The organism is Myroides sp. ZB35 (assembly GCF_001865835.1).
Taxonomy (GTDB): Bacteria; Bacteroidota; Bacteroidia; order Flavobacteriales; family Flavobacteriaceae; genus Flavobacterium; species Flavobacterium odoratimimum.
This window is the reverse complement of sequence record NZ_CP017769.1, coordinates 3133677-3191347: the sequence shown is the minus strand read 5'-3', so window position 1 is coordinate 3191347 and position 57671 is coordinate 3133677. Positions and strand designations below refer to the sequence as shown.

Below are 57671 nucleotides of genomic sequence, written 5' to 3'. Positions count from 1 at the left end.
ACCAATATTTCTTTCTTTAGCTAATTTTATCCATTCGAGACTACCTTTAAACCCTCCTACTAGACTTGGCTTTAAGATAATGTATTGAGGCATAATTTTATCTAAAAGAGCTGCCTTATCAGTATAACTAGTAACGCCTATTAATTCTTCATCTAAAGCTATAGGAAGCGGAGTTATTTTACATAACTCTTCCATTTGATATTCTTGATGTTGTTTTATAGGTTGCTCTATACTGTGAAGATTTAATGTACTTAACTGTTCTAGTTTAAATAGAGCCTCTTCAGGATGAAAGCCTCCATTAGCATCTACTCTTAACTCTATTTGTTCTGCAGAGAAATGTTTTCTTATATACTGAAGTAAACCAAGCTCTTTATCAAAATCAATAGCGCCAATCTTTAACTTAACACAATTAAAGCCTTCTTTTAGTTTTTCATCTATCTGTTCTTTCATGAAGGCCTCCTCTCCCATCCATACTAAACCATTAATGGCTATAGCATCTTTATGCTCTGTAAAATCAGAAGGAAATAAGATAAAAGGATTCTTACTTTCTAAAGAAAGAAAAGCTTGTTCTACACCAAACTGTATAGATGGCCAATTTCTTAGTTCTTCCCAAAGTTTCTCCTTACCTAAGTGAATGTTTTTTACTGTCCACTGTAGCTTTTCTTCATAATCAGGTCTATCATCAAAACTAAGAGAGCGCAGTATACCGCACTCTCCTATTCCTATCTTATTATTATCTTCTAATATAATATACCAAGTTTCTTTCTCTGTAAGAATTCCTCTAGAGGTACCAGAAGGTCTCTTGAATATTAAATTATGTCTTTTATATCTAGCAATCATAACTATAAAGTCAAGCTTTCTCCAATATTTAAAAGCATTAGGTCTTTTCCTTTCTCAAAGAACTTACGTTTAGCTTCTTCATGATCTATCTCTATATAACCAAATGTATCAAAGTGATATCCTAAGACTTTATCACATTTAACAAAGTCTGAAGCGATAACAGCCTCATCTATATCCATAGTGAAGTTACTTCCTATTGGCAAAATAGCCAAGTCTAGATTCGTAAACATAGGTATTAACTTCATATCCATAGTAAGAGATGTATCACCAGCTATATAGATATTCTTATTTTTACTTTCTATTACGAACCCACCAGGTTGTCCTCCATAACTTCCATCAGGAAAAGAACTTGAGTGGATAGCTGGAGTATATTTTAATTTTCCAAAGTCAAACATCCATGACCCACCATGGTTCATAGGGTGAGCCTGAAAACCTTTTGCTTCATAATGTCCTGCTATTTCTGCATTAGATACTATAACTGCCTCTGGATTATTCTTAGCTATACGCTCTACATCAGCTATGTGATCTCCATGAGCATGAGTGATAAGAATATAGTCTACTTTTATAGCATCTACATCTATTCCTTTAGCGGCAGGTAGTGGGTTCCCTGATATAAAAGGATCCACTATGATATTAATATCTTCTATTTTAATACCTAAACAGGCATGTCCATAATACGTAATTTCCATAATTCTAATTTTTAAAGTATTAAAGCTATTGAAAATAATACAGAAAGTAAAAAAGTACTTAATGCTACTATTTTCATTTGTGAATCTAATTCTCTAGGTTCTCTGTTTTTCTTTACAAAAATTAAGTGTTTTAATAAAGGAATATAAGCGATTACAAAGAAATATTTTACTATTGAGAAATTAGCATGTATTCCATAAACGATGAAAGCTATTAAAGCAAACAGAACAATAAAATAATGATACTGTTTAGCGCCCTGTCTACCTAACTTTACAGCTAATGTGTTTTTACCAACTAATTTGTCAGATTCTAAATCTCGCATATTATTAATATTTAATACAGCTATACTTAGATTTCCTACAGCTATAGCAGGTAAGATTACCCAATAATCAAATACTTGACCATATAGATAGAAAGATCCCAACACACTCACTAAACCAAAGAAGATAAACACAAATAAATCTCCTAATCCTTTATATCCGTATGCTCCTGATCCTACTGTATATTTAATAGCTGCTGCAACACAGGCTACTCCTAAAACAAAGAAAAAGATAGAAGTGAAAAAATTATCCTTACCAAAAGAAATATAAATTAGAACCAAAGCAGAAATAAGCGATAATAACGAAGTAATGATTACTCCTTGCTTCATTTCCTTAGGAGTGATTAAACCGCTCTGTAAAGCTCTCTGTGGGCCTATACGAGTTTCATTATCTGTCCCTTTTACTCCATCTCCATAATCATTTGCAAAATTTGAAAGAATCTGAAGTAATAAAGTTGTCAATATTGCAAAGGAAAAGATACTTAGAAAAGAAGTATTTGTAGAAAAATAAGGATATGCACACGCACTACCAACGATTATTCCAGAAACAGAAAGAGGTAAAGTACGCAATCTTGCAGCACCTACCCATGCTTTAATTTTTATCATCTATATATTTAAGTAATACTAAAAGCTTATTGCATTTAGAAAGGTATTAGAAGCCAAAATTAAATAGAATTTATGAGATACGATAACGTTTCTATGAGTCTATCTACTAATATTTATACGATAGCTTAACCAATAAGTTTTAGCTTGAGATATTTATGTGGTTTAGCGAAGGTATAATATAAAGCATAAAGTGGATTAGCTCCTTTTACAGAGAAAGTCAAAGTTTGATCTTCTGCTATTTCAAAAATAATAGCATTAGATGTATTCCAGTCTATTTTGGTACTAAGAATATGTTTTCCTTCTGATATATCAAAAGTCATTTCTGTTCCATTAGCTATAGACCCTATTTTCTCTCCATCTAAGAAAATAGTATAATTTCTAAATCGTTCTACAAATGCTTTCTTTCTTCTTAATATTAATTTTGCCATTTTCTACTGTCTCCTGGTTTGTAGTAAAGTTAAAAAGTTATTCAAGAATTAAGGGTATAAAGTCAGAAGTTATTTAAAAACTTTTTAGAACAGTATTCTACTCTTTTTATTCTCTTTTAAATTCTTATATTTGACCCTATAACAATAAGTTATAGGTGTTTATTAATATTTGTAACTTATTTATTTTCAGTACATATTACCTATTATGTAAAGTAATAATTTAAGTAGATATGAAGCCTTGAATCTAGTTTATAGGATTGCTAATATAGAGGATTTGAATAAGATAAGAGAGTAGAATTAGCTGATAAACACTTCTTTTTTTTAATAAGAATGAGGTTCTTTAGAAAAAAGAAATAGGTTTTTGATAAGTAAATTAATACTTATAGACATCTATTTAATGATATGTGTAGAACAGTTTCTTCGGAGAGTCATTGGGCACTCTTTGGATGTTCTTCGGAAAAAAGGCCTCTGTTCCGAACAAACACTGAACTTTACCGAATACCTTCCGAACAAAGAGGATATTGAAATACATTATATTGCTAAAAATCAATTAGTTATATTTTTTTAAATGCCCTTTTTAGGAAAAAAGTGGAAGTTTTTGGACTTTTTAGGAAAAAAATGCCAAAATATTCCATCTAGACTTCATCCTTGTTTAAATTTTAGTATACGTTTCTCTTAAGTTATATGGTATAAAAAAGCCATCCAATATTTGGATGGCTTCTATATCTCTAGAGTTTATTAGATATAAACTACTATGGAATCCATTTTTTAGGGAAGTTAGGCTTTCTCTTTTCTAAGAATGCATTTCTTCCTTCTATAGCTTCATCAGTCATATAAGCTAGACGAGTTGCCTCACCTGCGAATACCTGTTGACCTACCATTCCGTCGTCTGTTAAGTTCATCGCGAACTTAAGCATCTTGATAGAAGTAGGTGATTTAGCCAATACCTCTTGTGCCCATTCATAAGCAGTATCTTCTAATTCTGCATGAGGAATAACAGCATTTACCATTCCCATTTCGAAAGCTTCTTGAGCAGAATAGTTTCTACCTAAGAAGAAGATCTCTCTTGCTTTTTTCTGACCAACCATTTTAGCTAGATATGCAGAACCATATCCACCATCAAAACTTGTTACATCAGCATCCGTTTGTTTAAAGATGGCGTGTTCTTTACTCGCTAGAGTCATATCACATACTACATGTAAGCTATGTCCTCCTCCTACAGCCCATCCTGGAACTACAGCAATTACTACCTTAGGCATAAATCTGATAAGACGTTGTACTTCTAAGATATTTAGACGATGCATACCATCATCTCCTACATATCCTTGATGTCCTCTAGCCTTTTGATCGCCTCCACTACAGAACGAATAAACTCCATCTTTAGGTGATGGCCCTTCTGCAGATAATAATACTACTCCGATAGATGTATCTTCTTGTGCATCATAGAATGCACGATATAGTTCACTAGTTGTTTTTGGTCTAAAAGCATTGCGAACCTCCGGTCTATTAAAAGCAATACGAGCTACTCCATCACACTTTTTGTATGTAATATCCTCAAACTCGATAGCTGTTTCCCATTGAATCTTACTCATAATGTTTTTTAATTTAGGGTAAAAATAACCTATTTTTTGCATTATATTGCCATTCCAAAACATTATAATCCATGAAAAAAACACTATTCTCACTATCTATCCTATTTTTAGGATTAGGAGTACATGCTCAAAAGTATGATTTTCAAAACATTGTAGACATAGATGCTACACCTGTTATCAGTCAAGGAAAAACAGGAACTTGCTGGAGCTTTAGTACTTCTTCATTCTTAGAATCTGAAATAATTAGAAAAACGAACAAACACATTGATCTTTCTGAGATGTATAACGTTAGAAATACATACCCTAAAAAGATAGAAAACTACATTCTAAGACAAGGTAAAACTCAATTCGGCGAAGGTGGTTTAGCTCACGATGTGATTAACAGTATGAGAGATTATGGTTTAGTTCCTGTAGAAGCTTATTCTGGGCTAGTAGGACAAGAAACCTATGATCATAAAGAACTGTTTAAGGTATTAAAGAGTCTAATAGATGCTTTTGCTAAGAGTGACGCTCCTATTTCTAGTAATTGGAAAGAACTAACTGAGCACGTATTAGATATGTATATGGGAAGTAATATTAAAGAGTTTACTTATCAAGGCAAAAAATATACTCCTGAGAGTTTCTTGAAAATGACTACCCTTAATCCTGATGATTATGTAACAATTTCTTCTTTCCAAAATAAAAAGAATTATTCTTCGTTTATTCTTAATATTCCAGATAATTTCTCTAATGGTAGTATGTATAATCTTCCACTAGATGAGTATATTGCTAATATTGATTATGCTTTGGATAATGGCTATACGCTCTCTTTAGACTGTGATGTTTCAGAAAAAACGTTCTCTGGTAAATATGGAATTGCTTTTATTCCCAATGACAATGCTGATACAGAAAAAGGTTTAACGGAGATTATTAAAGAGAAAGACATTACTGCTGATTACAGATTACAAGAGTTTTATAACTTTAATACCCAAGATGATCACCTCATGCACATCGTAGGTAAAGTAAAGGATCAAAAAGGAAATATTTACTATAAAGTAAAAAATTCATGGGGGCCAAATAGTGATCGTGTAGGAAATGATGGTTATATTTACATGAGTATTCCATACATGAAATTAAAGTCTATTTCAGTGCTTTTACACAAAGATGGATTACTTAAAAAAACGAAAGAACAATTGAGAATACAGTAGTTATAAGATATTAAAATAAGACCAGTTATAAAATCACTCTAACTGGTCTTTTACTTAGAAGAACGAATGATTAATAAAAGATATTTTGCAATAACAATAATGGCGGCATTATCTCTATATGCATGCCAAGAGAATAAAGAATTAGCTACAAATATTCCTATCATAAAAGAACATAATGTACGTGTGGATAACCCTTATAAAGTGGAGTTTCCAGAAGTTACTACAGATTATATTTTAGAGAAGGCTCATATTATAGAGAATTTTTATAACGATAATATTAATAAAAACGGATATACAGGTAGTTTCCTAGTGGCTAAGAATGGTCAGGTTATTTATGAGAACTATTCTGGAGTATCAGATAGAAGTGGTAACGACTCTATAGGAAGCGAGACCTCTATGCATGTTGCTTCTGTTGGTAAGGTTATCACAGCCGTTACTATTCTAAGATTAGTAGACAGTGGTAGATTAGACCTTAACCAGAGCGTATCTGACATTATAGAAGGATTTCCTTATCCTGAGATAACAGTAAGAACCTTGTTAAGTCACAGAAGTGGTTTAGGGTATTATGGATATTATAAGAATATCTGGGATAATAAAACCACTGTTACAAATGAAGATGTAATAAAAGTAATTAATAAAAAGAGAGTATCACTAGACTTCACTCCTAATACTCGATTTACGTATAGTAATACTAACTATGTATTATTAGCGTCTATTGTAGAGAGAATCACTCAGAAGACATTTAGAGAAGCTGTAAGAGAGTTAATCTTTGATCCGTTAGAGATGAACCACAGTTTTGTATTTGATGATCTAACGAGAAAAAATGAAGTAACACAATCTTTCTCTGGAGGGAAAAAACTAATGAGATGGGACTATATGGATGGAACTTATGGAGATAAAAACATCTATACCACTCCTAGAGATTTTCTGAAGTTTGATACTGCTTTATATTCTGATAATTTCCTAAGTGCTGATCTTAAACAAGAAATGTTTAAAGGATATAGCTTTGAGAAAAAAGGAAATAGAAATTATGGGTTAGGAATAAGATTATTAGAGATGGACAATGGCGATATGTATACGTATCACAATGGCTGGTGGAGAGGAAATACTTCTTCATATATAAGACTAGCTAAAGATAATGTATGTATCATCTTGTTCTCTAATAAATATTCTACATTGACCTATAAGACTATTCATCTTTCTCATCATTTTGGAGATTACCCCGTAGGAGATATGGAACTCTAAAAATATAGATTATGAAAAAAGCGAACATTATTTTCGGTACAGATTATGCTATTTGCCAAGCTCCTATGTTAGGAGTAGCTACGCCAGAGATGGTAGCAGCAGTAAGTAACTCAGGTTGTATAGGTACACTTCCATTAGGTGGCTTCCCTCCTGGCTTAAGCAGAGAGTTAATCAAAAAAACGCAGTCTTTAACAGACAAGCCTTTTATCGTTAATATGTTTCTTAATCCTATAGTTGATATTGATCAAAGAGAGATTGATGATATGCAACATACATTAAGTGAGATAGGCAAGGAAATAGGATATTCTCATACTACAATTACCGACTTTGATCAAGAGACGTATCAAGGTAATCTAGAAGTAGTAAAAGAACTAGGCCTTCCCTATCTTGCTTTTACTTTTGGCTGTTTTACAGATCAAGAGATAAAAGAACTACACGACCTAGATATATATTTAATAGGTACAGCCACTACAGTAGAAGAAGCTATTTATTTAGATAACAAGGGTATCGATGCTATTATTCTTCAAGGTATCGAAGCAGGAGGTCATAGAGGTACTTTTCTGAAAGATTCTTTAGAAGATAACCTCCCATTAGAAGAATTGTTTAATAGCGTATTACCTATCGTACAGAAACCTTTGTTTGTGGCAGGCGGCTTATACAATGGTACTATAGGCCGTGATTATCTAGATAAAGGTGCCGCTATGGTATGTTACGGTTCTTTATTTATTACAGCGGATGAAAGCACTGCTATGGATTATCAAAAAGATCTTTTACACAAAGGAGAGGCAGTTGAAACTGTTTTGACCAAGTCTTTTTCTGGTAAATTTGCTAGAGGTATTCTTAATAAATTTGTGAAAATGATAGATTTTAATAATAAAAACATACCTTTGTATCCTATTCAAAATATTTTAACACAAAAATTAAGAAGTTTTGCAAAACAAAAAAAATTTCATAATTTTAATTCTCTTTGGTGCGGAACTAATTCCCATTATGCCAGAAGAGATTCATCATCAAATATTATAAATAAATTGATTAAGGAAGTGTATGACTTATAGTTTTCAATATCGTTTTTTAAAGAATATAAACTTAGAGGAGCTTTTATCTGTTTTTAACAAGTCTTTTTCAGATTATACTGTCCCTATGAGATTAACATTGGAACAATTAAAAGACAAAATTAAAGCTGAGGGAATCGATTTAACAATTTCTGTAGGGGCTTTTTGTAATAAAGAATTAGTAGGATTTATTCTTCACGGTAAGAATAATGACTATCTATATAATGCTGGTACAGGAGTATTGCCTTCTTTTAGAGGTAATAATCTTACTACTAAGATGTATGATTATGCTATCCCTTTATTTAAGAGTTTTAATATGCGTAAAATTAACTTAGAAGTAATCAGTTCTAATGAGACTGCTTGTAAGTCATATCGCAAGATTGGTTTTAAAAAATGGAGAGTAGTTAATTCTATTAAGGGAATAACTAATGTTAAGAGCTCTAAGTTTGAAGAAATAGAAGGTTTGCAAATCAATAATTTACCATATTATGAGTATCTTATTTACTTTGCAGAGAAAGATATTATCCCTACATGGGAGAATAATGAGTTCTGCGTACACAACTTCGAGACTACCTTAATTATGCGCAAAGCAACTATTAATGGCACTACTACTGTAGGATATTTAATATATGACCAACGCATAAACAAGGTGCTTCAGGTATGGGTAAAAGAAGGATATAGACGTAAAGGAATAGCTTCTTATCTTATTAAAGAATTAATAGGTAATGATAGAAACTTCTATATCACAAATATAGATGGACAAAACTTTGGTATTCATTCTTTCTTTAAATCTATAGGTGGAGAACCTTATCTAGAACAAGTAGAAATGGAAATGTACTTATACTAAACTTACCCAAACAAGTAAGAAGTCATACTTAAGGATCCACCTACATATTTATCATTAAAGATGTGGATGTTATCACTACTATTTGTCAGACCTAGAATATATAATAACGGATAATAATGATCAGGTGTAGGTACTGCATATTGCATACTTACACCTTTATTTTTATAATCTAATAGGTCTGTAAAAGATCTATCGAGGATTGCCTGTTTTACTAATTCATTACTCTCTATTGCCCAATCAAATGCATAATTGTCTTTATTCATATTATGCCAGTCTAGAGCAGATAGATTGTGTACGATATTTCCACTACCTATTATTAATACTCCTTTTTTTCTAAGGGCTTTTAATTGTTTTCCTATTTCTAGATGATATTCAGGACCTTTGTAATAATCTATGCTTAATTGCAATACAGGAATATTTGCCTCAGGAAATAAATGACACAGTATAGACCATGCCCCATGATCTAATCCCCAAGTTAAATCTTCGTGTATATCTTGATGTTCGCTTAGAAGAGTTATCTCATTTGCCAGAATAGGATTTCCTTTTACATTGTATTCAACATCAAATAACACTTTTGGAAAACCTCTAAAATCGTGAATTGTTTCTAAAGTAGAATTAGCAGTAACTAGTGTTCCCTTTGTTAACCAATGGGCAGAGACTACTAAGATCGCTTCTGGCTTAGGCAATTGTCTCCCTAAGTTCTTCCAATATTGAGAGAACTCATTGTCCTCTATAGCATTCATAGGAGAGCCATGCCCCACAAATAGTACTGGCATCTCCTCTGCTCTATCTTTTAACCAAAACAGATCGTTTAAAACTTGCTCTCCCATTTCTTTATGATTTTAGATTATTCTGCTAATATTTTTTTAATATCTCTGTTATCACCATAAATAACCATGATATCTCCTTTATTCAATACTGTTTCATAAGAAGCAATACCTTGTACTTCATGTATTTTCTTATGCATCCCGATAAAGCTCTTTTCTTCTTTGACTTTAAGTGTTGTAAGAACGACTAAGTTATAATTAGTTCTAAAACCTATCTCTCCTAATGTTCTTCCAGCAAAACGATCAGACACCGTGATTTCTACGATACTGTATCGTCCGTTAATCTCATAAGAATCTACTACCCCTTTTATACATAATTTCTTCGCCCATCTCTCTGCTGTTTCTTCTTCAGGGTGTACGATTTCATCTACTCCTATGGCTTGTAAGACATTCTCATGTACAGGACTAATAGCTCTACTGATAAGCCTTTTCACATTTAGATTTTTTAGAACAGCCGTAGTCATAATATTAGCTCCTTGATCTTCACCTATTGCTACGATCACGATATCTGTATTCGCTAGAGGTAGTCCAGACATCATATATTGATCAGTAGAGTCTAGACAGATAGTATGAGATATCATATCCTTATAAGCATCTACCCTAGCCATACTTTTGTCTACACCTATTACTTCATTTCCTTGTTCTGTAAGTTTTTGTGCTAATGATGCACCAAAATTTCCTAAACCAATAATAATATATTTCATGTCCTATATTAGTTAATCAGAATCTCTTCTGTTGGATATCTATAATTCGTTAATTTTTCTTTTTTGCTTATTGCTATTAGAATGGTAAGCATACTCACTCGTCCAATAAACATAAGCATAATCAGAGTTACTTTACTAGGGTCTGTCAGCTGAGCTGTAATCCCTGTACTTAATCCTGATGTACTATAAGCAGAGAATGCCTCATATGCTAATCTTAATAAATCTGTCTTGGGCTCAAAAAACGAGAGCGCAAAAATAGCTATTCCTATCACAAATAAAGATAAGAATATAATCGCAAAAGCACGTTGTACAGACAGCTGATCCACTTCTCTTCTGTATACTTCTATTCTAGATCTACCTTTCATTAAGGCCCAGATATTTAAGACAGCGATAGCAAAAGTACTTGTTTTAATCCCCCCTCCTGTTGATACTGGCGATGCCCCGATCCACATTAAGAGAATCACGACTAAAAATGTAGAAGTAGTAAATAGATTATTATCTACTGTCGCAAAACCCGCAGTACGTGGTGAAGTAGCTGTAAAGAATGCTGTGACTAACTTTCCGAAGCCACTGTGCTCTGCTAGCGTGTTATTATATTCTGAGATATAGACTACTGCAGTACCTCCTACGATTAATACAGCTGTAGTGATTAAGATAATACGAGTACTTAGATTAATAACACGAGGAATATGTATCTTCGCTTCCTTCATGCTAAAAGGAAGAAGCTTATTGATAATCAAGTGTTTTACATACTTGTATACATTAAATACAATCGGGAATCCTAATCCTCCCATAATGAATAATCCTGCTATAATTAAATGCAATGGGTAATTAAAGCGGTATTCAAAAGTGTACAAGTTCTCTGGTAAAGTAGAGAATCCCGCATTACAGAAGGCTGATACAGCATGAAAAATAGAGAAAAACACTCTGTCAAACAAAGATTCAAAATGCTGATGGCGTATACTGATAAATATCGCGATCATCCCTATAAACTGTATAATACCTGATATAATAATGATTCGTTTCAGCGTAGCGAATACGTCTCCTAGTTTATCTATATAAGACATATCCTTAAGTACTAATTGATTTCCATAAGAGGCTTTTCCTCTAAAGAAAAAACTAAAGTAGCTCGCTAAGGTCATAATTCCAAGTCCCCCACATTCCATTAAAAAGATCATCACAGTCTTTCCAAATATAGTGAACTGCGCACCGATATCTACTGTAGATAAACCCGTTACACACACAGCGCTCGTAGCCGTAAATAGAGCATCTATATAACGCATACTACCTGGTGTATTCGTAGCTTTAGGGAAAGAAAGCATGAATGCTCCTATAAAAATGATTAATAGAAAACTGACAACAAATAGCTGAGCAGGGTTCATTCTAGTCTGTTTTAAGTTTAACTGTAAGACAGAAAACTCCCTTACTAACATTAGGAATAAACCAAACGAAATAACAGCATTGCTGTCAAAGAACCTTATAGTATGCTCAGGCTGCCATCTGGCTATAATCAAGATTAAAAACAATACAATACTAAAACAGTCAAATATCTTCACTCCTAAAGTCTCGTGGTTATCTTTATTAAAATAACGTCTAACGATAGCAAGCATCCCGATGCTCAAACAAATATTGTAAAAAACATTTAAGTGGTAATGATAATCGTTAAGTGTATTAAAACCTAAATCGTATATCATTAAAAACAACGCTATGAAACTAACCCAAAAAGGCAATCTTTTAAGGATGAACGTAGTTTGCTTTATTATTTTATCTTTAAGGTAGTACAGTGGCATCTTATAATACTAATTCTTTAAAAAGTCTAGTTAACACTTCCTCCATATCTTCAGACATACCAGGATGTGGACGAGAAGATTGTATACAAGAGCTCTTTACAGCGGTTAGCCATCTAAAGCGTTCTGCCGCATCTAAAGTTCCTATAGGTGATATTTTACACTGTCCCTTTGCAATGCGCTCAAAAGCATCTACGTGGTCTTTTAAAGTGTCAAAGTCTAACTCGCTTTCGAAGCATTCAATCTTCTTCTTGTCTAAATGAAATGAAGAGATCAACATTCGCTTAGCCTTACAGAATACTAATACCCCAATATTGATAAACTCTTCTCGTTCTACTTTAGGAGTGTACCTTATTATTGCATACTCATATACCTGCATCTTGATGTTTTTTTGCTTCGTTAACAAATAGATCAGAATTCGCTAATCTGTTCTTTAAAAAAGAGAAATAAACACTTCTTATCTCTTCAGGAGTCAAATCGCTCTCTTCCCATTCTAACCAATCAGTAGGTATCTGATCTGTAATACATTTAAGATCTTCTTCTTGAAGTAATGCTTTAAACTCTTTTGCCACTATATCTAGCTCTTTTGCCACAGGTAGTAATACGTGATCCTTTATAAATGAGAAAGGAGTCAACGCACTTTTTTCCCAATTCGTAAAGGAATGATGGAAGTAAAAAGAAGCGCCATGATCTATTAACCACAACTCTTTATGCCAGATTAGCATATTCGTATTTCTAAATGTGCGGTCTACATTGGTGATAAAAGCATCTAGCCACACGATTTGAGAAGCTAATTTACTTTCTATCTCTAAAGCAGAAGGGTCGTAAGTCAAAGCTCCAGATAAGAAGTGAAGACCTAGATTTAAACCTTTACTAAACTGTAGTAGATCTTGTATTTCTTCATCTGCTTCTGTTCTACCAAAAGCCTCATCTAGTTCAGCAAAGACTAATTCAGGTACATTCAATCCTAATTTCTTAGCGATTAAACCACCTAATAATTCAGCAATTAATGCTTTGATACCATGACCAGCTCCTCTAAATTTTAATACATATTTAAAGTCGTCATCAGCATCTGCAAGTGCAGGAAGTGAACCTCCTTCTCGCAGTGGCATAATATACCTAGTAACAGTAACTGTTCTTAACCCCAATTGATTCTCCATTTGGCTATTTTATAATGAAATGATCATGCAATATTAACCAAAAAACCCCCAAAGTAACTTACTTTGAGAGTTAAATTTTAAACTACTGCATTCCAGTGATTGTATCTCTATTTTACTTGTCTAAGTAAAATCTTGTATTTTTATGGATAGGACAGTCTACTCGATGTGATCCTGGCAAATAAGCTGTACTCATTAAAAACTCATTTACGATCTCTCCTCCTACGAACTTAAAGTGTTTTTTAAACAACTTTAGCCATTCTTCTAGTGTATGCTCTTTATGTAGGTCTAACCAATTCTTAAAGCTTCCGAATTCTTTTTGTAACACGATGATTTGATTAGCATTATAGATGGCAGCATTAACCTTTAGTTTATTGCGAATAATCCCGCTATCTTGTAATAATCGATCAATATCAACCTGCGTAAAATTAGCCACCTTGTCTATATCAAACCCTACATAAGCTTTTTGGAAGCTTTTCCTTTTTTGAAGAATAGTATTCCAGCTCAGCCCTGCTTGGTTTATTTCTAAAACAAATCGTTCAAACAGCGCATTGTCATCCGTTAATTCGAAGCCATATTCATAATCGTGATAGTACTTATTAGGATTGTCAGAATCTAAAGGTAGCTCATTACAGAAATCACAATAATGCTTTTTAACAACAGCCATTAATTAATCACTTTTATTTTAGCATCGTTTAAGACCTTTCTGAATGCATTCTTAGCATCAGGAGTTTTAAGTCCAAACACATCTCTAGTCTTTCTATTATTCAGTTTTATCACCGCTTTAGTACCTAATGCTTTTGGCATCTTCACATACTTAATATCATATTTGTCTATAGAGTCAACAGCAGTTTGTATTAAGAAGTTCTTTACTGTAATATATAAGAAGGTAGCTACAATAATACAGAATACATAGTCCATCTCTTTAGGTTGTTGCCAGTTAGCAGTATAGAGCCTAGCCGCTCCTAAGATTAGGATAGCAGAAGACATAATCCTAGAAGATGTTAATCGTCCTTTTTGATTATCTGTTATTTCGAGCTTTTTAGTTTCTTTATTGAATTTGATCATTTATTTCAAGTATTTATAGTAACAAATCTACTAATAAAAAATAAATCTAAAAGCTAATATAATGTTAGTATTACAGATAATAATAAAGGGGTATTAAACGAACTTAATCCCCCTTATACTATTATTTAATATGGAAATACAAATAGCTTTTTCCTTTATTTAGACTCCCTTCAGAAACATTAGATAGCTTATCTTCTATTCTTAAATATCCTGCTTGAAAACCAACTTCTAATTCACCATTATATTTTAGTTTTGTTTCAATATAATAAGTTTTATCTGGATTTATTTCTAATTCTTCTTTAGTAGGAGCCCTTTTTATTTTGGTATAAATCTGAACGGGTAATTTTCCTGTTTCTTTTAACTCACTAAGAATAATCTCTTCTGGGAAATCCCAAAATAAAGCGCAAATATTTCCTACTTTCTTTTCGAATAAGTGATACGTCAATACTTCTCTTTTCATGTCTAGAAGCAGATAATCAGATTGTTTACAGGTTTTATTATCTTTTCCTATTAATCCTACTGGTTGACTTCCTATCTTATTACCTGCATATTTTAAAGTACCTACAGGCAATTCGTCTAGACTTTTTAAGCCACTATAAGGGGCATCAAATATAGGATCTCCTTTAGGAGTATTATCATCACTTTTACTACAAGATAAAGCTAATGCAGCAAAACAAAGAATTAAGTATTTTTTCATGTTTAATTGTTAACGTATAGTTAATGCAAACATAATTAAATTAACAATAGAAACAAATATTATTCTATGGTCTTAAGCTGGTAATTATAAATAAAAAAAGCCTAGAATATATCTAGGCTTTTCTATGTATTTCAGTATAATCAGCTTATACGTGTAATGCTCTGTTATCAGTTGCAGCTAACGCAGCTTCTTTAATAGCTTCTGCGAAAGTAGGGTGAGCGTGAGACATTCTAGAGATATCCTCTGCAGATGCTCTGTACTCCATAGCTACTACTGCTTCAGCGATTAAGTCTGCAGCACGAGCTCCTACCATGTGTATTCCTAATACTTCGTCAGTATTTTTATCAGCTAATATTTTAACTAATCCATCTGTTTCAGCACTTGCTCTTGCACGTCCTAAAGCTTTGAATGGGAAGCTACCAGCTTTGTACTCAATTCCTTCAGCTTTTAATTGCTCTTCTGTTTTTCCAACAGCTGCAACTTCTGGCCAAGTGTAAACTACACCAGGGATTAAGTTATAATCTATATGAGGTCTTTGGCCTGCTAAGAACTCAGCTACCATTACTCCTTCTTCTTCAGCTTTATGAGCTAACATAGCACCACGTACTACGTCACCGATAGCGTAGATATTAGAAGCAGAAGTTTGTAAATGATCATTTACCTCTACTTGTCCTCTTTCTGTTAATTTAACTCCAGCTTTGTCAGCGTTTAATCCATCAGTATATGGACGACGACCTACAGCTACTAAAGTGTAATCTCCTTCTAGAGTTACTAATTCTCCTTTTTTATCTTCTGCAGTTACTGTTACTACATCTCCTTCACGCACTACTCCTTGTACTTTGTGAGAAGTATAGAACTTCATACCTGCTTTTTTAAGCACTTTAGTTAATTCTTTAGATACAGCACTATCCATTGTAGGTAATACTCTATCAGCATACTCTACTACAGATACTTTAGATCCTAATCTCATGTATACTTGACCTAACTCAAGACCGATTACACCACCACCGATTACGATTAAGTGTTTAGGTACTTCAGGAAGTTTTAAAGCTTCTGTTGAAGTAATTACTCTTTCTTTATCTAAAGTAATAAATGGTAAAGTAGATGGTTTAGATCCTGTAGCAATAATACTATGTTTAGCTTCGAATGTTTCTACACTTCCGTCTGCTTTAGTTACATTGATAGTAGTTGCGTTCTCAAATGATCCAACTCCTTCAAAAACAGTAATCTTGTTCTTGTCCATTAGATATTTAACACCTGAAGATGTTTGATCAACTACTGCTTGTTTTCTTTCGATCATTTTTGATAAATCGAACTTTACTTCTCCAGTGATTTCTATTCCGTGATCAGCAAAATGAGCAATCTCTTCCATGTGATGAGATGATGCTAACAATGCCTTAGAAGGAATACACCCTACATTAAGACAAGTTCCTCCTAAGTTAGAGTATTTCTCTACTATAGCAGTTTTAAATCCTAATTGAGCACAACGAATTGCTGCTACATATCCTCCAGGTCCTGAACCAATTACAACTACGTCAAATGAATTCATAATATATTATCTTATTTGTTGTTTTTATATATCTTACAAAGTTACACTTTTTATATAATTTAGTCTAAAAAGAGAACTTTAAAGTTTCTTAATTTTATCAATAATAATCACTACTAGCACAATACTCTTAGCCCTCCTTTAATAACTCGGATCTCAAACTGATTAGTATCGTACTCATAATATTCTCCATCCATCTGAAAACCATTTCTTTCTTGTCCTATGATCTCTACTGTAATATGATCAGACTGAACATAATCTGTCTTTCTGAATTTCTCTGTTTTCTTTAAGATCACATAGAGTCCAAAAGTCAATTGCTTCAATAAATTAATTTTTGGCACCATTAGATAATCTAATAGTCCATCTGTCAGACTTGCTTTTGGAGTTAGAGACATATTATATCCCATCTCATTAGAGTTAGAGATAAATAATAGTAGCGGATTTACTTCTTTGGTTTGCCCTTTATACGTAACCAGCATTCGCTTCGCTTTATACTGTTGAGCAGAGTTTAATGCCGCTTTGATATAAGCACCTAATTTGCGCTTACCTGATTTCTCATAGTTATCTATAATAGTAGCATCTATACCGAATCCCATATTACTAAAGAAATATTCTCCATTAATACTACCGACATCCATATTCATTACTTTTCCATCGCGTACACGTATTATCGCCTGCTCTATATCTTTAGGAATAGATAGATTAGAAGCTAATCCATTACCTGAGCCTACAGGTACTACTCCAAATATAACATCCTTACCCACTACTTGTGTAGCTACTTCATGAATGGTTCCATCCCCTCCACAAGCTACGATAACATCTGCACCTGCTGATAGTGCCTGCTGTGTTAATTCAATAGCATGTCTTTTATAAGTAGAATATAGTACATGTATATCAAATGCTTTTTCATCAAAGAATGTTTTAATATAATCTGCAGTAATATTGTGCTTTCCTTTTCCAGAAATTGGATTAACGATAAAAAAGATTTTTTTCATAATAAGATTTGAATATATCATAGCTCGTACAGTATGTACGCTATGTGAATACAAATATACAAAGCTATTCTAATAATGATATCGCATAATACTTATGATATCCTTAAAATTTAGGTTAGCGTATCTTTTTATAGGCATACTGTACATCATAGATATAGCGTCTCGCTTGCTGATTCTAGGGGATTGCTTGCGGTTTTCTTGCAGTTTCCTTGCCCAGAGCACCTCTTTCGCGAAGGAATGTGCAAAAATACCCCTAGCATAGTGCAAGTATATTCATCTATAAATAGATTAGAGATAAGGTAAAATAACCGTATAGATGCAAAAAAAGCCAACTCTAAAGAATTGGCTTTAATATACTTTATTTAATAGGACCTTCCCATTCTGTAATACCTCCTAAAAGGTTATGTGTCTCTTCGAAACCTAAAGACTCCATTACATGACATGCTTGGCTACTTCTTCCACCTGATTTACAATAGATATAGTAAGCTTTAGTTTTGTCTAGATTAGCTATTTCATCTAAAAAACCTTGTCCTTTATAGATATCTATATTGATAGAACCTGGGATAGCCTTCTCTTCTACTTCTTCTTCTGTACGTACGTCTAGTATAATAGCATTAGAATCAGCTTGCGCTTTTTCCCACCATTGTTCTTGTGATAAATTTGTCATTGTTTGTTCTTTTAGTAATTGGGTCAAATATAAAGTTATTCTATTTCAAATGAAATTTTTTTAAAATAAATTCATTGGATAGAAGACAAAGAGTAAAAAGAAATAAAAGATTTATAAATAATAATCTTGATACAACTAATCTTATATAGACAATAACAGAAAGAACATATTTCATGGCTAGATTTTATTTAAATAATGTCTATTTCTATCTTTTCTTACCATTATCAAATATTGTCTTTTAGAAAGAGGATTTATAGAAGTTTAAGTTATTGATATTTAATATTATATATGTTATTTTTGTTAAATTAATAAAATAGACTACCTAAATTTAAACTTAGTATTTTATATAAAAATCTGCTATTATATAATGTATTATAGATAACAATTAGCCTATTACAATTGATCATTAAATATTTTTGTATGAAGTATAACTTATTTATCTTTTTTCTGTTTTTTGCATTTACTTGTAAGGCACAATATCGCATTACAGGGCAATTAAAAGATAATAATAATGAAGTTGTCTTCAATTGTGCTATTAAGCTAAAGAAACAAGATACAATAATCAGAAGTGTACTTTCTGATGAAAGTGGCAACTTTGCAATTGAAAATATTCAAGAGGGACTATATAGCCTAGAGCTAGTCCCTATTCATTACAATGACTATAAAGTATCTATCCATGTAGCTAGTGATATTTCGTTAGGTATTATTTCCCTTTCTGAAAAAATACTAGAGTTAGATGAACTTATTATTACAAGTCAAAGAAAACCTGTTAAACAAACTGATACAGGAGTTATTCTTAATGTGTCAGGCACACGATTACAAAATCAGCCTGATTTGATATCAATTTTAAATTACGCTCCTACTATATCAACGAATAATGGTCTTAAAGTATTGGGAGATGATAATATTCTGATACAATTAAATGGAAAAGATATTCAAATAGATAAAAGTAGAATCTCCACTTTTTTAGAAACAATAAATCCTAAAACAATAGAGAATATCGAAGTTATAGATCGAGTAGATGGAAGCGTTCAAAGCAATAAAACAAGCCTCATCAAGATTACGACTATCCAAAAAGAGGGCTGGAGCGGCAATATAAGACAAGGTCTTCTATATAATGACAAAGGTGGCTATTCTACTGATGCAAGTTTATTCTATAAAAGAGAACAACTTAGGGTATTTGGAAATTACTATCACTCAAGACACAAAACAAGTTCAAAAGGACATGAATCTCAGATAAGAAGTAATAGTCAACTTTATTATACAAATACAGAAAATAGTAAATTAAATAGAAAAAGTGACTATGTTACATTGGGGGCTGACTATGACTTCAACGATAATAGCAGTATAAGTTTTCTCTATCTCTTTGAAGATGACCAAGACCATGACCACCAACGTGAAGTATCTTCTCAAATTACTGGACATCTTATAGAGTCTGACTCTCTAGTCCTGTCCAAAGCCTATTTTAATCAAATAAATAAGATGCATTCTTTCTCATTATCATTTACTAATGTTTTAGATAGTTTAGGTTCTAAATTCAATACAAGTATTGATATTGCTAAAAAATATTATACTAACCCTTTTTATCAATTGAATTCTTTTCAAAATGATTATAATCTGATAAAAGAAGAAAATCAACAAAACTCTAAATCCAATAATGACATATATGCTTTTAATATTTCAAGGAAAAAGAAGTATCAAGATAATAAAGAATTTTCATTAGGAGCCAGAGCTTCTTTAGTAGATAATAAGGATGGCTTTCACTTTTTAGATTTAAAAAATGAACAATGGATAACCAATACAGATTTTTCAAATGATTTTTTTCTAAAGGAGTACATTCTATCTGTCTATTCTATTTTCTCTATGCCTATAAAAGAGAAATCTAAACTATCTTTAGGTCTAAGAGCTGAATATAACTATAATGATTATACAAATGGCTCTGTAGAAGGAAATAATAATAACTTAAGGCTATTGCCTAATATCTCCTACTCTACTAAAGTATGGGATAATAAACTTTATATTTCAGCTTCACAACGAGTATCAAGACCGAGTTACTCACTATTTAATCCCACTTATATTAAAAGTAGTCCCTTAAGTGCCTATATGGGGAATGAGAACTTAAAACCCATAGATATATACAGTTTACAAACAGGATATAGTTTAAAGAATAATTTACGATTAGATTTAAGATATCGTTATTTAGAAAATAATATTTTGACAATTCCTCGAAATACCAATGGAATCTTAATTACTAGCCCTACTAATATAGGGTATAGAAATGACCTATATGCCTTTGTTTCTTTCCCTTATAAAATCAGTGATTGGTGGGAAACCAATACAAAATTGACAGGTGCTTACTTAGAGCTCAAGCTACCAACTCAAAAGTTTAGTTCACTATATGCTGATTTTAGTATAAACAATACTTTTTATTTACCTTTAGATATAGAATTAAACGCTTATTACTCTTATACATCGGCTTACAGAATGCTATACACTAAAAATAAGAATATTAATTCTTTAAATCTAAATATATCTTATCCTATATCTCGTTCATTCAATTTACATGCAGGAGTTAATGATGTATTTAATTCTCTTAGATCTAGTACTGAATATGATTTTAACGGTATATATAATTACAATTATAATAAATTTAATTCAAGGTCATTCTCTGTATCCGTTTCTTATAATTTCTCAAAGGGAAAAGAAGTAGATGATGATATAAGAAATACAGGTATAGAAGAAGAGAAAAGAAGGTTTTAAACTTTAAAATTATCTCTAGGTTAATCAAAAAAATTGTGATCTAGTTTTGATTTTTATCCTATCCTATTACTTTGATAAAACGATACTCTTTTATGTATTCAGTAATGAACTTATTTTAATTAGAATGCCTTTGAATACAATTCGTTAAAATAAATCTACAATCTTTTCTTGAAAAATTTAAAATAAATTGAGTCTATATCCTACATTATACCTTAATTTGCCTTATTAAAACTCACTAATATGTCTTCACATCATATCGTCAGAGATGACCAAGAGCCTGCTTTAATCATTGCTAATGGTGCTGCCTGTAGCCAAGAACTTATGGGACAATTACTTGAATGGTCTCCCCTAGTTGTTGTACTAGACTCAGCTATTGAGAGAGTAATTGATTTAGGTGTGAAAGTAGATGTGTTACTTGGTGATTTTGATAGGGACTTCGATGCAGATGCGTATAGAGAAAAACAGTATCCTATAGAGATTGTACATATCGCTGATCAGAACTCAACTGACTTAGAAAAGGCATTTGACTACCTTATAAATCGTGGTATACCAGCTGCGAATGTAATCTGGGCTACTGGTAAACGAGCAGATCATACCATCACAAATATTACGAATATCTGTAAATACAAAGATAGACTGAAGATAACGATGTATGATGACTACTCACGTATATATCCGCTCCCTAATCACTTCAAAAAGTGGTACGAAAAGGATACAATTATCTCTCTTATCCCAGTAGGTGAAGTAAGTAATATTACAACAACTAACCTTCTCTACCCTCTAAATAATGAATCTCTGCTACTAGGCGAACGCACTGGAAGTAGTAACTCTGTAGCTGAAGATGGACTAGTGACAATAGATTATTTAAAAGGAAGTCTATTGATGATGGAATGTCATGATTAAATATAAACTATTTGTAAGATCTCCCATATTAAAATAAAAGTTTAATATGGGGAGTTTTATTAAAATAGTAAATCTACCTTAAAGCCCTTATAAGATTATTTCTTGCTTTATTAGCACTACCCATTGCATTATCATTATTGTACGCAAATACTGTTTCATGGTCAAACTTACCATCATTCCATTTAATGATTAAATATACTAATGAATTTTTCACTTTATTATGAAATGCAATAGTATATCTTTCAAAAATATAAGATTGCCTTATCCATGTTTCTGTATTTTCAAAAGTCGATTGATCTAATATAGATATATTAATTACTCCCTCTTTAGGTATTTTAGCTATATGAATTATATTCCCTCTAGAAATTTTACTTAATACTAAATTATTATTATCAATTAAACCTAAGCAGGAATCGAAACTATTATCTATATCAGGGTGACCATAAATCAATGTACCTAAGTTTGTTAAGTTATTCTTTCTTATTAGTTTCGATCTTCTTATTAAACGTCTTATTTGATATATTATAACATATAATATAAGCAGAATCGCTATAAAGAATTTAAAAAGTTCTTTCATTTTTGATTATTATAAATACATTGTAAGTTACTATTTTTCTATTAAGAAAAACAAAAGTTACAAGTTCTTTTTGTATCCTTATTGATAATAGTATTCTTTAGGATGAAGGTCAAGCTCTTATCTTTAAAATTACTTTTCTTTTATATGTCTATCGTATATTTGGGTTTAAGAAGTATTATTATCTTTGTTTAAGATCTTAAGTAGATAAATATGGACTATTTAAAAGAAGGAGAACACTTTGGAGAAAAGAAACAACAACTCGTTGTGAAAGATGTTATTCTAAGCAAGGCAAATGCCTCTCCTACTGATCATATTCCATGGCATTATCACAAGCATGCTTATTTCTTATACAATATAAATGGCTATTTAAATGAGGTAACTAAAAAAGGTACTTTAGAATTACAGCCTAATACACTCTTATACCACCATAGTCAAGAACCTCATTACAATAAAGATATCCAGAAAGAGTTTGATTTCTTACATGTAGAATTACCTTCAGCTTGGTTTTTAAAATACGATTTGTCTCCTAGTCTTATAGAAGGAGACTTACTCTTAAAAGATCCTAGTCTTCAAACGCTATTTCATAAAATACATGTCGAATCTCAATTAGCTGATCAGGCTACTAATCTTGCTATAGATGGCTTATTACTACAGACTTTTGGTCAGATTACACGTCTTCAAGCTCAGGACCTAGATATTCATAAACCGCTATGGGTTAATAAATTGATAGAACTAGTCAATGAAGAGCGATGGGAAGTATTAAGCTTAAATTACCTTGCTACCGAATTACAATTGCATCCTGTTTATTTATCGAGGAAGTTTCCTGTTTATTTTAAAATGAGTTTTGGAGAATACGTGAGAGAGCAAAAACTAAAGAAAGCAATCGATTTATTGTTATACCACCCTATTAGTCAAGCTGAAGTAGCTTATCAATGTGGCTTCTCTGATGAGAGTCATTTTATACGCATCTTTAAATTAAAATATGGTGTGACTCCTGCTGTGTTTAAAAATCAACACAGAGGTTAAGTGTATTCTATTAGGTTTAGAACATTCTATTTTTTTATTTATTTCTACTGTATTTTTGTGTATCAATTAATACTAAGTGATTATGTACAGTTTTAAAAATGATTATGCAGAAGGCATGCATCCTAATATACTAAATAGAATAATAGAGACTAATCTAATCCAACAAGCAGGATATGGTGATGATGGCTATACTTTAAGAGCAAAAGAATTAATCCAAGCTAAAATACAGAACCCTCAAGCACAGATCTACTTCGTGTCTGGAGGAACTCAAGCTAACTTATTAGTTATTTCTTCTATCCTACGTACACATCAAGCAGTTATAGCGCCACAAACAGGTCATATATTTGCGAATGAGACAGGGGCTATAGAAGCAACAGGACATAAAGTAATCCCAGTAGCCACTGCTAATGGTAAACTAACGGCTCAAGATATAGAACGTACAGCAGGAGAGTATGGATTAAGACCTCATGTGGTAGAACCTAAAATGGTGTATATTTCTAATTCTACAGAGCTGGGAACTATCTATACTAAAGAAGAACTAACTACCATCTCTTCTATTTGTAAGCAGTTAGGATTATACCTTTTTATAGATGGAGCTAGATTAGGACACGCATTGACAGCTGATAATAACGACCTTACCTTAAAAGATATCGCTGATTTAACAGATGTGTTTTATATAGGAGCAACTAAAAATGGCGGGGTATTAGGTGAGGCTATTGTGTTTAAAAATACTGAATTAGCTACTTATTTTGATTATAATTTAAAGCAGAAAGGTGCTTTACTAGCCAAGGGAAGATTATTAGGATTACAATTTGAAACTTTATTTACAGATAATCTATATTTTGACTTAGCCAGTCACGCTAATAGAATGGCTACCAAATTAACAGAAGCATTTAAAGCAAAAGGATATCATTTCTTAGGAGATTCTACTACGAATCAGCTATTCCCTATTCTTCCTTTAGCACTGATAGAAGAGCTGAGTAAAGACTATGATTTCTATATATGGAAAGCAATAGATCAAGAATATGCTGCTATTAGACTAATCACTTCATGGGCTACAGATGAGAATATGGTCAATCAATTTATAGAGAAGATAAAGTAATCCTTCTTAAATACCTTAATTAGGAAAAAGCCTCATAGTGTTTATTCACTATGAGGCTTTTTTTATTCAATTCTCTTCCATAAGTACCTTTCTTTTTTTAGAAGTAAAAAGAATAATTCAAAATAGTGTGGTTAATTATTTAATACAATATTTCTTTAATAATTGATTAATACCATTAATAGGATAAAATAGATAATTATTACTAAAAACTTTTAAAATTACGTTAACAAATATTAATATATAATATTTAATAAATCTAAATAAGTATATATTTGAAGAAAAATAAACACGAATATTCACTTTATAAGATATAAAATGAAGACAAAACTACTTGCTTGCCTGCTATTTACTAGCTCCCTTACCTACGCTCAAGAAAATGATTCTATCCAGAGGCAAATCTTAAAGGATGAATTAAAAAAAGAGATTATTAAAGAATTAAAAGAAGATAAAAAAAGGTTGTTTAGTTGGGATAATTTTACACTTAGTGGCTATGGTGCTATTAACTATTATAACTACGGTAAATATGATACTGATCCTCAAATTAAAAACAAATTTGATGCTGAAAGATTAAATCTGTATTTAGGTTATCATTTTAATGATTGGATTAGCTTAAAGACAGAAATTGAATTTGAACATGGTGGTACAGGTTCTACTATTGAACTAGATACTCAAGAAGAATTTGGAGAATATGAAAAAGAAATTGAGTCAGGTGGAGAAGTTAAGTTAGAACAAATATTTATAGACTTTAAAGTTCGCCCCTATTTTAATGTTCGTGTAGGTCGAATGAAACTTCACTTCAACTTAGCTCAGAATCTAGACAGACCCACTAACTACTTTACAGCTCATCGCCAAGAAATGGAAAACGAAATACTGCCATTAGGTTGGTATGAAAATGGTATTCAGTTCTATGGTACTTTTCTCAAGGATCGCCTTCGTTATGAAGTATCAATTACAAATGGACTAGACGCTACAGGATTTAGTTCTCGTAACTGGGTAAAAAGAGGACATCAAACTCGTTTTGAAATGGCTGTGGGTAATAGTTTAGCTTATACAGCTCGTCTAGACTATAAATTTGGAAAAAACAAAAATACCTTTGCTGGAGTTGCTGCTTATGTCAATGATGCCGCGGCTAATAGACCTAAAAAAGATATGGATGTTTCTGCTTATGTGACCATTTTTGAAGGGCATGTGAGTTATGATGAAAACTACATAAAGTTTAGTTCTGTATTCTTATATGGAAATATTGAAAACTCAAATATTGTAAGTAGAAAAAATGCTAATCTATCTAATAATCTAGGTGTTAAAAGAACCCCTGTCGGGAAGTCAATGATTGGTTTCTCTGGTGATATTGGATATGAAGTTTTACACTTCCTAAACTTCAAAACAAAGCAACAATTATATCCTTTTATGCGCTATGAGTACTACGATACAATGTATAAAACAGAAGGTGCAGTAGTACGTAAACCTAGATGGGAAAGAAGTGTTATAACTGGTGGTATCAACTGGTTTGTACACCCTCAGGTAGTTCTAAAAGCGCATTACTCTTCTAGAAGATTAGGTTCTGATCACTTTGACCCTATTACTTCATTAAACACAGGTGAAAAACAGCGAGAAAACACCTTTACTGCTGGAATAGGATTTACTTTTTAATTTAATTAACTCAAATAACACAATGAAAATGAAACACAAAATTTTAACATTAGGACTTATCACGATGTCATTTATGATGACTAACTGTAGTAACAATGATGATAGTCCCACTATAGATGATAGCAAAGATAAATTACATACAGCTGTCATTACTGACCTTACGGGTAATATAATTATCGAGACATATAAAGAGTTAAATAATAAAGCTATAGCGTTAGATAAAGCAATTAGTACCTTTAACACAACATCAACTCAACAAAACTTAGAACTTGCAAAAAAAGCATGGGTAGACACTCGTATACCATGGGAATTATCTGAAGGTTTTCTTTATGGACCTGTTGAAACTAATGGTATTGATCCTGCTATGGATACTTGGCCTGTAGATGTAGAAGCGATGAATAATATTCTAAAAAGTAATCAAAAAATAACTCCATCTTTGATTAGTTCTAATAATGAAGCAAGAGGTTTTCACCTAATAGAGTTTTTATTATGGGGAGAAGATGGTGCTAAAAAAGCTGAACAAATTACAGCTAGACAAAAAGAATATCTTAAAGCTGCCTCTGAAGATTTACAGAACAATACTAAGTTTCTATATAATGAATGGAAATCAGATGGTGGAAACTATGCCGCTGTCTTTAATACTGCAGGAATGGGATCTAAAAAATACCCGTCAAGAATAGCAGCATTAGAAGAAATAGTAGAAGGACTAATCACTATATCTGATGAAGTAGCAACTGGTAAAATAGAAGACCCCTTAAACCCTGAAGGAAGTTCTCCTTTCCCTGAAAAAGAAGAATCTCGCTTCAGTAATAATTCTAAACAAGATTTTATTGATAATATTAAAGGAATTGAAAATGTTTACTTAGGAAAGTATAATAAACAAGTAAAAGGATTATCAACTCTAGTAGCAGAAAAAAATAAAGCTTTAGATAATGAAGTGAAAGCTGCAATTACAACAGCTATTAAAGATATAGAGGCTATACCTGGTACCTTCACACAAGCTATTTATAAAAATAGACCTCAGGTAATCAAAGCTCAGAACAGTGTTAATGAACTTACTAAGTTATTAAAATCTAAACTTAAACCCTTTATAAATTCATTATAGATTATATCAAAAAAACGTAAGGTAAGAGTCTATTTTATATATAAATAGGCTCTTACCTCATTAAAATATCTAGTTATGAAATATTCTTCTCTCCCACTTTTGCTCATAGTACTATTCACCTCCTGTTCTAGTAATGATTCCTCGGACTATGAAGAACTTCCTCTATTAAATGAGCGAAGATTAGCAGGTGGAGAAACTACCGTTTTTATCAATACAAGTAATGCGTATGGTACTCCTGCTCCTAACTTATCTGCTCCAGACCTAGCACTACATCTTACAGGAGATCAGATTTTCGAATTTGTATATGTCACTCCTCCTAATCCTATCAATGGAGGCTTAGGTCCTATATTTAATAACTCATCGTGTATCTCTTGTCATCCTAAGGATGGAAGAGCTCCCTTTCCATCTGATTTAAATGAACGAAGTGGTTTCTTTTTTCGTATAAGTTTGCCTGGCATAGCAGAGAATGGAGGTCCTGTCCCTGTCCCTGGTTTTGGTTTGCAAGTGCAAAATCAAGCAGTCTTTGGCGTAAAACCAGAAGCTAAGTTTAATGTTACTTATTCTGATATTACTGAAGTATTAGCTGATGGAACCAAAGTAATACTGCGCAAACCACATTATAGCTTAAAAGATTCCTACATTCCTGTACCTAGTAATATATTGATCTCACCTCGTATTGGTTCTCCTGTTTTTGGATTGGGATTATTAGAAGCGATACCTGAGCAAGATATTTTAGCGGATGTAGATATCAATGATAGTAATAAAGATGGGATATTTGGAAAAGCTAATTATGTATTCGATGCAGTAACTAAACAACGAAAACTTGGGCGCTTTGGATGGAAAGCGAATACAGCTTCATTGCTAGAACAATGTACAGCGGCTTTTAATAATGATATGGGAATAACTAATTATATATTCCCACAAGAAACAGGTTTCGGGCAAAGCAATGGTAGTGATGGCCTAAATAGCGGTCTAGAGATATCTAATGATGTGGCTGATGCAGTTACTTTTTATACTCAAACCTTAGCCGTTCCTGCCTCTCGCTTTCACGATAATCCAGAAGTTCGAAAAGGAGCTCAAATTTTCGAAACTATTGACTGTGCAAAATGCCATAAACCAAAACAAAAGACTGGTAATAGCCCTATTAAAGCATTAGCTAATCAAACTTTTTATCCCTACACAGATATGCTTTTACACGATATGGGAGAAGGCCTAGCAGATGGACGTCCAGACTTCTTAGCTAATGGTCAAGAATGGAAAACAAGACCTTTATGGGGAATTGGTTTTCAGTATTTAGTAAATGGCCACACCCAATTTCTACACGATGGCAGAGCTCAAAACCTTACAGAAGCAATACTTTGGCATGGTGGTGAAGCTCAATCTTCTAAAGATAAATTTAAACAGTTAAATAAGAAAGATAGAGAGGACTTACTAGCCTTTTTAAATTCACTCTAGTTATATAATATGGTTTACTAAAAGCTCCTATAAAGGAGCTTTTTATGTATTATTTTTTTACTAATCTATAATTTAAATCATCTTTATTCTGTTCTACCTTATAGTGTTCAGTTAATTCCAATATCCATCCATCTCCGAATACTTTATTCTCTTCTACCTTAGTAGGGTTAGTTATAGATAGTCGATCCCAATTAGGACTCATCAGAGCTCCTTTTTCTACAGTAAGAATACCCCATTTATCACTTATTCTCATAGTTGGATACACTGTTCCCTTATCTTCTAACGCTACAAGACTAGAGGGATTAAAAGAAATATTCATCTTTTCAAATTTGATTTCAAAATGTGGGTTTTCGACGAATTGAGCTTTATATGTTGCTATTATCTTTTTAATCTTAACATCTCTTTCTACTTCTTGTTCTATAATAAAAGCTCCATTATATTTACTTTTTAATTGATTAACAGTGCTTTCTAGATTGTTGGGAATTTGGATATTCCAAACCTTAATAAAGTAGTCAGTAAGATTAGTAGTTGTATTAATCTTCTTATTCCACTCTTTATCCTGTTGTGAAAGCAGATAGCCATAGACAGGAATAGTGTGATAGGCGAATGACCTTATATAAGTCGCATTCTTAAAGAAATCATCTATCTCTTTTGAAACATGGTCAGCTGTTTCTTTTTTTGTACGATTACTTACCATTAACCCTGTAAACTCCGCAATTCCCTCGTTTAATTCTAGATTATTTTCTGTTGTAGACGATTCATTGTAAAGACTCTGCCTATATTTTCTAAAAGATAGAGCTGCTGTAAGGTGCTTGTTTCTTTCTTTTAGAGAATGAGCTTGAATAGCTTGTTTTAAAGCCTCTAATTCTAAGCGGAGATATACTCTCCCCTCTTTTTGATCTAAATGGTTGTTATCTGTGTTATTTAATTTAAAACCTAATGTTGGTTGAACACGATGAAAAGACTCATGGCTCAATAGGTTAATTCTATTTTGCACATTATCAGATAGGGGTAACATAATCATAGCCCATCGCTTGCCTTCCCATTCAATAGCTGTATTAGCTATATTAATATTTTTAGGTAAGGTACCAATATATACTCCTCCTTCAGGTTTTAATTTATTTTCTTTATCCTCCTCATTAGCATAAATAGTTCTTGTCTCAGAATCTATTAATAGTATGGGTCCATATAAATCAATATTCCATAGAGATTTGTGCTGTTCTGCTGCATGCTTAAATTCATCAAAACAAACATTCGCTTGCTCTAACATACGCTGTTCATTCTGACTGAAGATACTTTGGCTAAGTAAAAAAAGAGAGAACGCAATTAGTTTTCGTTTCATATTTCTAGTTAAAGGTGTTTAGAAACGAATATATCAAATTATCTGATTTGCTAAGAAATATTTATATAAAATACAAAAGGATATTATCTAATATCCTTTTGTATAACTAAACTATTTATTTTTTATAATGCCCATTATCAACTGTGATAGTCACTACTTTTGGAGCAGCGATATTTCCTTCACCGTGCTCACCTCCAATAAATGAAACAGGAATAGCTTTTTTAATTGTATAATGTAACACTCCTTTTTCATCTTGGGTTACTTCTACAGCGTCTACAAGATAATCATCACCGATGTACTCATATTTAGCATCTTGGTAGTTTTTCTTATTAGCTCCTATTCTAATTGCTACGGTAGCTAATCTATCATGACCAATAGGAAATTTACCATTGGCTAAAACAAAAGTTCTAGGCCTTACTACTGTATATAGTCCTGGCTCAGGTTTATTAATATTAATCGTCAAAAGACCTCCTGGAAAATCGCCATACTTAGCATCATCTTTTGATGGAAAAAAGTCAGTATCAGTCATTGTTATAAAAGTATCATTATAACTCTTGCCTTTTCTATGACGAGGTAAGTAATTCCAATATTTATAAGTTACGTTCTTATTATCTATTCTCATATTTACAGAGAAAGAACCATAAGAGTTTTTAGAACTAGGGACTTCTTCTATAGGATCTGTTTCTCCAGGATCTGCTTCTACACTTCCATTATCACTACTACAAGAAGAAATAGATAATGCTATCATCATGATGATTACACTAATTTTTTTCATTTTTAATCTGATTTTTAATTAATATTCTAATAATGTGTAGTAAGGATTTTTAATAAAGGATACCGAAATTAACATTATATTTTGGTTAAAAAAAATGTAGTATTGTATTTAGAGTTAGTATAAAAATATCATTAGTGTCCGATAATACTTTTTTATTTCATACTAAACCTAAAAGGCTGTCAAAACAGAGAGACTTGTTTTATTTTTTAATATTTGTACAAAAGAAACTGATTAGCACTACTAAAACTAAACATTAAACAGGGGTTTCTTCGGGCGTTGATTAGAGAGTCTTTTGGAGTTCTTCGGAAAACTGGCCTTCCTTCCGAAGAAACACTGAATTATTCCGAAGAGGTTCCGAAGAAACGCATAGTATCAATATCTTTTGTTATTGAAAATCAGCCAATTAAAAATTAAATATAGGAAAAAAGTGGAACTTTTTGGAATAAAATGGAACTTTTTGGAAAGAAGTGGAAGCTATTCTAAAAACTTGTTCTTTTCGATCGTAGTTTTGCCATGTAATCAGTAAAAGAAATATGTTCTAATTGGAATCCTTTGATTTTTCCTGATAAACCAAGTGTTTCAATAGATACTTTACGAAGTGAATTAAATTAGGCAACAACAATAAAATAGTATACTTATATGATGGTCTTTGGATTTGAATTTCTTTATATAGCAATCAGAATTAACCTTTACTACTTTTATACTTAAAGAAGTACGATGGAATAATAACCATTAATCACGCCAGTATCACCAGTGGTCAAAGACTTTTAATATCCTAAAGGGAGACAACTATATTTGCTCTTCAAAAAAAAAGTTATGCAGTATATTTATAATTCTATTGGTTTTTTCTTAAGCAAGGTGTTTCATTACAGAGTCAGCGTATCCCTTCAAAATATAACAAGGGCTTTCCCAAATGCTTCTTATCAAGAAGTTGCTTTTTATCATAAGCACTTTTATAGAAACCTCAGTCGTATACTAGTTGAAACACTATTTTCTAAGAGACAATTACTATATCTAACACAAGGAACAAAAGACAATTTAGAAGAGATTAAAAAAGAAAATAGAAATATAATATTAATACTTGGTCATTATGGAAATTGGGAATTAATAAAGCAACTCCCACTCTCTACTAACATACAAGTACAAGCGCTATATAAGCCTTTAAAGAACAAATTTTGGAATAATAGAATCAAAAATCGTAGACAAAAATATGGTATCCGTCTTATTCCTTCACAACATGCTCTACGCATATTACTTAAAGAGAAAGATACTAGTACTATGACTGTATTTATTGCGGATCAGTTTCCTGGTAAAAACAAGGGAATAAAACTCTCATTCCTAAACCAACAGACTAATATCTATACAGGTGCAGAACAAATAGCTAGAAAGCTCAATGCCTATGTATTATATGGAGAAATAACACCTTTTGGCAATAAGAAATGGCAATTATCTATAAGTACTATTTGCAAAGAAGCTACACAGACAGAACAAGGTTTTATTTCAACTCATTTTACTAAAGAATTAGAGAGAAGTATTCAGAAAAACCCTACTTTATGGCTGTGGTCTCATAAACGATGGAAATAGTATATACAAAAAAGCCAGAGCAATATGCTCTGGCTTTTTTTATTCATTTTAATCACCTTAAATGATTAGTTTTTTCCTAAGAAAATTTGGAATCCTAATCCAATACCTAATCCAGAGAATTTCTCTCCACCAGTAAAGTTAGCTTTACTATAGCTATATCCTGCAGTTAATTCTAGAGCAACATTACGAGATACGAAGTGAGAGTAACCTCCTTTAATATCAAATGCAAATGAGTTCTTAGTATCTCCATCTTGAGATGCACCTTTAATTCCGATACCACCTTGTCCAAAGAATCTACCTGTAGCACTAGCTCCTTCTGGGAAGTAGTAACGTCCATAAGGCATAACTACATAACTCCAAATGTTTTTACCATCTTTTACAGTCTGAAGACCACCACCAATTTCAGCTCCTACTGCGAAACCATCAGAGATAAAGTATGCAGCTGTTGGTTTTACTTCAAAACTAAAACTTTCTGCCTCAAAGTTATATCCAATATTACCTATAGTAGCTCCTACCATCCAGTTTCCTTTTTTAATAGGTGTAGTACCTACTTTTTCAGATAATTTTGGAGTTTCTACGTTGATTTGTGCATTAGCAGTTGTAATTCCAGCTACTAATAACGCTGCCAATAAAGTAATCTTTTTCATAATTTTTACTGTTTAATTTATAATCCTTTTACTAGACTAAATAATATTTGTTTTAATAAAAGCTAAATTAATCAAAATAAACATATTTATTATTTTTTTTTCAATATTTCTTGCTTTAATTTAAGAAATTCAGTGTTTGAATTTACTAAACCATTTACCAAGAACTTTCTAGCTTCTTCAATATTAATAAAGTCTAGATACTTATACCATCCATCTGTTTCTAAAATCTCCTTGACCTTCGTAATCCTCTTTGCAGTCTCAGAAGCACTTCTCAACACATGGTTTGTATCATTAAGACAACCTTTATGTTTAAAAGTCACATATTTTTTTTCTTCATCTATGATTATCGCGTATAAAGGTTCTTGTTCATTGTTAGGAAAGAAGCTATCCCAGGTAGCATAGGCTAATGTATATACACTATTCTTATACTCATCAGATGTGATCTTCCATCTACAGTTAGCTGCTCTACCCCAGTGGTTTGCATACCTCGCCACCCCTTTCTCATCATAATAATACATACTCCCCGTCTTGCTTTTGTAATCAGGTTTTCTCCCTTCGATAAATGACATAGGTATTTCTTGCCATTCGCAATAGGTGTGTTTAAAAAAGTTGAATCTACTGTATTTTTTCATTGTTTAATCTAACTCTTCTTGATTTTTTAGGATAGTAATTCCTAGAGATTCCATTTCTTTTATTGCTTGAGATAAACCACCTTCAGTGATAGGTTTAGTAGCAAAATTAAGAAAGAATGTTTTGATACCAGCTTCATGTGCATCTTTTGCACTAAAATAAACACAGAATTCTGCTGCTAAGCCACATACATATAGTTCTTTTACTTCTTTATCTTTTAAAAAACCTAATAGTCCCGTGCTATGCTGGTGATCATTGTCGTAAAAACCACTATAGGAGTCAACTTCTACATTCATTCCTTTTCTAAAAATAGCGGCTACTTTAGTAGTATCCCATTCAGCAGTAAACTCAGCTCCTTTAGTTCCTTGTACACAGTGATCTGGCCAAAGTACCTGTGGTATTCCATTAAGATTAATTACATCAAATAATTTATTATCTGGATGTTGGCTGGCAAAACTCTTATGGTTATTAGGATGCCAATCTTGAGTTGCTATGATTAAATCAAATTGCTTTTGGATTGTATTAATAACAGGGATAATCTTATCACCATCTTTTACAGCTAAGCTACCCCCTGGCAAAAAATCATATTGTAAGTCTACTACTAATAATGCTTTCATATCGAGATTTATAAATATATGTGTTCTAGAACAAAAATACTAAAAGAGTAGCATTAGAGATAGTGATTATGCATATTACTTAGTCTTCCTTTCTATTAGTAAAAAGTATACTAAACAGATATATTTGTTTTATTTAATAACTTTATATTTGTAATCAATTAAAATTAACTCTCAACACATAATAAAATATGTTTTTTAACAACAAAACAAACATAATAACTGTATTAGTCTTATTGTTCTCTTTTAACTTATTTGCACAAAAAGGAATTTTTAAAAAAGGAATTATAACCCCTAGTATTTATAATGAAATTTTAAATTATACACTAAAAGAGGACCATATCTATGTGGATGTAATTATTGAAGGCAAAACCTATAAGTTCATTGTAGATACTGGTGCCCCGACATCAATTACTTTTAATGTAAAAGGAGATTTTAAGTTTATATATGAAGATGAATTACATGATGCTTCTAACAATGTATCTAAAGTTAAGTATGTAAGTATTCCAAGCATTAAAATCGGAAAATTAGAATATAAAAACTTTACTGCAGTTCAAAGTGATATGGATGCATTTAAATCATTAGGTGTAGATGGTCTGATAGGTGGCAATATGATAAGTAAAAGTTGTTGGGACTTTGATCTTGAAAACAATAGAATAACACTCTCTAATACTTTAAATAAAAAAGATATAAATTTATTTAATAAAATTAAAGTAAAAAAAGAAGACTCAGGTACACCTACCCTAAAAATGACTTATTTTAATGGTCTAAAAGAAAAGAATATTTTCTTTGATACAGGTTATAATGATTTCTTTTACCTAAGCGAAGATGTATTTAACACCCTGAATGATAAAAAAGTATTTTCTAAAGCACTTACTGGTGAGGGGGTGATTAGTTATAGTGCTTTTGGTCCAAGTATAGGTAAAACATACATTGCTCCTTTAGAGATGAAAGTTGGTAATTATGAAATTCCTGTATTTCTAACTGCTGTAGATGTAGATGATACTAGTAACTTAGGGGCTAAATGGCTTCAGTATTATCGCACCATCTTATATAAGAATCACTTTTACTTTAAACCTTACAATAAAAGCTTTTCTCTAACTTATGAGCATATAGGGATTAAAACTAAACTAAAGAATAATGAACTAGTTATTTCTTTTGTTTGGGACAGTCCAGCTATTAGAAAGAATAACCTAAAAATAGGATCAACGTTAAAAGTTGGGGAGGAAAGTGTAAAATAATATCTTTGTGCTATGATGGATAGCCAAGAAATACTAAAACTAATCTTACCTACTTACTTAGTAGAACACTTCAATATTACTAAAGTAGAAGAATTAGAGACCAAACTACATATCTACTTTGAAGAGAAGAATGATTACGGAAATCAATGTGCTGAAAGACAGCTTATTTCTAAAGGTTTCCATAGTATGATTACTATTGAAGACTTCCCGTTACGAGGTAAATCAGTTAAACTACACGTACAACGTCGTCGTTGGACAGATAAACAAACAGGAGAAATTATATCACGTGATTGGAATATCATCGCAGAAGGAACACGAATGACTACAGAGTTTTCGGAGTTCTTAAAAAAAATTGGCCGATACTAAAGTACTTAGCTGTAAGGCTATTGGTGAATTATTTGGAGTTAAAGGTGAAAAGTTTCAACGCCAATACAAACATAAAACTAGTGGTTTCAAACAATGGGATCAACAAGAACATGCACAAGACTGGCTACTCTACCCAGAAAATATAACTGAACAACTCTCCATAGATGAAGTATGTTTATCTATGGGAGAATTGTACACTATACTGACTTCTAAAGCAGGTAAAGGTCAGAAAAAGACCATTGTAGCGATAGTTAAAGGAACAAAATCAGATACTGTAATAAAGCATCTATCTAAACTACCTAAAAAACTTAGAGATAAAGTTACCGAGATTACTTTAGATATGGCAGGGGCTATGAAACAGATAGCTAAGAAGTGCTTCCCTAAAGCTGTGCAAGTAATTGATCGTTTTCATGTACAAAAGCTTGTAAGTGAAGCTGTACAAGATATTAGAATAAAATATAGATGGGCTGAGCTTGACGCTGAGAACACTGCTGTTTTAAAGGCTAAGGAAGAAGGCATTATATATAATCCTGAAATACTTAGTAATGGAGATACTAAGAAGCAACTTTTAGTTCGCTCACGTTCTCTACTTTATAAAAACCAAATTAATTGGACATCTGACCAACAAGAAAGAGCTAAGGTACTATTTGAATTATACCCAGAGATCAAACAAGCCTATCTACTTGCTAATAACCTTAGACAGATATATAATCTACAAATAGATAAAGAAATAGCTATGACTAAGCTTGCTCATTGGTTTAATGATATTGAAAAAACTTCACTCAAACACTTTAGTACTGTTTTAAAGACGTTTAATGTACACTATAACGAAATCATCAATTACTTTATTAATAGAAGTACAAATGCTTCTGCGGAATCATTTAATGCCAAAATTAAATACTTCCGTATGATGTATAGAGGTGTTAGAGATAAGAAGTTTTTCCTTTTTAGATTAACTAGACTTTTTGCCTAGTCCCCAACTTTTGTCACTGATCCTAAAAATAGACGATAAAATATTATCAGTAAATGATAGAGAGATAAGCGCTATGTCTAAAGAGGAACTTAAAGAAGTACAACGCAATGCATTTAAGGCAGATAAAGTAAAAATAGAAGTGAATACAAAAGGATCAACGTTAAAAGTTGGGGAGGAAAGTGTAAAATAATATCTTTGTGCTATGATGGATAGCCAAGAAATACTAAAACTAATCTTACCTACTTACTTAGTAGAACACTTCAATATTACTAAAGTAGAAGAATTAGAGACCAAACTACATATCTACTTTGAAGAGAAGAATGATTACGGAAATCAATGTGCTGAAAGACAGCTTATTTCTAAAGGTTTCCATAGTATGATTACTATTGAAGACTTCCCGTTACGAGGTAAATCAGTTAAACTACACGTACAACGTCGTCGTTGGACAGATAAACAAACAGGAGAAATTATATCACGTGATTGGAATATCATCGCAGAAGGAACACGAATGACTACAGAGTTTTCGGAGTTCTTAAAAAAAATTGGCCGATACTAAAGTACTTAGCTGTAAGGCTATTGGTGAATTATTTGGAGTTAAAGGTGAAAAGTTTCAACGCCAATACAAACATAAAACTAGTGGTTTCAAACAATGGAATCAACAAGAACATGCACAAGACTGGCTACTCTATCCAGAAAATATAACTGAACAACTGTCCATAGACGAAGTATGTTTATCTATGGGAGAATTGTACACTATACTGACTTCTAAAGCAGGTAAAGGTCAGAAAAAGACCATTGTAGCGATAGTTAAAGGAACAAAATCAGATACTGTAATAAAGCATCTATCTAAACTACCTAAAAAATTTAGAAATAAAGTTACCGAGATTACTTTAGATATGGCAGGGGCTATGAAACAGATAGCTAAGAAGTGCTTCCCTAAAGCTGTGCAAGTAATTGATCGTTTTCATGTACAAAAGCTTGTAAGTGAAGCTGTACAAGATATTAGAATAAAATATAGATGGGCTGAGCTTGACGCTGAGAACACTGCTGTTTTAAAGGCTAAGGAAGAAGGCATTATATATAATCCTGAAATACTTAGTAATGGAGATACTAAGAAGCAACTTTTAGTTCGCTCACGTTCTCTACTTTATAAAAACCAAATTAATTGGACATCTGACCAACAAGAAAGAGCTAAGATACTATTTGAATTATACCCAGAGATTAAACAAGCCTATCTACTAGCTAATAACCTTAGACAGATATATAATCTACAAATAGATAAAGAAATAGCTATGACTAAGCTAGCTCATTGGTTTAATGATATTGAAAAAGCTTCACTCAAACACTTTAGTACTGTTTTAAAGACTTTTAATGTACACTATAACGAAATCATCAATTACTTTATTAATAGAAGTACAAATGCTTCTGCGGAATCATTTAATGCCAAAATTAAATACTTCCGTATGATGTATAGAGGTGTTAGAGATAAGAAGTTTTTTCTTTTTAGATTAACTAAACTTTTTGCGTAGTCCCCAACTTTTGTCACTGATCCATACAAAAGGTAATTTTATTGAATTAAATAAAGAAACAATCTTGAGTATTTAAAAACTAAAAAAGGCATTCAATAAATTGAATGCCTTTTTTTTAGGGTAACTAATGGGTTTCGAACCCACGACCTTCGGAACCACAATCCGACGCTCTAACCAGCTGAGCTATAGCTACCATTTAATAATGTAAAGTACTTAGGGTGACTAATGGGTCTCGAACCCACGACCTCCGGAACCACAATCCGGCGCTCTAACCAACTGAGCTATAGTCACCATTTAATGATATATAAGTACTTAGGGTAACTAATGGGGTTCGAACCCACGACCTCCGGAACCACAATCCGGCGCTCTAACCAGCTGAGCTATAGCTACCATGTTAAACAGTATTAAAATACTAGGGTAACTAATGGGGTTCGAACCCACGACCTTCGGAACCACAATCCGACGCTCTAACCAGCTGAGCTATAGCTACCATGTTTCTGTTTAACGAGTGCAAATTTAGCGATTATTCTATACTTCGCAAGCTTTTTCGCTTATTTTTTACACTAATTTTATATCAAATCTTCTAATGTATTGACTGCTAAATACCTTTCAACTGTAAAACCTTCAGCAAAATCTTTATTTATTAGTCTTCCTAGGTCCTGCGCACGATAAGTTATGCTGTCTAAGAAGTTTTTTGACGTGATTGGAGTACTCGGTTCTTTAGAATCTTGATCAAAGAATTGCGTGCTATATGCCATAACAGAATCAACTTTCTGATCCATGAAGCCAGTTACATCTACAACGAAGTCTGGCTCTATGTTTTTCCATTGTATATAATGATATACTACCTTAGGTCTCCATGCTTCTTGTTCTTCTCCATCTAAGCTAGTTTCTATCTTTCTCAATCCTGAAAGGAAACAAGCATCAGACACTAATTTACTCCCTTTTCCATGATCGATATGTCTATCGTCAATAGCATTACACAATACTATCTCTGGACGATACTTACGAATCATTTTAATAACTTCTAACTGATGCTTTTCATCATTAATAAAGAATCCATCTCTAAACTTTAAATTCTCTCTTGCAGACACTCCTAATATAGCAGCAGCGTTAGTTGCTTCTATTTTTCTAATCTCCGCAGAACCTCTAGTACCTAATTCTCCTTGGGTAAGATCAATAATCCCTACCTTTTTCCCTAGAGAAACTTCCTTCGCAATAGTTGCTCCACATCCTAATTCTACATCGTCTGGATGAGCTCCAAACGCTAATATATCTAATTTCATTTGTTGTTTTTTATTATTCTGTAATTCACAATTCTTAAATGAATACCTGTTTCATGGTAGAAGACTTATTCACTGTTTCTATAAATTCGCTTGATGGATCACTATCTATAGTTACCCCACAGCCAATATAGAGGTTAACACTATCCTCTTCTATATTCATACAACGCAAATTTACAAATAGATTCGTTTCATCTGTATTTTCTTGTTCTACATTGCAATTTAATTCTCCTAAATAACCAGCATAATACCCTCTATAATATCCTTCTTCTCTAACCAAAAAATCGCGTGCTACATCCTTTGGCATCCCACAAACAGCAGGAGTAGGATGAAGTGCTTCAACTATTGGTTTAAGGCTGTTGTTGCTTAATGTAGCAGTAATATCTGTACAAATATGCATCACTTTAGCTGCACGCTTAGAATAGGGTTCTGAAGTTGTAATATCTTGGACAAAAGGCTTTAAAGTTTCTGTAATAAAATCCGTTACAAATAATTGTTCTTCTTGTTCCTTAATCCCCCACTCTACTACTTCTTGTCCATGATTTACTTGTGTACCTGCAAGTGCCATTGTTTTTAAAGTATTGTTCTTTATAGATAATAATGTTTCTGGTGTTGCTCCCATCCACAGTCCTATTTCTGGATGATATACTAAAGAACAAAATGCCGTTGGATAAGTATTACACAATTTATTAAATAACTGTCCTAAATCCTCTACTTGATAAGGAACATTTTCTTTTCTAGAAGGAACTACCTTTCCAAATTGTTTATCTTTAATAGCACTTACACAACGTCTTACTAAGTCTTCAAAGTCTTCCTTAGCTTTCTTATCATCATAATTAAGGATAACCTCATGAAGGTCTAAAGCAAGATCTCCTTGTGCTTCTTTGATAATAGCAGACTCTGCTAATGGAATATAAAAACGTGTCCCTTCTGCAAAAGGTGCAAATACAAAACCCTGTTCTTCAAATGTCTCCACCTTATGAAGAGCATACGTTTTTTGAAATAACCCTACTATTGTTTTAGAATTTGGTTTGCGATAGACTGCAAAAGGCTTTTGATCAGCATACTGCTTCGCTAAGCATTTAAATAAATACATCTTTTATGTTGATTTGTTTTTCTGTGCTTTTGTTACTTTGTTTTTGCTCCACGAATTACACTCTTAAATTTACATCATCCTCATCACAAAAGACCAAAATAACAAAATCACTTTAATTATTTATCGATAACGATATTTGTAATTTTACAAATAGATACTAATACATCATTCTCATCTGTTATTCTTATTTCCCATAAGTGCAGTGTGCGTCCTCTGTGTAATAATCTAGCTGTTCCGATTACATAACCAGATCGCTTACTCTTTACGTGATTAGCAGAAATCTCAATACCTCTTATTTCCTGCTTAGCAGGATCTATTAGCATTAGAGAAGCTCCACTTCCTAGACTTTCTGCTAATGCCACAGATGCTCCTCCATGTAAGAGCCCCATAGGTTGGTGTACTCTTGGATTGACAGGCATTTTAGCTACTAAAAAGTCAGGTCCAGCGTCTATATATTCTATTTCGAGTGTCTCCATAAGTGTATTCTTACACACTTTGGCATACATTGCTAATAATTCATCTTTATTAAAATCTTTCATATTCTTTTTGCTCATTGTTTGTTAGAAGTTTTAAAACATAGATTGAGCGATAGTTTAACTAGAAGAATTGAGCTAAAAAAATCGCTGTTTAAATATACTAATCATATTTACAGAATAATAACTAAAACTACTGAAATTACAGTTATCTCTCCTATTATATATCTGATTAGACTCTTATAGAGGCTTTAAAATTAAAGGAAAATAACTCTTGAATTCTTAAAAATATTATAATTGTTTTGAATTTGGCTTAGTCCGCATTTTTAATGACTTCTATCAGTTAGTTCTATCCTATTTTTTTAGTAATTTTACCTCCTTGATTATAACGATACTATTTACAACAAAATAATGGAAGATATCCAACAAGAAGTTTTCAATGCATACGAAGTCATTAAAAATGGCGGGATTATCTTATACCCTACTGATACTGTATGGGGAATAGGATGTGATGCCAATAACCCTGAAGCTATCAAAAAAATATATGCACTTAAAAAGCGTGCAGAATCAAAAAGTATGATTGTCTTAGTAAATGAGAGAATATTCCACAGAGTATTCAATGCTCCACCAGCTGTGACATGGGATATCTTAGACTGTAGCGAAAAACCTACTACCTTAATCTTAGACAACCCTAAGTATGTAGCTAAAGAAGTAGTATCAGCGGATAACTCTTTAGGTGTTCGTATTGTAGAAGAACCTTTTTGCTTTAGGTTGATTGAAAAAATGAAATCACCTTTGGTTTCTACTTCTGCCAATATTAGTGGAGAACCTTCTCCTGCTAACTTTAGCGAAATTAGCAAAGAGATTATCGAAGGAGTTGATTATGTAGTAAACCTACGTCAAAAAGACACAAAGCCTGCAAAGCCTTCTACAATTATTAAATTAAAAGATAATAGCCAAGTTACTATCATTAGAAAATAGTACCTCCTATTGAATATATTATGAATGAGACCCCTATATATAAAGAAGCCATTACACATCCTATATTTGACTATATCTCTAAAGCAGCAGAAAGTCTAAATGTAGATAGCTATGTAATTGGCGGATTTGTAAGAGATTTTTTATTAAAAAGAGATTCTAAAAAAGATATTGATATCGTTGCTGTAGGTAGTGGTATCGAATTAGCTTTAAAAGTATCTGAATTACTTCCTAACAAACCTAAGGTACAAGTGTTTAAAAATTACGGAACAGCTATGTTGCGTTATGATGACATTGACATTGAGTTTGTTGGAGCGAGAAAAGAGTCCTATCACTTTGACAGCAGAAAGCCTGTTGTAGAAGATGGCACATTAGAAGATGATCAGAATAGACGTGACTTTACCATCAATGCCTTAGCGATATCTCTTAAGAAAGAAACGTATGGAGAGTTAGTAGATCCTTTTAATGGAGTTGCTGATTTAGCTAATAAAATCATTCGTACTCCTCTCGATCCAGATATTACCTATTCTGATGATCCATTGCGTATGATGAGAGCAATTCGCTTCGCTACTCAATTAGACTTTATGATAGAGCAGAACTCTCTTGATTCTATCACTGCTAATCATCAGAGATTAGAGATTATCTCTGGAGAACGTATCGTAGATGAGCTAAATAAGATATTAATGTCTAAGAAGCCTTCTAAAGGGTTCTTATTGCTATATAAAACAGGGCTACTTGATTTGATCTTACCTGAGCTTACAGCTCTTAATCAAGTAGAAGAGATAGAAGGACATACCCATAAAAACAACTTTTATCACTCTTTAGAAGTGGTAGATAATATCTGTCCTAATACAGATGACTTATGGCTAAGATGGTCTGCCTTACTTCACGATATTGGAAAGGCACCTACTAAACGCTTTTCTAAAAAACAAGGATGGACATTTCATGGACACGAATTCCTTGGAGGAAAAATGGTAAAGAAGATCTTTATGAGATTGCATATGCCATTAAATCAAAAGATGAAATTTGTCCAAAAAATGGTTATTATGAGTTCAAGACCTATTGTTCTTGCTCAAAAAGAAGTAACTGACTCAGCGGTAAGAAGATTGGTATTTGATGCAGGAGAAAATGTAGAAGATTTAATGACGCTTTGTGAAGCTGACATCACGACTAAAAACCCTTCTAAGTTTAAGAAATATCACAACAACTTTAAAATAGTTAGAGATAAAATAGTCGAAGTAGAAGAACGCGATCACGTGCGTAATTTTCAGCCTCCTATTACAGGAGAAGAGATTATGGAGCTTTATGATCTTAATCCTTGTCGAGAGATCGGTATGATCAAAGAAGCTATTAAAGAAGCTATTCTAGAAGGTATTATCCCTAATGAATACGATGCGGCTTTTGAATTTATGAAAGCAAAAGCATCTAAGATGGGACTTGAAATTGTAAATAAAAAACAAGAATAATGAGAAACTATTTTTTGCCATTAGCTAAAGCATCTCTTATACTAGTTTATCTAGTAATCTTTGCAGGTGCAGCAGTAAGAATGACAGGCTCAGGAATGGGGTGTCCAGATTGGCCAAAGTGTTTTGGATATTACATCCCTCCTACGGATGAACAAACGATCACGTGGGAACCGAATAGAGAATACGAAAAAGGGCAAATGATCATACACGATCAAAGCCTGTGGAAAGCAAAAGAAACCTTTACAACTACAGACACTTATAATGAGAGTCACTGGGAGAAATACACTAAACACAGCTACGCTCAATTCAACACTAGTCATACTTGGACAGAGTATGTAAATAGACTTTGTGGAGCATTAGCTGGATTAGCTTGTTTAGCAATGGCGATAGCTTCGTTTTCTTTCTGGAGAGACCGCAAAGGATTAGTATTAGCATCATGGTTAGTAGTTTTCTTAATGGGATTCCAAGCTTGGTTAGGAGCTACTGTAGTATATTCAGTATTAAATCCTATTAAGATTACAGTGCACATGGTCATGGCTTTAGTTATTGTTGCCATTATAATAGGAATCATTAAAAGCGCTAAAAAAGAAACCGAGATTAAGAAGTACAATGGTACTTTTAGAATTCTATTAGTAGTCTCTCTTATCTTCACTCTTGCACAAGTAGTGTTAGGAACACAAGTACGTGAGTTTATAGACGAACAAGTGCAAGCAGGTATAGGAAATGAGTATTTATGGTTAAATAACCCTACAGTAGAATTCTATATCCACCGTAGTTTCTCTTTCATAGTTATGTTTTTGAATATGTATCTGTTCTACATCAATAGAAGATCTAACTTAGGCTTTGATAAAATGAAGTGGGTAATGGTATTATTAATTCTAGAGATATTCACTGGTATTATGATGTATTACGTTCATTTTCCATTCGGAACTCAAGCAGCTCACCTAGTATTAGCTTCTATCCTTTTTGGAGTTCAATTCCAATTAATTCTAGAAGCAAGAAGATGTTATCACTGTGGTAAAAGTAATCTAGACTAAGAGAAAAACAGGTAAATAATAAAAAAGGAGAGGTAATTGATATTAATCAATTACCTCTCCTTTTTTTGTAAAATATTACTGTTATTTCGTTGAGTGAATAAATTGACTCGTAACTTTAGCGACATGCTCTAAATGTTTAGGCAGTGTTTCTTCTGTATACGGGTGTCTAGAACCAAACACATGATCTGCCTCATCTACTACATCCAAAAGAGAATTAGATATCCATTGATGTAATAATTGAGCTTCTTTTAGTGGTACTGCAGGATCATTAGTACCTTGTACTATTAGAGTTGGTTTCTTTAAGTTTTGAGCCGCTTTCTGTACGTTTAAAATTGTCTCATTCTCTTCATAGTCTTCCCAGAAAGTAAAGTAGTGTGGCATCTGCTGCTTTGTTCTACCATTTTCACTATAGAATACTCCTTTTGCTTTCCACTCTTCAAAACGATCTCCTTTTGGAAAACGTTTTCTATAATCAGACACTCCTGCCCAGGTAATTATCCCCTTTACCTCTGGATTGTAATACCCTTGTAAGATTACAGTTCCTCCTCCTCTACTATGTCCTATTAGATAAATATTTTCTTTATCTACTTCTGGCTTTTCTTTATAATAATCAATGACACTTGTAAGATCGCGTTGTTCTTGAGAGTATGTGTTTTGCCCAAAAGCTTCTAAATCATCAAACTCTTGAGGATTATCTATTGTTGTACCATTTAAAGAAAAATTAAACTTAACTGCATAACATCCTGTCTCTGCAATATAATCCATGGCTTTATCCCAAGCCCCCCAATCCTTAAAACCTTTATATCCATGACAGAATATTACTAAAGGCAAAGAGCTTACTCCTCTCAGATAAATACTGTCAGAAAGGAAAGGACGAACAGTTCCTTCTATTAATACTTCTTCTTTTATTAAGTCTTTAATCATATCATTTTTTGTTTTTTAACATTCATACTATTAACTTTAAAAAAAGTTTAAAACTTAAAGACTTAAATTCGTCTTTATCCTTAAACCATTTTATTATTTAAAATCTATTATTATGAATGCATTTAAAAAGTTAATTATTCCAACTAAAACATTACTAGTTCCTGTCTTAGCTACTGTGCTATTCTTTTCTAGTAGTACAATAAACGCACAAGAGAAAGAGGGTTTAAATATTAAGAGTACTACAATAGAATATCATATTAATAAGAATACTAAAGATAGTGAATTAGATGAGATTAAAAAAGAAGTTAACAACGAAAAGATAGCAAACCTTACTTTCTCAAATATAAAGAGGAATGCTAAAGGAGAACTTATTTCTCTTAAAACAAGCTTTAAAGACCAAAGAGGATCCTCTCAACAAAAGTCGGAGTATAACTCTAATGGGATAGCTGATTTCACAGTTAAAATACATCAAAATGAAGCAGGAGAGCGTTATTTAGAGTTAGGTAATCGAACTAACCCTATGCTAAATATTGCAAATGATCCACAAGCAGGAAGAGCCTTATATTCTGAGCAAGCAAATGATGAATTTGAAGAGTTCTTTGCTCAAGATTTTATGCAATTGATGAAGGGGATGCAAGAGGATATGAAAGCTCAGCAAGAGATGTTCTTTAATTTATTGCGTGAGCACGAAGAAGTAAAAGTAAAAGAGAAATCCGATGATTCTAAAGAAACAAACAAAGAACAGATTAGCAAATAATAACTTACAGCTTCAATAAAGAAGCTTTACGCTGATAAAAATAGAAGTCCTTATGCACATTACGGCATAAGGACTTCTATTTTTAGTTTAACTCATTTATGCTAAACAAATTTTGAATAGAGAGATGACTGTAGCCCCATTATTCTTTTGCTTTATTCCAATATTGATCTAATTCTTGAAGAGTTACATCTTCAAAACCACCTTTTTCTTTATTAACTAATTCTTCTACTATATTAAATCGAGAAATAAACTTACTGTTAGATCTTGCCAATGCCTTTTCAGGGTCAATCCCCTTATGACGAGCATAATTAACTAGCGTGAACAAGATATCTCCAAATTCTTCTTCCATTAGGTCTTGATTATCGGCCTTCACTTCTACCTTAAACTCTTCTATCTCTTCCTCTACTTTTTGCCAAACATCACTGGCTTCATCCCAATCAAACCCTACTCCACTTGCTTTTTCTTGAATGCGATAAGCTTTTATTAATGCTGGTAAACCTTTAGGCACACCCGCTAAGACTGATCTGTTTCCCTCTTTTAATTTTAGTTTTTCCCAATTTGCCAATACATCCTTTTCAGAATCTACTTTTACATCACCATAAATATGAGGGTGTCTAAAAATAAGTTTATCTGAGATACTATCAGCAATATCTTTAATATCAAACAAAGACTGTTCACTACCTATCTTAGCATAAAAAACAATATGCATTAATAAATCCCCCAGTTCTTTTTTCATTTCGTCCGTATCCCCTTCTGTAATAGCATCTACTAATTCATACATTTCTTCTACAGTAAGGTTTTTTAAGCTATCGAATGTTTGTTTTTTATCCCATGGACATTTTACTCTAAGCTCATCTAATATAGTTAGTAAGCGATCTATAGCCTCTAATTTCTCTTGTCTTGTATGCATCTTGATTCTTTTGGTCTAAAATAAAAAAAAGCCCGCTTTTTACAAAACGGGCTTTCTACATATAATTCTTATAAATTATTTTGCTTCAGTTTCTGTTGCAGTTGCACTAAAAGCTTCTGCAATCAATCCTCTTCTTTGAATGATGTTATACCAATTCAATACTTTTTTGATATCAGAAACATATACTCTTTCTTCATCAAATTCTGGTAATACTTCTCTGAAGTAAGCCACTAATGTAGGATTGTCTTCTTTGTGAGAAATAGCTTCACCATTGTTTTCTTTTGCAGCAATGTTTCTGAAAACTTCAAATAACTTTACTTCTTCATTGTAAGTATAGATAGAAATTTCTGATAGTAAACTAACGTTGTTTCTTAATCCTACTGTACTTTTTTTCCCATCAGCCAATGATTCAGCGATAAATCCTGTACGAGTTTGTACTAGTAACTCATATAAACCTGGTTTTCCCGAAATAGCTAAAACTTTTTCTAAACTCATTTTTGTCTAAATTTTACTTTAAGAGTCGCAAATATCTTAAATTGTTATTAATAATCAAGTTATTTATCTACCTTTTTTCTTAGTTAATTTCATTTTATAATCTGTAAATATTTTTCCTTCAAGGATATTATTTAATTTTTTAGAAATTAACTTCTTTTTTAAGATAGATATTTTATCTGTAAACAGCACACCTTCAATGTGATCGTACTCATGTTGAATAACTCGTGCCGCAAGACCATCAAATTCTTCTACATGTTTAACGAAGTTTTCGTCAAAATATTCTATTTGTATCTTAGATTTTCTTTTAACTGGTTCGTGAACATCTGGAATACTCAAACATCCTTCATTAAAAGACCACTCTTCTCCTTCTTCTTTTAAAATCTTAGCATTTATAAATGTTCTTTTAAAAGTAGTCAAAAAAGCAATCTCTTCTTCAGTATTCCCATCCATTTCAGCAAAAGGAGCTGTATCTACAACGAATAATCTAATAGGTAATCCTACCTGAGGTGCTGCTAATCCTACTCCATGTGCTCCATACATTGTATCGTACATATTAGCTATTAGCTCTTGTAAGTTTGGATAGTCTTTAGTGATATCTTCCCCTACTTTACGTAGAACAGCATCACCATACCCAACTATTGATAATATCATGTCTTCTTATTTTATTCTAAAGGTGCAAAAATACTCAAAAATAAATGAATAAATAATACTACAAATTATTTTTGATGTCTTATTTGTTTTATCTTGCTTGATAAAAAGTACTATTCTCTAATTAAAGCCAAAGATTAAGTAACCTATGCTAGGAAAAGCTAGAAAATTCACAGATAATACGCATCTTGCAGATTCGTTAAAAATCACTATATCAGCTGTTGTCCCTTTTTTAATACTAATGCCCTATGAAGCTTTTGATTGGGCTTTTGCTGCGGCTATTGGTGCCATGTTAACAGCTCCTGTTGATATTCCTAGTAATAAAAAAGATAAAATAATAGGGCTTTTAGTAGGTGCATTTACTGTACCAGCTGTTACTTTCACCCTATCCATTACTGATGGCAACTGGTATTTCTACCCGATTTTTGTCTTTGTATTTTTCTCTTTAAGCATGATATCTGTATATGGACATCGTGCAAATATGCTGTCATTTACAGGATTATTAGCAGCCAGTCTAGGATTAGCACATAGTTATGAGGGTCATGCCCTATTCATGCACTGTTTAATGCTTCTATTAGGAGGATTACTTTACTTATTGGTATCCGTTACTTTTAATCTCCTTAGACCTAAGCGATATGCTGTATTACAGACATCTGAGTGTATGGAGCTTACAGCAGATTATCTAAAACACAGAGGACAACTGTGGGATAAGAATGCTAATGTAGAAAAGATCACAGAAGAACAATTAAATATACAAGTAAGCCTCAATGAGGTACATGAAAACCTGAGAGAATATTTAGTTCGAAATAAAGCTAATACAGGCAACTCTTCTAATAACCGTAGATTGCTAGTAGCCTTCTCTACTCTAGTAGAAATACTAGAAGTAGCTGTGTCTACTTCTTTTGAACACAATAAATTACATGATTTATTTAGCAAAAGACCTGAAATCATAGAACGTTATCAGAAGTTAGCTTATCACTTTGCAGAGACGATTGACGATATTGCCTACTCTATAAACTTAGGGACCAAGTATAAATCTAAATATGACCTATCTAAAGAATTAGCAGAGATTCAGGCCATGCTTAACGATTTTGTTAAGAATGGAGAATCTACTAATATGGTAGAAGCTGTAGTCATGTTCTCGAATGTTATCCATTATGCGGAAAATCAGGTAAACAAAATTCATGATTTAGAAAAAGCTCTAACAGAGAAAGCATTTAGTGCAGATGTAGAAGAGCGCTTTAAGGATTTAGAAAAATTCTTAACTCCTGTGCATTATCGTTTAGAAACTCTAAAAGAGAACTTAAACTTTACCTCTACCATATTTAGACATGCTCTAAGACTTACCTTGACCATATTAGCAGGACTTATCGTTAGTAAAATATCAGGTGTATTAAACGGGTATTGGATATTACTAACTATCGTTGTTATTATGCGTCCTGGTTTTGGATTGACTAAGCAGCGATCTTTTGAGCGTGTAATAGGTACTGTTATTGGAGGTTTAGTGGCTATAGGATTGTTATATATTATTCCTAGTGCCACAGTCATTGCTTATATTACAGTACTAACCATGATTATAGGGTATTGGTTCTCTCATACAGACTATAAAGTTGGAGTTACCTTTATCACGATGTATGTAGTACTGATATATGGGTTACTTACACCTGATTTTATGGATGTTATGATCTATAGAGTTATTGATACTATCATAGGAGCGTTATTAGCCTTCGGAGCGAACTATCTACTATGGCCTTCATGGGAGTTCTTAAACTTAAATACACATCTAAAAAAATCGATAGAAGCGAATAAAGAGTACGTAAAGGAAATTACGCTTTACTACAATGAAAAAGGAGAAGTAACCCTACCTTATAAATTAGCCAGAAAATATGCTTTTATTGAAATAGGTAACCTTATGGCTTCCTTTCAACGTATGATCCAAGAGCCTAAGTCTAAACAGAAGTATAGAACAGAACTCTATGAGTTAGCTGTACTTAATCATACCTTCCTTTCGACAGCTGCTTCTATAGGAATATACGTACAGTCACATACAACTACCAAAGCTTCTGAAGCATTTAATGTAGTTATGGACTACACAATAGGTAATTTAAAACAAACTATCGCTCTATTAGAAGATTATAATAATGGTGAGATAACCATCATAGAACGCAGTGAGAACTTTAATCTCAGTATGTCATATCTAAAAGGTATCCGTGAATACGAATTAAAGAAAACTTACTCTGATGATAAACAAATACAGAGCCTGATGGAAGAGTCTGTATTGGTTATTGAGCAACTGATGTGGTTATCCTCACTTTCAGAAAAGATATTCAAGATTACAGCTAGCATTGCAGCATTAAAAAAACAAGAAGAATCTGAAGTATCTATGTTAAGTTCACTTAGAAAGAAAATTATACCATAAAACAAAGGGGGATGTTATGTACATTCCTCTTTATTTTATTAGTATCTAGTTCTACTCTTCACTACTATCTACATAATTTTTCATCTCTATACTATATTCAAGATTATTTAGTTTGTTTAGAATGGTACTACTTTTCTTATCGATAAGCCTTCCTCCTTCTTCGATGGTTAACTCTTTTAAATTTTGAAGCTTCTCAAATGGTTTTAATGATTCAATATCTCCCATAGCTGATAAATAAACAGTCTTTAAAGTACTTACTTCTGCAATAGACGTTATCGCATTATTTGTCTTTTTGCAAGCACTCAACTCTATATCTTCTAAGTGCGTAAGTGTACTTAACCAATTAACATCTATCAGCGTAGGTATTTTTACCAAATAAAGTGCTTTTAAGGCACTTAAGTTAACTAAACTACCCCATTTACACTCTTTACTCTTTTCTATTGACAAAGATTCTATTACAGTGTTTAAAGGAAAAACAAAACCTTCCTTATCAAAGTTTTCTATAAAGACTGTTCTTAGAGTAGGATGTACAAACAAATTCTCAAATAGCTTAGAATAGGGAGTAAACAATTCTTCCAAAACTGTAAACTTCAACCAATCTAATGGGGCTTTCCCTTTATACTGACAACCTTTAATCTCTAAGCGCTTTAAGTTTACAAACTGATATAACCAATTCTTATCAATATTGATATCTTTTAAGTGAAGAATCTGTATCGTTTTAAACAAAGGAGCAAAGGATTCGTCTAATAATATTTCTAAGCCGCTTTCTTGTCCTGATATAATTAAATTAGTTATTCGTTCTTCTTGACTAAAGATTATGAGAGATTGAGCAGAATCTCCTTTTTCTACTATAATGAATCTTTCTTTACGTCCAGGGGGTGTTGTACCTATATACATCTTTATTACACTCTTTTATATTATTTCAAAGATCATACTATTCTCATTTCGTAAATATCCCCATTTACAGCGAATATTAGTACAGTATATATAGCTTACCTTTGCTTCATAAACGATCAAAAAATAGAAATTAAAGATGAAAAAAATCGGTCTTAGCTTATTACTATTCATAACTGTACAAATAAGCAGCTGGGCACAAGAAGGAACTGTACAAGTAGAAGTGAAACAAAATGGTGCTATCGTTCCTATGCAGGATGGAGTTGTCACACTTAAAAGCAATGAATTTGTATTCGAAGTTACTTCAAATAATGTAGATGGTTTTCTAATAGGAGCTACTTTTGATAACGATATCTATCGCTCTGCTATAGGCGAAGCTGATTTAGAAGTAGAATGGTTTAACAGCACTGCTATCGCAGATGAAGTTTTTAATCCTAATAAAGAACTGATTATTTCGGATGAAGTACCTACTTATTGGTATTATACGAACGCTAAAGACCATCGATTTGATAAAAATCCAAAAGGAAATGCAGAACACTGGGTTGGAAATAGAACAATAAAAGTACTTAATAATTTGTCTAGCTATGAGACAATTCCCTTAACGAAATTTAAAGATTCTGTATATGTGTATTTTTACTCCCCTATTTACGACGAGGACTATAATCTAACAGAAGTCATTATTCTATATACAGCAGAATTAAGATGTAATTAAAAAAGAAAATCGCTTATTACTTTAAAAGCCAATGATAGAAGACTATTATTGGCTTTTTATTTTTAAAGATCTACAGCGTTTTTACTAGACTCAGTTCTATGTACGAGATAAGTTCTACAAACTATACCCAATTTTTAGAGTTCAACCTTATCCATAATCTACGCATTTGTACAGTCCTTATCTTCTTAGACACTCCAAAACCATGTAAACTAACAGCTAAAACAACAGGTATAGAAAGCAATAAGATCATACCATAAATAGTTTTAAAAGATGCTATTAGCGCTTGTTGTTGCACAAAAGAAATAGATAAATTAGAAGAGTTTTCCACAAAGCTATAATTAATAAATAAAGCGTGATTTCCTAGAATTTCTTTTTGTAAATAATAGCTTAAATAACTATAGATCGCAGAAAAAACAGCTAGGGCCAAAAAAGTTCTTACGATCAACATTAAGGACATGATAGATAACGAATCATCTAAAGCTAACCCCATAGTTAGGTAATGCCATAATCCTATATATAATATACCAATAGCTAATGCACGCATAAAATGGGTGAAATAGAAATATGTAATTGTCAGATATGGATTTATATAAAAATAGGAAATGAGATACTGCAAAATAAAAATACCAAAACCTAACAAGATAAAAGTCTTCAATCCTTTATTATTGTTTTTAAGTAGTATTAACCCAATTGCCCCCGCGAGTAAAGAACCTGGTAACATAGCTAAGTTTACCTTTGCCAACGTCAGGTTATCATAATGAAGAATTGTTGACATAAGTGTTGTATCAAATCCACTTGCACCTTGATATACTCCTAATATAAAAATAAAAACAGCTGCAATTTTGACATTCTTTTTTCTAAAACTAAACAATTGCCAAAATTGTCGCTTTAAATAACGCTGCCTAAAAATCCCTAGTACAATCAGTATCAATCCACTACTCAAGTATAGAAAGCCTCTATAATCGCCATAAAACCAATTGTATTCTTGTAAAAAAGCAAATAAATGACTCCATAGTGCAAACCCGACACTTAAACAAACTACACTAAACCAATCAATATAATACAAAGGATAATATCTTGAAAAAGCAGTAGTATGCACTGTAAAAAGACTCAGGATAGCACAAAATATAAGTAAAATAGCAAAAACAACAGAGGTTCTTTCCCAACTATACCCATAAGCTAAATAAATTGCTAGAAAGGTTCCCATGGCTACTATAGCGTATAGTATAGCGTAAAAATAAGCATAGGACTTCACTTTTGCCCCCGTTTTTTGTGTTACTACAGTAATAAAGAGCAAAGTAAATTCAGAAAGACAATTCATTTTAATTACTCCCATACTAAAACTAATAACTAATAGCATCAAGTAGCTCGTATTATAAATTGATACAAAAGATAATGCGGCTAAAAGTAAACATCCCCAAAACAATTTAGTTTGTGCTTTTAAAACCATCTTAACACGTATAATAATTGGAAAGGTCAATGCCATTCCAATTATCATCGTGTTATTTGCACTACTAATAACTCCAGAAGACCAACCTTGTGTACTGTATATCTCGGCGGCGTTACCAGGATATACAGCATAGACATTAACCAATACAAAGCCAAAAACAAACATGATAATAAACTGTAATGGCTCAGAAACATAAGCTTTAAAAAGTCCTTTATTATACATAGTTCTTATTTTTTTAGGCGTACAACAACATTCATTCCTGCAATCAACTGATCTAAATCTATATTATCCGTTGTAAATTCTATTCGTACAGGTATGCGCTGTTGTATTTTAACAAAATTTCCTACAGCATTATCTATAGGAATACCTGCGTACTTAGAGCCAGTCGCACCAGATATAGCCGTAATAGTTCCTATAAACTCTCTTCCTCCTAATGCATCTACAGAAATAGAGACACGTTGTCCTATCGATAAGTTTTTTACTTGTTTCTCTAAATAATTTGCTGTTACCCATTTACCTTTAGACTCTACTAAAGACGTAAGTTGTTGATTAACTTGCGCCAATTGCCCTTCATTGTAATACCTCCTGCCTATCACTCCATCATGTGGAGCTATAATTACTGTATAACTTAAGTAAAGCTTAGCTAAAGCTATCGCCGATTTAGCCATTTCTATTTGCGCCAAGTCTAGAGCAAGTGCTTCTTTATTTTCTTGTACTAAAAGCTCAGTAGTTCTTTTTTGTTTTATTAATTTTTCAAGATTAGCTCGCTCGCTTAAATACTGTGATTCAATCTGCTCATACTGTTGATGAGTTACAGCTTGCTCTTTTAATAATGTGGTATAGCGCGTATAATTGCCTTGATGGTATTTTACTTTTACAGTTGATTCCTTAATCGTAGATCCTACTACCCCTACATTGTTTTCGAATCCCTTAATAGCTACTAGTCGCTGGTTATATGCTGCTTGAGCATTAGCCAAGTCTGACTGTGCTTTTTGGTATTGAATTCTCAGTTCTGAATCGTTTAATATAAACAAGGTGTCTCCTTTTTTTACATCTTGATGTTCTTTAAAGTTTACTTTCTCCACATAAGCATTTACTTTAGAATGAATAGGGATAACATGGCCTTCAATCTGAGCTGAATTAGTGTAGCTATTATCATTTAAATGAAAGAATTCAATAATAGCTATAGATACTAAAACCAGTACACCTACTACTGTAAGTGTATTAAATAAAATATAATTGCGTTTTCTAGATGTCATAATTGTTTAGTTTAATAAATTTAAATCTCCTATCAAGTAAGATAAATAGAGTGTTGAATAAAGTAGTTCTGCCTGAGTATGGGCTAGCTTTAGCTCTGTTTCTAACAGAATATTACTGGCATTAAAGACATCTAAGTATAAGGCTAATTGAGCTTTATACTTATTTTGTATAATACGGTAATTCTCTTTTGCTTGTTCTAAAGCTTTTTGTAGTTGCTTTTGCTGACTTAAGTGTAATCTTACTTGCAAGTATCCTTGTGAGATATCTTTATTTAGTTTCTTTATTACATAGCTTTGTTGCTCTTCTGCAATATTTAGTTGTATCTGATATGTTTTCTCTCTTTTTTTTGCCGTATATAAAGTCATTAAATCATACTTTATCCCAACACCTACTTGCCATGTATTCGCATATAAGTCCAGCTGAGGAGTAGTACTTCTTATAGGTCGATCAGTAGCAGACTGCATAAAACCATACAATGCAGGCCAGCGCTTACTCTTTTCTCTTTCTAAATGCAGTTTTTGAAGTTCTACTGCTTGTTCTTCTTTTTTTAAAATCAAAGACTTTTTATGCGCTTCTTCTACATAATAGTTCTCTTGTTTAAGAAAATCTTGTAGAAAGGGAATAGAAGAAGCATTTGTCTTTATTTTAATACTATCAGCTCCCATGGCTAACTGAAGTTCACTTTGCAAAATTCCTAAATCTGTTCTATTACTTTCTTGTTTTAATTCAATATCAGATATCTGTAGTTCTGCTAATAAAACTTCTTCTTTCGTTACCATTCCCTGTTCTAGGTACTGCTGAACAAGCGTTAATCTGTCCTGGGCTAATGCTTTATTCTTAATATAAATAGACTGGAGCAACTCTACTCTATATAAATTTAAATAGTATTTACTCACCATTAATTCTAAATCTAATCGCTGTTGAGCCAAATCTAATTGGGATAAAAATAAGGCTAATTCATGCCCTTGTATTGTTCTAGTAATGCGATGTCCATTAAAAATAGTTTGATTTATCTCAAGGTGAATCCCTTGATTGAAATGAAGATTTTTTAGGGTTCCTTCTTGGCTCAACTTTTTATCAAAAAGAGTTGTATTTCCTTGATACCCCATTGTCATTTGAATATTTGCTTGTGGCAATCGCTCTATTTTACTGCTTTCTAATTCACTATAACGAAGTTTTACTTCTTCTTCACCTTGTTTTAATTGAGGATGATGCTGTAATGTTGCTTGAATAACTTCTTGCAAAGTCAACGATACAGGAGGTTGATTTTGTGCTATTGTTTTACTTAGCATTGCTTGTAAAAACATCAGACAAAACAACTTTAATTTTATTCTTTTCATTTTGTAATTCGTCTTATATTATACCTTTAAAAACAAATTACACAGCTACATAAAACTATAATAAACAGTAATAATCTCTGATTACATCGTGTTTAAAAATAGAATCTTAACCGTATAAATTGTCAAGGCAAAGTAAAGACTGGTTGTAAAAAAAGACAAGAGAGTTATATCTGTATAACTAGGACTAATCACGGTTTTTACCTCTAAAAACAATAGGAGTACATCCTTCATTTTTCATAAATAAACGAGAGAAGTAAGAATAATCTTCATATCCTAAAGCAGAAGCTATTTCTTTAACAGATAAATCTGTATAGAACAACATTCTTTTAGCCTCTAAAATTACGCGCTCTTGAATCACTTTAGAAACAGCTATCCCTAATGTATGTGTAATGCATTCATTAAGATAAGTAGTAGAGATATGAAGTAGTTCGGCATAATAACTTGGGCGTTTGTGGTGCACGAAATAAATATCTAATTCCTTGATAAAGCTTAGAGTAATCTTTTCAAAACGATTAGACGGTATAGCCGAAAAACCTTGATTTAAGTATTGATCTAAAAAAAGCGAAATATAAACATTCACACTATTTTTTAAAGTTGCAGTATAAAAAGTTAGTTCTGATTTTTTATAGATATCTATACATAATTGAGCTGTGTTTTTTAATAGAGAAGTATTTTCTTTAGAAAGTTGCACAAAACGCGTTTGTAAAAACATAGATTGAATCGACGACTTATACTCAGGTGCAATATACTCTGACTTAATCGCAAGTACATAATACAGAACCTCTTTAAATTCAATATTCTTATGTACTTGCCCAGGACTAGTGTATAATAAACTAACACCACTTAGCTCATAATTAGTAAAATCAATTTCTACCTTCAACTCCCCTTTCATTAAAAACAAAAAAACATGATAATCATGACGGTGAGAGTCTTTAAGGGCCCCCATAATATCAGACAGTGACTTAGCTGTGACTTCTTGAAAGAAAATTCCATCGTGTG

At 32.3% G+C, this 57671-nt stretch carries 58 protein-coding genes and 4 tRNA genes (2 of these 62 cut by a window edge); 24 read left to right on the top strand and 38 right to left on the bottom strand.

Annotated elements, in window-relative coordinates:
• The 5 genes from BK054_RS14200 to BK054_RS14180 all read right to left on the bottom strand — a co-directional run.
• A protein-coding gene (locus tag BK054_RS14200) for an o-succinylbenzoate synthase (RefSeq protein ID WP_071307387.1) crosses the window boundary here: on the bottom strand, positions 1-840 show its 5' portion. The gene continues 204 nt to the left of window position 1, outside the view; 840 of the gene's 1044 nt are visible here — the first part of the coding sequence; its start codon is at positions 838-840; its stop codon lies beyond the left edge, outside the window.
• Positions 841-842: 2 nt separating this feature from the next.
• On the bottom strand, positions 843-1529 hold the full coding sequence (locus BK054_RS14195; RefSeq protein WP_006263612.1) for a metal-dependent hydrolase: 687 nt from the start codon (positions 1527-1529) through the stop codon (positions 843-845).
• Between the two features lie 11 nt (positions 1530-1540).
• Positions 1541-2452 carry a 1,4-dihydroxy-2-naphthoate octaprenyltransferase gene (gene menA, locus BK054_RS14190; protein ID WP_071307386.1) on the bottom strand — a complete coding sequence of 304 codons (912 nt, stop codon included), beginning with the start codon at positions 2450-2452 and terminating at the stop codon, positions 1541-1543.
• Between the two features lie 125 nt (positions 2453-2577).
• Positions 2578-2880, bottom strand: coding sequence for a hypothetical protein (locus BK054_RS14185; RefSeq protein ID WP_006258824.1), 303 nt, complete (start codon positions 2878-2880; stop codon positions 2578-2580).
• Positions 2881-3632: 752 nt separating this feature from the next.
• Positions 3633-4472, bottom strand: a complete 840-nt coding sequence (locus tag BK054_RS14180) for a 1,4-dihydroxy-2-naphthoyl-CoA synthase (RefSeq protein ID WP_006258825.1) — start codon at positions 4470-4472, stop codon at positions 3633-3635.
• Between the two features lie 71 nt (positions 4473-4543).
• Here BK054_RS14180 and BK054_RS14175 point away from each other — a divergent pair, with 71 nt between their 5' ends.
• The 4 genes from BK054_RS14175 (at position 4544) to BK054_RS14160 (ending at position 8803) form a co-directional block, all read left to right on the top strand.
• A complete protein-coding gene (locus BK054_RS14175) occupies positions 4544-5659 on the top strand; it encodes a C1 family peptidase (RefSeq protein ID WP_006261239.1) in 1116 nt (371 codons plus the stop codon).
• 99 nt (positions 5660-5758) lie between these two features.
• The gene (locus BK054_RS14170; RefSeq protein ID WP_006265326.1) at positions 5759-6904 is read left to right on the top strand and encodes a serine hydrolase domain-containing protein; all 1146 of its coding nucleotides are present in this window, start codon (positions 5759-5761) and stop codon (positions 6902-6904) included.
• Positions 6905-6915: 11 nt separating this feature from the next.
• Entirely contained in the window at positions 6916-7959 is a 1044-nt protein-coding gene (locus BK054_RS14165; protein WP_006265325.1) for an NAD(P)H-dependent flavin oxidoreductase, read from the top strand.
• Positions 7960-8044: 85 nt separating this feature from the next.
• The gene (locus BK054_RS14160; protein WP_232234283.1) at positions 8045-8803 is read left to right on the top strand and encodes a GNAT family N-acetyltransferase; all 759 of its coding nucleotides are present in this window, start codon (positions 8045-8047) and stop codon (positions 8801-8803) included.
• Between the two features lie 2 nt (positions 8804-8805).
• Here the strand turns inward: BK054_RS14160 and ygiD are convergent, their stop codons facing one another.
• The 11 genes from ygiD to BK054_RS14105 all read right to left on the bottom strand — a co-directional run bounded on the left by ygiD (position 8806) and on the right by BK054_RS14105 (position 18251).
• The gene (gene ygiD / locus BK054_RS14155) at positions 8806-9633 is read right to left on the bottom strand and encodes a 4,5-DOPA dioxygenase extradiol (protein ID WP_006258831.1); all 828 of its coding nucleotides are present in this window, start codon (positions 9631-9633) and stop codon (positions 8806-8808) included.
• A gap of 17 nt (positions 9634-9650) precedes the next feature.
• Positions 9651-10334: a potassium channel family protein gene (locus BK054_RS14150; protein ID WP_006265324.1), complete on the bottom strand. Its 684-nt coding sequence runs from the start codon at positions 10332-10334 to the stop codon at positions 9651-9653.
• Between the two features lie 8 nt (positions 10335-10342).
• Entirely contained in the window at positions 10343-12124 is a 1782-nt protein-coding gene (locus BK054_RS14145; protein ID WP_006261233.1) for a TrkH family potassium uptake protein, read from the bottom strand.
• A gap of 1 nt (position 12125) precedes the next feature.
• Positions 12126-12500, bottom strand: coding sequence for a DUF3037 domain-containing protein (locus BK054_RS14140; RefSeq protein WP_006258834.1), 375 nt, complete (start codon positions 12498-12500; stop codon positions 12126-12128).
• Positions 12487-13281, bottom strand: coding sequence for a HipA family kinase (locus tag BK054_RS14135; RefSeq protein ID WP_071307385.1), 795 nt, complete (start codon positions 13279-13281; stop codon positions 12487-12489). Before BK054_RS14135 ends, BK054_RS14140 begins: the two co-directional genes overlap by 14 nt.
• 112 nt (positions 13282-13393) lie before the next feature.
• Positions 13394-13945, bottom strand: coding sequence for a DNA-3-methyladenine glycosylase I (locus BK054_RS14130; protein ID WP_006265322.1), 552 nt, complete (start codon positions 13943-13945; stop codon positions 13394-13396).
• Positions 13945-14346, bottom strand: a complete 402-nt coding sequence (locus BK054_RS14125; RefSeq protein WP_006265320.1) for a hypothetical protein — start codon at positions 14344-14346, stop codon at positions 13945-13947. The genes BK054_RS14130 and BK054_RS14125 overlap by 1 nt, the downstream gene beginning before the upstream one ends.
• A 121-nt stretch (positions 14347-14467) precedes the next feature.
• The gene (locus BK054_RS14120) at positions 14468-15043 is read right to left on the bottom strand and encodes a hypothetical protein (protein WP_006258838.1); all 576 of its coding nucleotides are present in this window, start codon (positions 15041-15043) and stop codon (positions 14468-14470) included.
• A gap of 145 nt (positions 15044-15188) precedes the next feature.
• Positions 15189-16592: a dihydrolipoyl dehydrogenase gene (lpdA, locus tag BK054_RS14115; RefSeq protein WP_006258839.1), complete on the bottom strand. Its 1404-nt coding sequence runs from the start codon at positions 16590-16592 to the stop codon at positions 15189-15191.
• A gap of 113 nt (positions 16593-16705) precedes the next feature.
• Positions 16706-17584 carry a diacylglycerol/lipid kinase family protein gene (locus BK054_RS14110; RefSeq protein WP_006261229.1) on the bottom strand — a complete coding sequence of 293 codons (879 nt, stop codon included), beginning with the start codon at positions 17582-17584 and terminating at the stop codon, positions 16706-16708.
• Between the two features lie 358 nt (positions 17585-17942).
• Positions 17943-18251, bottom strand: a complete 309-nt coding sequence (locus BK054_RS14105) for a rhodanese-like domain-containing protein (protein ID WP_006261228.1) — start codon at positions 18249-18251, stop codon at positions 17943-17945.
• A 420-nt stretch (positions 18252-18671) separates the two neighbouring features.
• Between BK054_RS14105 and BK054_RS14100 the strand changes: the two genes are divergently transcribed.
• Together BK054_RS14100 and BK054_RS14095 are read left to right on the top strand one after the other, a co-directional pair.
• On the top strand, positions 18672-21011 hold the full coding sequence (locus BK054_RS14100) for an outer membrane beta-barrel family protein (protein ID WP_071307384.1): 2340 nt from the start codon (positions 18672-18674) through the stop codon (positions 21009-21011).
• A 240-nt stretch (positions 21012-21251) separates the two neighbouring features.
• Entirely contained in the window at positions 21252-21914 is a 663-nt protein-coding gene (locus BK054_RS14095; protein WP_071307383.1) for a thiamine diphosphokinase, read from the top strand.
• Positions 21915-21987: 73 nt separating this feature from the next.
• Here the strand turns inward: BK054_RS14095 and BK054_RS14090 are convergent, their stop codons facing one another.
• Positions 21988-22491: a hypothetical protein gene (locus tag BK054_RS14090; RefSeq protein WP_006265316.1), complete on the bottom strand. Its 504-nt coding sequence runs from the start codon at positions 22489-22491 to the stop codon at positions 21988-21990.
• A 210-nt stretch (positions 22492-22701) separates the two neighbouring features.
• On the opposite strand from BK054_RS14090, the gene BK054_RS14085 reads away from it, so the two are divergent.
• The 5 genes from BK054_RS14085 to BK054_RS14065 all read left to right on the top strand — a co-directional run bounded on the left by BK054_RS14085 (position 22702) and on the right by BK054_RS14065 (position 28829).
• Positions 22702-23517, top strand: coding sequence for a helix-turn-helix domain-containing protein (locus BK054_RS14085; protein ID WP_071307382.1), 816 nt, complete (start codon positions 22702-22704; stop codon positions 23515-23517).
• An 82-nt stretch (positions 23518-23599) separates the two neighbouring features.
• Positions 23600-24619 carry a threonine aldolase family protein gene (locus BK054_RS14080; RefSeq protein WP_071307381.1) on the top strand — a complete coding sequence of 340 codons (1020 nt, stop codon included), beginning with the start codon at positions 23600-23602 and terminating at the stop codon, positions 24617-24619.
• A gap of 315 nt (positions 24620-24934) precedes the next feature.
• Positions 24935-26269: a hypothetical protein gene (locus tag BK054_RS14075; RefSeq protein WP_071307380.1), complete on the top strand. Its 1335-nt coding sequence runs from the start codon at positions 24935-24937 to the stop codon at positions 26267-26269.
• Between the two features lie 22 nt (positions 26270-26291).
• Positions 26292-27374, top strand: a complete 1083-nt coding sequence (locus BK054_RS14070; protein WP_006263601.1) for an imelysin family protein — start codon at positions 26292-26294, stop codon at positions 27372-27374.
• Positions 27375-27449: 75 nt separating this feature from the next.
• Positions 27450-28829, top strand: a complete 1380-nt coding sequence (locus BK054_RS14065) for a di-heme oxidoredictase family protein (RefSeq protein WP_006263600.1) — start codon at positions 27450-27452, stop codon at positions 28827-28829.
• A gap of 49 nt (positions 28830-28878) precedes the next feature.
• Here BK054_RS14065 and BK054_RS14060 read toward each other — a convergent pair whose 3' ends face one another.
• Together BK054_RS14060 and BK054_RS14055 are read right to left on the bottom strand one after the other, a co-directional pair.
• On the bottom strand, positions 28879-30171 hold the full coding sequence (locus tag BK054_RS14060) for a hypothetical protein (RefSeq protein ID WP_071307379.1): 1293 nt from the start codon (positions 30169-30171) through the stop codon (positions 28879-28881).
• A 115-nt stretch (positions 30172-30286) separates the two neighbouring features.
• On the bottom strand, positions 30287-30946 hold the full coding sequence (locus tag BK054_RS14055; RefSeq protein WP_071307378.1) for a hypothetical protein: 660 nt from the start codon (positions 30944-30946) through the stop codon (positions 30287-30289).
• 816 nt (positions 30947-31762) lie between these two features.
• Here BK054_RS14055 and BK054_RS14050 point away from each other — a divergent pair.
• Positions 31763-32530: a lysophospholipid acyltransferase family protein gene (locus BK054_RS14050; RefSeq protein WP_071307377.1), complete on the top strand. Its 768-nt coding sequence runs from the start codon at positions 31763-31765 to the stop codon at positions 32528-32530.
• A gap of 65 nt (positions 32531-32595) precedes the next feature.
• Here BK054_RS14050 and BK054_RS14045 read toward each other — a convergent pair whose 3' ends face one another.
• The 3 genes from BK054_RS14045 to pncA all read right to left on the bottom strand — a co-directional run bounded on the left by BK054_RS14045 (position 32596) and on the right by pncA (position 34424).
• A complete protein-coding gene (locus tag BK054_RS14045; RefSeq protein WP_071307376.1) occupies positions 32596-33177 on the bottom strand; it encodes an outer membrane beta-barrel protein in 582 nt (193 codons plus the stop codon).
• Between the two features lie 89 nt (positions 33178-33266).
• On the bottom strand, positions 33267-33809 hold the full coding sequence (locus tag BK054_RS14040; RefSeq protein ID WP_071307375.1) for a hypothetical protein: 543 nt from the start codon (positions 33807-33809) through the stop codon (positions 33267-33269).
• Positions 33810-33812: 3 nt separating this feature from the next.
• The gene (pncA, locus tag BK054_RS14035; RefSeq protein ID WP_071307374.1) at positions 33813-34424 is read right to left on the bottom strand and encodes a bifunctional nicotinamidase/pyrazinamidase; all 612 of its coding nucleotides are present in this window, start codon (positions 34422-34424) and stop codon (positions 33813-33815) included.
• A 188-nt stretch (positions 34425-34612) separates the two neighbouring features.
• Between pncA and BK054_RS14030 the strand changes: the two genes are divergently transcribed.
• The 6 genes from BK054_RS14030 to BK054_RS14005 are packed head-to-tail and all read left to right on the top strand — an operon-like array spanning position 34613 to position 38530.
• Positions 34613-35662: a retropepsin-like aspartic protease gene (locus tag BK054_RS14030; RefSeq protein WP_232234282.1), complete on the top strand. Its 1050-nt coding sequence runs from the start codon at positions 34613-34615 to the stop codon at positions 35660-35662.
• A 12-nt stretch (positions 35663-35674) separates the two neighbouring features.
• Positions 35675-36028 carry a hypothetical protein gene (locus tag BK054_RS14025; RefSeq protein ID WP_006260368.1) on the top strand — a complete coding sequence of 118 codons (354 nt, stop codon included), beginning with the start codon at positions 35675-35677 and terminating at the stop codon, positions 36026-36028.
• Entirely contained in the window at positions 36015-37001 is a 987-nt protein-coding gene (locus BK054_RS14020) for a transposase (RefSeq protein ID WP_071307373.1), read from the top strand. The genes BK054_RS14025 and BK054_RS14020 overlap by 14 nt, the downstream gene beginning before the upstream one ends.
• Positions 37002-37011: 10 nt before the next feature.
• Positions 37012-37191: a PDZ domain-containing protein gene (locus tag BK054_RS14015; protein ID WP_071307372.1), complete on the top strand. Its 180-nt coding sequence runs from the start codon at positions 37012-37014 to the stop codon at positions 37189-37191.
• Positions 37192-37203: 12 nt separating this feature from the next.
• A complete protein-coding gene (locus BK054_RS14010; protein ID WP_006260368.1) occupies positions 37204-37557 on the top strand; it encodes a hypothetical protein in 354 nt (117 codons plus the stop codon).
• Complete coding sequence (locus tag BK054_RS14005; RefSeq protein ID WP_071306886.1) at positions 37544-38530, top strand: transposase; 987 nt, start codon at positions 37544-37546, stop codon at positions 38528-38530. The genes BK054_RS14010 and BK054_RS14005 overlap by 14 nt, the downstream gene beginning before the upstream one ends.
• 119 nt (positions 38531-38649) lie before the next feature.
• Here the strand turns inward: BK054_RS14005 and BK054_RS14000 are convergent.
• From BK054_RS14000 to BK054_RS13970, 7 genes are all read right to left on the bottom strand, one after another.
• Positions 38650-38723 (bottom strand) — tRNA-His (locus tag BK054_RS14000).
• Between the two features lie 24 nt (positions 38724-38747).
• Positions 38748-38821 (bottom strand) — tRNA-His (locus tag BK054_RS13995).
• A 25-nt stretch (positions 38822-38846) separates the two neighbouring features.
• Positions 38847-38920: transfer RNA gene (locus tag BK054_RS13990), tRNA-His, on the bottom strand.
• Between the two features lie 26 nt (positions 38921-38946).
• Positions 38947-39020: transfer RNA gene (locus BK054_RS13985), tRNA-His, on the bottom strand.
• A 79-nt stretch (positions 39021-39099) separates the two neighbouring features.
• Positions 39100-39816 carry a bacillithiol biosynthesis deacetylase BshB1 gene (gene bshB1 / locus BK054_RS13980; RefSeq protein ID WP_071307371.1) on the bottom strand — a complete coding sequence of 239 codons (717 nt, stop codon included), beginning with the start codon at positions 39814-39816 and terminating at the stop codon, positions 39100-39102.
• A gap of 34 nt (positions 39817-39850) precedes the next feature.
• Positions 39851-40909 carry a chorismate-binding protein gene (locus BK054_RS13975; RefSeq protein WP_039329570.1) on the bottom strand — a complete coding sequence of 353 codons (1059 nt, stop codon included), beginning with the start codon at positions 40907-40909 and terminating at the stop codon, positions 39851-39853.
• A gap of 116 nt (positions 40910-41025) precedes the next feature.
• Positions 41026-41448, bottom strand: coding sequence for a PaaI family thioesterase (locus tag BK054_RS13970; protein WP_082013847.1), 423 nt, complete (start codon positions 41446-41448; stop codon positions 41026-41028).
• 345 nt (positions 41449-41793) lie between these two features.
• Between BK054_RS13970 and BK054_RS13965 the strand changes: the two genes are divergently transcribed.
• From BK054_RS13965 to BK054_RS13955, 3 genes are read left to right on the top strand one after another with little or no spacing between them, the layout of a single operon-like run.
• Positions 41794-42363: an L-threonylcarbamoyladenylate synthase gene (locus tag BK054_RS13965; protein ID WP_006265308.1), complete on the top strand. Its 570-nt coding sequence runs from the start codon at positions 41794-41796 to the stop codon at positions 42361-42363.
• Positions 42364-42383: 20 nt separating this feature from the next.
• The gene (locus tag BK054_RS13960; RefSeq protein ID WP_039329566.1) at positions 42384-43826 is read left to right on the top strand and encodes a CCA tRNA nucleotidyltransferase; all 1443 of its coding nucleotides are present in this window, start codon (positions 42384-42386) and stop codon (positions 43824-43826) included.
• On the top strand, positions 43826-44863 hold the full coding sequence (locus BK054_RS13955; RefSeq protein WP_039329565.1) for a COX15/CtaA family protein: 1038 nt from the start codon (positions 43826-43828) through the stop codon (positions 44861-44863). Before BK054_RS13960 ends, BK054_RS13955 begins: the two co-directional genes overlap by 1 nt.
• An 81-nt stretch (positions 44864-44944) precedes the next feature.
• On the opposite strand, the gene BK054_RS13950 is transcribed toward BK054_RS13955, so the two are convergent.
• Positions 44945-45787 carry an alpha/beta hydrolase family protein gene (locus tag BK054_RS13950; RefSeq protein WP_071307370.1) on the bottom strand — a complete coding sequence of 281 codons (843 nt, stop codon included), beginning with the start codon at positions 45785-45787 and terminating at the stop codon, positions 44945-44947.
• A 112-nt stretch (positions 45788-45899) separates the two neighbouring features.
• On the opposite strand from BK054_RS13950, the gene BK054_RS13945 reads away from it, so the two are divergent.
• Positions 45900-46544, top strand: coding sequence for a hypothetical protein (locus tag BK054_RS13945; protein ID WP_071307369.1), 645 nt, complete (start codon positions 45900-45902; stop codon positions 46542-46544).
• A gap of 139 nt (positions 46545-46683) precedes the next feature.
• Here BK054_RS13945 and mazG read toward each other — a convergent pair whose 3' ends face one another.
• From mazG to def, 3 genes are all read right to left on the bottom strand, one after another.
• Positions 46684-47454, bottom strand: coding sequence for a nucleoside triphosphate pyrophosphohydrolase (gene mazG, locus BK054_RS13940; protein ID WP_071307368.1), 771 nt, complete (start codon positions 47452-47454; stop codon positions 46684-46686).
• A gap of 75 nt (positions 47455-47529) precedes the next feature.
• Positions 47530-47949: a DUF5606 domain-containing protein gene (locus BK054_RS13935; RefSeq protein ID WP_071307367.1), complete on the bottom strand. Its 420-nt coding sequence runs from the start codon at positions 47947-47949 to the stop codon at positions 47530-47532.
• A gap of 63 nt (positions 47950-48012) precedes the next feature.
• Positions 48013-48600: a peptide deformylase gene (gene def / locus BK054_RS13930; RefSeq protein ID WP_006258863.1), complete on the bottom strand. Its 588-nt coding sequence runs from the start codon at positions 48598-48600 to the stop codon at positions 48013-48015.
• Between the two features lie 145 nt (positions 48601-48745).
• On the opposite strand from def, the gene BK054_RS13925 reads away from it, so the two are divergent.
• Positions 48746-51016 (top strand): FUSC family protein, encoded by a 2271-nt coding sequence (locus BK054_RS13925; protein WP_071307366.1) that lies wholly within the window; start codon positions 48746-48748, stop codon positions 51014-51016.
• A gap of 51 nt (positions 51017-51067) precedes the next feature.
• On the opposite strand, the gene BK054_RS13920 is transcribed toward BK054_RS13925, so the two are convergent.
• Positions 51068-51913, bottom strand: a complete 846-nt coding sequence (locus BK054_RS13920) for a hypothetical protein (RefSeq protein ID WP_071307365.1) — start codon at positions 51911-51913, stop codon at positions 51068-51070.
• A gap of 136 nt (positions 51914-52049) precedes the next feature.
• Between BK054_RS13920 and BK054_RS13915 the strand changes: the two genes are divergently transcribed.
• On the top strand, positions 52050-52622 hold the full coding sequence (locus BK054_RS13915; RefSeq protein WP_071307364.1) for a hypothetical protein: 573 nt from the start codon (positions 52050-52052) through the stop codon (positions 52620-52622).
• A 121-nt stretch (positions 52623-52743) separates the two neighbouring features.
• On the opposite strand, the gene BK054_RS13910 is transcribed toward BK054_RS13915, so the two are convergent.
• The 4 genes from BK054_RS13910 to BK054_RS13895 all read right to left on the bottom strand — a co-directional run.
• Positions 52744-54294 carry a hypothetical protein gene (locus BK054_RS13910; protein WP_071307363.1) on the bottom strand — a complete coding sequence of 517 codons (1551 nt, stop codon included), beginning with the start codon at positions 54292-54294 and terminating at the stop codon, positions 52744-52746.
• A 5-nt stretch (positions 54295-54299) separates the two neighbouring features.
• Positions 54300-55331, bottom strand: coding sequence for an HlyD family secretion protein (locus tag BK054_RS13905; RefSeq protein WP_006265294.1), 1032 nt, complete (start codon positions 55329-55331; stop codon positions 54300-54302).
• Positions 55332-55337: 6 nt separating this feature from the next.
• Complete coding sequence (locus BK054_RS13900; protein ID WP_232234281.1) at positions 55338-56672, bottom strand: TolC family protein; 1335 nt, start codon at positions 56670-56672, stop codon at positions 55338-55340.
• A 184-nt stretch (positions 56673-56856) separates the two neighbouring features.
• Positions 56857-57671, bottom strand: partial view of an AraC family transcriptional regulator gene (locus BK054_RS13895; RefSeq protein WP_006263582.1) — the 3' portion only. The gene runs 43 nt beyond the window's last position; only the last 815 of its 858 coding nucleotides appear in the window; the start codon falls outside the window, past its right edge; it ends in the stop codon at positions 56857-56859.

Bases quoted from the DNA above. Each gene is read 5' to 3' on its own strand.
- BK054_RS14195 (WP_006263612.1), bottom strand. From the start codon at position 1,529: ATGGAAATTACGTATTATGGACATGCCTGTTTAGGTATTAAAATAGAA.
- menA (WP_071307386.1), bottom strand. From the start codon at position 2,452: ATGATAAAAATTAAAGCATGGGTAGGTGCTGCAAGATTGCGTACTTTA.
- BK054_RS14185 (WP_006258824.1), bottom strand. From the start codon at position 2,880: ATGGCAAAATTAATATTAAGAAGAAAGAAAGCATTTGTAGAACGATTT.
- BK054_RS14180 (WP_006258825.1), bottom strand. From the start codon at position 4,472: ATGAGTAAGATTCAATGGGAAACAGCTATCGAGTTTGAGGATATTACA.
- BK054_RS14175 (WP_006261239.1), top strand. From the start codon at position 4,544: ATGAAAAAAACACTATTCTCACTATCTATCCTATTTTTAGGATTAGGA.
- BK054_RS14170 (WP_006265326.1), top strand. From the start codon at position 5,759: ATGGCGGCATTATCTCTATATGCATGCCAAGAGAATAAAGAATTAGCT.
- BK054_RS14165 (WP_006265325.1), top strand. From the start codon at position 6,916: ATGAAAAAAGCGAACATTATTTTCGGTACAGATTATGCTATTTGCCAA.
- BK054_RS14160 (WP_232234283.1), top strand. From the start codon at position 8,045: ATGAGATTAACATTGGAACAATTAAAAGACAAAATTAAAGCTGAGGGA.
- ygiD (WP_006258831.1), bottom strand. From the start codon at position 9,633: ATGGGAGAGCAAGTTTTAAACGATCTGTTTTGGTTAAAAGATAGAGCA.
- BK054_RS14150 (WP_006265324.1), bottom strand. From the start codon at position 10,334: ATGAAATATATTATTATTGGTTTAGGAAATTTTGGTGCATCATTAGCA.
- BK054_RS14145 (WP_006261233.1), bottom strand. From the start codon at position 12,124: ATGCCACTGTACTACCTTAAAGATAAAATAATAAAGCAAACTACGTTC.
- BK054_RS14140 (WP_006258834.1), bottom strand. From the start codon at position 12,500: ATGCAGGTATATGAGTATGCAATAATAAGGTACACTCCTAAAGTAGAA.
- BK054_RS14135 (WP_071307385.1), bottom strand. From the start codon at position 13,281: ATGGAGAATCAATTGGGGTTAAGAACAGTTACTGTTACTAGGTATATT.
- BK054_RS14130 (WP_006265322.1), bottom strand. From the start codon at position 13,945: ATGGCTGTTGTTAAAAAGCATTATTGTGATTTCTGTAATGAGCTACCT.
- BK054_RS14125 (WP_006265320.1), bottom strand. From the start codon at position 14,346: ATGATCAAATTCAATAAAGAAACTAAAAAGCTCGAAATAACAGATAAT.
- BK054_RS14120 (WP_006258838.1), bottom strand. From the start codon at position 15,043: ATGAAAAAATACTTAATTCTTTGTTTTGCTGCATTAGCTTTATCTTGT.
- lpdA (WP_006258839.1), bottom strand. From the start codon at position 16,592: ATGAATTCATTTGACGTAGTTGTAATTGGTTCAGGACCTGGAGGATAT.
- BK054_RS14110 (WP_006261229.1), bottom strand. From the start codon at position 17,584: ATGAAAAAAATCTTTTTTATCGTTAATCCAATTTCTGGAAAAGGAAAG.
- BK054_RS14105 (WP_006261228.1), bottom strand. From the start codon at position 18,251: ATGACAAATTTATCACAAGAACAATGGTGGGAAAAAGCGCAAGCTGAT.
- BK054_RS14100 (WP_071307384.1), top strand. From the start codon at position 18,672: ATGAAGTATAACTTATTTATCTTTTTTCTGTTTTTTGCATTTACTTGT.
- BK054_RS14095 (WP_071307383.1), top strand. From the start codon at position 21,252: ATGTCTTCACATCATATCGTCAGAGATGACCAAGAGCCTGCTTTAATC.
- BK054_RS14090 (WP_006265316.1), bottom strand. From the start codon at position 22,491: ATGAAAGAACTTTTTAAATTCTTTATAGCGATTCTGCTTATATTATAT.
- BK054_RS14085 (WP_071307382.1), top strand. From the start codon at position 22,702: ATGGACTATTTAAAAGAAGGAGAACACTTTGGAGAAAAGAAACAACAA.
- BK054_RS14080 (WP_071307381.1), top strand. From the start codon at position 23,600: ATGTACAGTTTTAAAAATGATTATGCAGAAGGCATGCATCCTAATATA.
- BK054_RS14075 (WP_071307380.1), top strand. From the start codon at position 24,935: ATGAAGACAAAACTACTTGCTTGCCTGCTATTTACTAGCTCCCTTACC.
- BK054_RS14070 (WP_006263601.1), top strand. From the start codon at position 26,292: ATGAAAATGAAACACAAAATTTTAACATTAGGACTTATCACGATGTCA.
- BK054_RS14065 (WP_006263600.1), top strand. From the start codon at position 27,450: ATGAAATATTCTTCTCTCCCACTTTTGCTCATAGTACTATTCACCTCC.
- BK054_RS14060 (WP_071307379.1), bottom strand. From the start codon at position 30,171: ATGAAACGAAAACTAATTGCGTTCTCTCTTTTTTTACTTAGCCAAAGT.
- BK054_RS14055 (WP_071307378.1), bottom strand. From the start codon at position 30,946: ATGAAAAAAATTAGTGTAATCATCATGATGATAGCATTATCTATTTCT.
- BK054_RS14050 (WP_071307377.1), top strand. From the start codon at position 31,763: ATGCAGTATATTTATAATTCTATTGGTTTTTTCTTAAGCAAGGTGTTT.
- BK054_RS14045 (WP_071307376.1), bottom strand. From the start codon at position 33,177: ATGAAAAAGATTACTTTATTGGCAGCGTTATTAGTAGCTGGAATTACA.
- BK054_RS14040 (WP_071307375.1), bottom strand. From the start codon at position 33,809: ATGAAAAAATACAGTAGATTCAACTTTTTTAAACACACCTATTGCGAA.
- pncA (WP_071307374.1), bottom strand. From the start codon at position 34,424: ATGAAAGCATTATTAGTAGTAGACTTACAATATGATTTTTTGCCAGGG.
- BK054_RS14030 (WP_232234282.1), top strand. From the start codon at position 34,613: ATGTTTTTTAACAACAAAACAAACATAATAACTGTATTAGTCTTATTG.
- BK054_RS14025 (WP_006260368.1), top strand. From the start codon at position 35,675: ATGATGGATAGCCAAGAAATACTAAAACTAATCTTACCTACTTACTTA.
- BK054_RS14010 (WP_006260368.1), top strand. From the start codon at position 37,204: ATGATGGATAGCCAAGAAATACTAAAACTAATCTTACCTACTTACTTA.
- bshB1 (WP_071307371.1), bottom strand. From the start codon at position 39,816: ATGAAATTAGATATATTAGCGTTTGGAGCTCATCCAGACGATGTAGAA.
- BK054_RS13975 (WP_039329570.1), bottom strand. From the start codon at position 40,909: ATGTATTTATTTAAATGCTTAGCGAAGCAGTATGCTGATCAAAAGCCT.
- BK054_RS13970 (WP_082013847.1), bottom strand. From the start codon at position 41,448: ATGAAAGATTTTAATAAAGATGAATTATTAGCAATGTATGCCAAAGTG.
- BK054_RS13965 (WP_006265308.1), top strand. From the start codon at position 41,794: ATGGAAGATATCCAACAAGAAGTTTTCAATGCATACGAAGTCATTAAA.
- BK054_RS13960 (WP_039329566.1), top strand. From the start codon at position 42,384: ATGAATGAGACCCCTATATATAAAGAAGCCATTACACATCCTATATTT.
- BK054_RS13955 (WP_039329565.1), top strand. From the start codon at position 43,826: ATGAGAAACTATTTTTTGCCATTAGCTAAAGCATCTCTTATACTAGTT.
- BK054_RS13950 (WP_071307370.1), bottom strand. From the start codon at position 45,787: ATGATTAAAGACTTAATAAAAGAAGAAGTATTAATAGAAGGAACTGTT.
- BK054_RS13945 (WP_071307369.1), top strand. From the start codon at position 45,900: ATGAATGCATTTAAAAAGTTAATTATTCCAACTAAAACATTACTAGTT.
- mazG (WP_071307368.1), bottom strand. From the start codon at position 47,454: ATGCATACAAGACAAGAGAAATTAGAGGCTATAGATCGCTTACTAACT.
- BK054_RS13935 (WP_071307367.1), bottom strand. From the start codon at position 47,949: ATGAGTTTAGAAAAAGTTTTAGCTATTTCGGGAAAACCAGGTTTATAT.
- def (WP_006258863.1), bottom strand. From the start codon at position 48,600: ATGATATTATCAATAGTTGGGTATGGTGATGCTGTTCTACGTAAAGTA.
- BK054_RS13925 (WP_071307366.1), top strand. From the start codon at position 48,746: ATGCTAGGAAAAGCTAGAAAATTCACAGATAATACGCATCTTGCAGAT.
- BK054_RS13920 (WP_071307365.1), bottom strand. From the start codon at position 51,913: ATGTATATAGGTACAACACCCCCTGGACGTAAAGAAAGATTCATTATA.
- BK054_RS13915 (WP_071307364.1), top strand. From the start codon at position 52,050: ATGAAAAAAATCGGTCTTAGCTTATTACTATTCATAACTGTACAAATA.
- BK054_RS13910 (WP_071307363.1), bottom strand. From the start codon at position 54,294: ATGTATAATAAAGGACTTTTTAAAGCTTATGTTTCTGAGCCATTACAG.
- BK054_RS13905 (WP_006265294.1), bottom strand. From the start codon at position 55,331: ATGACATCTAGAAAACGCAATTATATTTTATTTAATACACTTACAGTA.
- BK054_RS13900 (WP_232234281.1), bottom strand. From the start codon at position 56,672: ATGAAAAGAATAAAATTAAAGTTGTTTTGTCTGATGTTTTTACAAGCA.